Below are 57,671 nucleotides of genomic sequence, written 5' to 3' on the forward strand. Positions count from 1 at the left end.
TTGGGTAAGATCATGATAGATCATTTCCGGGTAGAGTTGTGACATGACGGGCATTTTTCTTTGCCAGCCGATACCTCCCGCGATCTGAATGTTTAATTGTCGGTCACGAATAAATAGTGCCGGAAATTTCCACAAGGTGTTAACCCGCGGATCGACGTATATTTTGCCTTGCATCCGGTAGGTATTGTCAAGGTTGAGTGGCGAAAAGGCCCGTATCCCTCCCGAAATCATCAGGTGATGTCGTTTGACGGGGACCGAAATACCGTCTTCAAGGAAGAACGAAATCATGTGATTTGCCGGAATGGCATCGTATGGACGAGCCCGGTACGCTGACGAGGGATAAAGGGGAAGCTCAGGATCGTACACTTGTCCTTTTCCCAAGTTTTTACTCATCTGCCATTCGACTCCCGCTTTCAATTTGTTGGTCGTGTTGAATAAGTTTATGTCATATTGCCCCATCGCTTTCACGTAAGCGTTGATCGGTTGCCCGTCTACTTCCAGGTACGCGGTGTATTTGTAGGGAAGAAATATCCCGTCGTGTTCGCCTTCTTCGGTGTTATTCGGGATGGACGTGTCCTTGTCCAGCGAGATGAATTTGGTTTGTTTTATTTTATTGCTGGAATAATCCACGGAGGCTGTCAGGTTGATAAATTGCCATTTACTGTATTGGGCGAATGTCCATGTCAGCGTGTTCGCCAAGGATACGCGGTGATAACTGGATTTATACTTGTCTATTTTTTTATAACTGATATCGGGATCACTTTTTTCATCGTCGATGGATTGCCCGTAATCCAGGTCTATGCTCCATGATAGTTTGCGGATTCCGGTTTGCCATTCCCGTACGGCGTGTGTCATAGCGGATAATCTTTTATAACTTTCCAGGTTATTGCGCGGATCAATCTTGGCGTCGAGGTAATCGAAACCGAAGTTTAATGCCCAACCGTTTTCGCATTGGAAACCTTTTCCCACGTACACGAGTTTACTCTCCGGGTCTGCTTTTACACGAACGTCCCAGGGTTGCAGACCCGATTTACGTTGAATCTTGATCACCCCGCTAGTGAGTTCCCCGTACTCGACGGAGGGAATCCCTCGTATGATTTCCACGCTCTCGATAAAGTCGGTGGATAACGTCCGCATGTCAACCCCTTTGCCGATGCTGTTCCGGTAATAATCGTGATCGCTTTGATAAGACCCTAGAACGTGTTGCATGTTCGCGTCCGTGTTGATAGGAACCCCGTTGATAAGGAATGAAGTTCCAAGAGATGAAACGTCGTAGTCTTCACTGGTAACACCCACCTCTCTAAGTCGTATCTGGTTGACACCCCCCAGGGCGGGATCTTTTGTCCTTCCTCCAGGTAACAGGGCGAGAATATCCGTGAAACTTGACGGTTGTAACAGGTCTATGGCTTTCCGGTTTATCTTGGAAGAGGTGGTTAATCCTCTCGATTCGGAAGCGGTGACGATTATATCTTGTAGGGTGATGTTATCCGGTTGCAGTAGAAATGACAGGGTCGTGTCCCGTGTCACGGACAGGGGATGTTGCAAGGTGGTATAACCGATGAAAGAGACATTCAGGATATAAGTCCCGGCAGGCACGTTTTTTATACTGAAAAAGCCTTTCGTGTCACTGATGGCGTGGAGTTGTACGGAATCATTTTTTAATAATACGGTGGCGAATTCCAATAATTCTTTTGTCTTGGCATCTTTTATGTTGCCTTGCAAGTGAATTCGTGCCTGGTTCTGAGCGTTAACCGAGAACGTGACAGATAAATAAGCCAGTAAGCAAAGTACTTTGATAAACCTAAATGTGTATTTCATCACCTATTTCTTTTTGTGCAGGCAAAGTTATAGGGTTGAATAATATGAATCTATCACTAAAAATGAGGATATTTAACTAACGCTCTCGCCATTCGTGATAGGGGTGGTGGCGTGCTAATTGTGCGTGTCTGGCTGCAAGTTGCTTGTGTTTGCGGGAGGGGGAACGGGTAATGGGAACCTCCCTAAGAATAGGGAGGAGAGGGAATGTGTTTTAGATTTAGAGATGTATCTTATAACTAGTATTAGGGGGTGGGATATAAAAAAAGTGACTTGTTCAGTTCAAGTCACCTTTTTATTAAAGTAGTGATTACTTTTGTAATTTATCCGCTCTTTCTTTTAATCTGGCAGCACGGGCTTCGCTGTCCGGGTGAGAGGAGAACATTTGCTGGATACGGGAAGCTTTTTCGCCTCCTCCTTTAGAGAGTTCTACCAGTTTGTTCAAGGCTTTTGACATGGCGTAGGGATCAACTTTTTGCTGAAGACAGAAATCAAAAGCGTAATCGTCGGCCGCGTATTCTTGTTTCTGGGAGAATTGTGCGCCCATGAAGGCTTCGGCCAGGTCCCCCAGTTGGGAATCCGTTAGTTTGGACACTTTGTCGCTCATGGCTCCGACTGCATTCTTGGCGGCTGAACGGAGGTAAGCGTTTTTCATGGCATGTTTGGTGTCTTGGTGTACCACGTGCCCAATTTCGTGTCCGATGACGGCTAACACCTCGTCGTCTGTCATGAGTTCCATTAATCCGGCGAAAATACGGATACTTCCGTCCCCGCAAGCAAAGGCGTTCACGTCAACAACCTCGTAAACGGCGAAGTTTAAATTCAAGCCTTCGATAGCGGGAAAGTTTGCCGTGATCTTGGCCAAACGTTTTCCCAGTTCGCTATCCGGAGCAGCGATTTTATTATGGGTATCAACCCATTGGATGTATTCTTTGCTCATGTTGGCGATGTCCTCGTCCGAGAGCGTGATGGCCCCGGCTGCATCTTTCCCGGCTTGAATGGCTTTTTTGGTATCAATTTTCATCTTGCCGATTTTGATTTGTGCTTGTAAAGATATTACCCCGGCAAGTAGTAGGGTTAACATGAATAGTTTTTTCATCTTCATTATGAATTTATGTCTGATTATTAAGTATTTCCTGATTTACGCCTTGTTTTCTCGTTTCGGGAGGCAAAATTAAGTATTTCCAGCAAACGAGCAAAGGGTATGAATTATTTAAAAATATTCGTCCGGGAAGTGACCAAGTGAAAGAAATTATATTACCTTTGCATCGCTCAAATGAAAAGGACTCGTAGCTTAATGGATAGAGCACTTGGTTACGGCCCAAGAGGTTGTGGGTTCGACTCCCGCCGAGTTCACTGAAATGACAAAAATGATAAGCCTTGTAAATTTACCGATTTACGAGGCTTTTTCTTTTCAATGTATGGGGATTTAATTGTTCTTATTAATCAAGTTTACTGTCACTTTTACCGTTGTATCCATTTCTTCGGAGCGGCTTTCGGCTATCATCAGCGTTAGGGCTACAAGAGTGTTGTTACCGATGCGTTTGCTGCCGTCAGCATGGTATAAAATACCGTATAAATTGAGTTGGAATTCGAGCCGAGAAGAGGGCGTAACGGGAGCATATCTTGGTAATGGAGGGGTAATAAAGACGACTTAACTTGTCTTTGTCTCGTCTTTATCTTGTCTATGTCTTGGCTGTGTTTGCTGATTTTTTGCTTAATTTTGGAGAATTTTACCTCGTTATGGGAAAAAGTTCGTGACATATTTAATACAAATGTCATATTTTTACGTGTGATAAATGTTATTTTTGTGGAGCGATATAAAAACACGAAAATGGAGAAGACGGTTTATTTTTTAGGATCGGGATTTTCTAAGGAGGCGGGAGGTTTGGTTCAGAATGAGATTATCAGGACGATTCTGGACGAGGATTTCACGCGGGGGAACGAGCGGTTAATCAAGGCGAAGGATAATTTCCTCGGCTTTTTGAAAGAGGAATTGCATATTTACGAGGATCATTATTGCAACGTGCAGTTGGAGGATATATTCACGCCGATAGACCGGTGTATCTGGGACGGGCTTTCGATCGGGCGGTACAGTGCGAGGGGATTGGTGGAGTTGCGGGAGGAGTTTAACGCCTTGATGGGGGCAGCGGTGAATTATAGTTTCATGAAAAATAAGGCTTGTTGTGATTATATCGACGAGTTTGCGGAATATATAAACGGTATCGCCCGGCAGCGTATGGTGGACGGGGAGGATCGGGTGTCGGTGATTACCACGAATTGGGACGTGATGTTTGATCATGCCTTGAAACGGGCGATCGAGAACGGGCAGCCGGAAAAGTTGAGCGTGGTGGATTATTGTTGTTACGTGAGTTCGTGGGAGGCGAATGACGATACGATCAAGCCGGGATTGCTTGCCGTGGGATATGGGGGATACAATATTAAATTATTGAAGTTGCATGGGTCGATGAACTGGTTTCAATGTCCCATGTGTCAGCGTATGTACGTGCGGTTTGGCGAGGAGATCGCTATAATGAAAGCCGCTTATTGCCGTCATTGCCGGAAAAATTATGGTATTCCTGAGATCAATTCTATCAAGTTGCAGAGTAATTTGTTGTTACCGACGTACTTGAAGAATCTGAGTAATATCCAGATCAAACTGGTATGGCAGAACGCGGCGATCGAGTTGTCTGAGGCGAGCCGCATCGTGTTTATCGGGTATTCGTTGCCTGCTGCCGATTTCGAGATCCGGCAGTTGTTGGCCCGGATGATTCGCCCGAACGCGGAGATTCAGGTCGTGCTTTATCCTAAAAGTTCTCACGTGGAGGCGGAAGCCGAACGCTACCGGAATTTCTTCGGGAGCCGGATTTCCGAACAGGATATCATGCGGTTGACGGTGCCGGAATACGTGAGAAAACTAAAAGATAAAAACTAAAAAATAAAAGTCATAATACTCCCTTAATTTCTATCTTTCAGTTTTTATCTTTTAGTTTTTAGCTTTTATCTTAAAAAGTGGTATTTATACTCTATTATGGGATGTGGGAAAGCTTTACTTTTGTACGTATAAAGAAATGTACAATTCAAGGAGAGAAGATATGACAAGTTATCATTTAGAGTCAACATGTTGTGGGACAACTTTTGAAGATAAGGAGTGGGAGTTGGAGTGTCCCCACAAGGATGGTGCGGCTTTGATTTATGCAAGTTATGCAAAGCGTCAATTCGAAGTAAGAAATGATTTACCCGGTATTTATAAATACGCTAACTGGTTACCCATTTGCCGGACGCTGGACGGTTCCGGAGCTCCGGTGACTTACAAGAGCGAGGGATTGGCCGAATATCTGGGTTTATCAAACTTGTATATCACGTTTAACGGTTACTGGCCGGAACGGGGAGCGATGATGAAGACCGGCTCGTTTAAGGAGTGCGAGGCGTACGCCGTGTGTGCCCGAACGAATGGTAACAGCGGTAAAATCATGGTGGTGGCTTCGGCCGGGAATACGGCTCGGGCATTCGGGCGCGTGTGTTCGGAGAATAATATACCTTTGTTATTGTGTGTACCGGAAGATAATTTAAGCTCGATTTGGGCGGATCAACCGTGGAATGACTGCGTGAAGCTGGTTTGTTCGGCGTCCGGTTGTGATTATTTTGACGCGATACATTTATCTAATATAATTTGCGAGCTGGAGTATTTTTATCCCGAGGGAGGGGCCAAGAACGTGGCTCGTCGCGACGGGATGGGAACGACGGTTTTGTCGGCCGTGCAGGAAATCGGCCGGATTCCGGATTATTATTTCCAGGCCGTGGGTAGCGGTACCGGGGCTATTGCCGCGTGGGAAGCTAACAGGCGGTTTATCAAGGACGGGCGTTACGGTTCGAACTTGATGAAGTTGATCGTTTCGCAGAATGCTCCGTTCTCGTTGATGTATGACGCGTGGAAAGCCGGTTCGCGAGCTTTGTTACCTCTGGATGAGAACGTGGCCCGGGAACAGGTGAAGGAGATGTGCGCTAAGGTGTTGTCTAACCGGAAGCCGCCTTATTCTTTGAAAGGCGGACTTTACGATGCGCTGGTTGCCACGGGTGGCGATATGATGTTGGCCACGAATGACGAGGCTATGGTTGCCAAGGAGTTGTTCGAGAAGTTGGAGGGTATTGACATCGAGCCGGCTGCTGCTGTTGCTACTGCCACGTTGATGCAGGCGGTGAAAGAGCAACGGGTGGAAGAAGATGCGATTATCATGTTGAATATCACGGGTGGCGGCATCGCCCGCTACAAGAAGGAATTCAAGCCGGTTGAGCAGAAACCTGATCTGGTGTTTCCGGTGAATCCCGATCCCGAGTTGGTGAAGGCGAAAGTCCGGGAGTTGATAGGAAAATAAAAGATATTAGAAAGAGGGTTTACGCCCTCTTTTGGTATTAAAGTGAGGTGGAGGCGATTCCCGGTGGCAATGAAATGGAATGAATTTGAAAGAGGAGGTTTGAATGTTTAGAGAAATGCGTCGTAAAAAACAACTTTTGTCTTTGGATGAGGTTATTGCGGTCTTGAATAACGGGACCTCCGGGGTTCTGGCCGTGGCAGGGGATGACGGGTTTCCATATGCTGTTCCGCTTAGCTACGTGTATCATGATTCTAAAATCTTTTTTCATAGTGCTTTGACGGGGCATAAATTAGATGCAATTGCAAAAAACGATAAAGTTTCTTTTTGTGTTATTGATCAGGATAACGTGAAACCGCAGGAATACACGACTTATTTTCGTAGTGTCATTGTTTTCGGGCGAGCTCGTGTTTTGAAAGAGGACGGGGAGAAGAGAAAAGCACTTGAGGTTTTAGCCGGGAAATATTCTCCTGACGATGAGCCGGGACGGTTACGGGAAATTGATAAGTTGTTTAAGCAGGTCTGTATCATTGAACTGACGATTGAACATATGACCGGAAAGGAGGCGATCGAGCTGGTTCGGGAACAATATGTTTCCGATGGAAAAATAGGTGGCGAGTGAGGGTATTATGAAATATATTAAAAGCCCCGTAACGAAAGTTGCGGGGTTTTTCGTACCTTTGGAACTCGAATGTTTTGAAAGAAAAGTTTTATGAATATACAGAAAGGTCACCAGGGAATGGAGCTGTTTCGTCGATATAAAAATGAGGTATTTCGTCGGATGGATTGTATGTTGGATCTGGATTATCACTACATGGTTTTGCGCCGGGATTACGGGAGTCGTTTCCTGATCACGGAGTTCCTGCAAAAGTCCTTGTCGATTCTTGTGGTTTCTTTCAATCGTTTTATCAAAGACGCTTGTAGTATTTCGGCCTCGGCCCTCACGTTCTATTCTATTTTGTCGTTTATCCCGCTGATGGCTCTTGCTTTCGCTATCGCGGCCGGGTTTGGAGCCCGTGAAGCCCTGGAGAGAGAGTTTATGATGCAGTTGGGGGATAACCAGGAATTTGCGGGACAGATGCTGGGATATGTCACGAAAGCGATAGATCACGCGAAAGGGGGGATTATCACGGGAGTGGGTATCGTGATTTTGCTTTGGTCGGTGATCAAGGTGCTGAACAGTACCGAGATGACGATGAATCGTATCTGGGGAGTGAGAAAGGGAAGAAGTTTGCGACGGATGTTCACGGATTACTTTTCGATTATTTTTATAGCCCCAATCCTGATGATTCTCGTGAGCAGTCTGAACGTGTTCATGACAGCCTCCGGTTGGCAGGAGAATTTCCCGTTGATCAGTTCTTTCCTGACGGTGTTGATCAAGTTGTTGCCTTACCTGCTGGTGTGGATGTTGTTTATTTTCCTGTATATGTTCATGCCGGCCACCCCGGTGAAGTTCAAACACGCTTTCGTGGCGGCGATGATTGCCGGGACGGTTTACCAGATTATTCAATGGTTTTACTTGCGTTTCCAAATCGGGATGAGTTCTTACAGTGCCATATACGGTACGTTGGCAGCGTTGCCCTTGTTGCTGGTGTGGTTGCAGTTGAGCTGGAGCGTGGTGCTGTGGGGGACGGAGTTGTGCTATATTTTTCGGAACAGGCATTTTATGTATAAAAGCGAGTTGTTTGGGGATACGGCCTGGATGGAGACGTTGGAATGCGCGTTGAAGGTGATGAGGTTCACGGCTCGGGTGTACGTGAACGGGGGCGGGGGGCCTAGTTTGGGGATGATTAACAAAGAGTTGAAGATTAATACCGGGAAGTTACGTATCGTGTTGCAGGAATTGGTAGACTTACATCTGTTGGTGGAAGCGAAGGAAGAGGAAGATTATTTCTATTACCCGGCTTTTGATTTGCATTCGATGTCTGTTGCGGATATTATTATTCGTTTTTCCCGGGTGGATGAAAGTCGGGATGAAGCTTGGAAAAAGCAGTTCAAGGAGGCTGTCGTGGCCGGATTTTCCAGTGATCGGTTGATTGAAGAAGCAAATCATTAAAAAAGTTCATAAGGTTTATAAGGTTCATAAAGTTTATAAGGTTCGTGGACCCCATGGGGGTACGGCAGCTTGGGCTGCCGGTAGATAACAGTCCGAAGGATACCTGCTATTTTATGACTCAATTAAAGGGAGAATATGGTTAGTTTTTTTCTAGTGTTTCGCTACACATTCTTTGGTGTCTCTCCGGTGTTTCTCCTGTAAGTTAATTATGCTTCGATTATGCATCAATTAGGGATCGATTATCCGGACTGGGGATTTTCGGTTGATTTCTTGTTGAAGATGAGGTAATATATAAGTGAAGTACTAGTGCGATACTGGTGCGTGTACCTGTCGGTATACCGGGAGGTGTGATAAATCAGGAGTGCGGTGCCGAACTTCTGTGTAAATAGGGAGTTGGGGTTGCGGAAAACTTAAAACTCTCGTTTTTCTTGTATATCCGGTAAATCTTTTATATATTGTCGAGCAAATTGAAATGAAGTATGAGGAAAAGAATCGATTTAGAGTACATTTTCTCATCGTCGGTAACAATATTGTTCTCTCGTCTAAGTACTGCTCCCGGTTTGGCAGAGTGGTTTTCCGATGATGTGAAACATGCTGGAAATATCTTCACATTCGTGTGGGATGGTGTTGGTGAACAAGCGGAGTTGGTGGATATGAAGAAAAATTCGTACGTGCGCTTCAAGTGGTTGGACGCGGACGATGAAAACGAGTTTTTCGAATTCTCTCTTCACGTGGAGCCTTTGACGGAAGAGGTCGCTTTAATCATCACGGATTTTGTGGATACTGATGAAGAGGGAGATGCTGTTGAATTGTGGAATAAACAGGTCGAAATGTTACATCGTACGGTTGGTGGATGATAAAGATGGCTTCACCATGTTACAGGTTGCAAGTTACAGGTTACAAGTTGTGGCGTGATTTAAACATCTTACCGGCAGCTCAAGCTGTCGTGAATAAAAGTGCCCGCAGTGTTCATCGACCTTATAGCCCTTATGGACTTTATAGACTTTATAGACTTTATGGACTTTATTGGCTATTGGGCTGGAAAATTTTTTTATCTTTGTGAATTCGTTTATAGCGAATGGAATAGAAAAATATGAAAACCAATATAAGGTGCTAAAGATGAAGAAGCTACACCTGTTTATGCTGAAAAGCTTTGTCGGTCCTTTCGTGGCCACCTTTTTTATCAGTATGTTCGTGTTGATCATGCAATTTTTGTGGCGATATATTGATGATTTGGTGGGAAAAGGGCTGGAGGGACACGTTATCTCACATTTACTTTTTTACGTATCCATGACATTGGTGCCTATGGGGTTACCTTTGGCCGTGTTGTTGGCTTCTATCATGACGTTCGGTGCCATGGGGGAGAATTACGAGTTGACGGCCATGAAGGCCGCGGGTATTTCTTTATACCGGATCATGAAGCCGTTGATCGTGCTGATTGTTATCTTAACGATCGGGGCGTTCTTTTTCTCCAATAACGTGCTTCCTTACGCGAACTTGAAGGCGAGTAGTCTGTTATATGATATCAAACGGCAAAAGCCGGAATTGTCGCTGAAAGAGGGGGTGTTTATCAATGATATTGACGGGTATAGTATCAAGGTTGACAAGATCGACAAGAAGACGGGTATGATGTATGGTATGTTGATATACAATCATACGGATAGAGCAGGGAATTATGAGGTCACGATAGCCGATTCCGGAATCATGGAAGCCGACCCGACGGGGCTTTTCATGGAGGTGGAGTTGTATCATGGTTATACTTACACGGATGAGGGCATGAAAACGAATAACAAGAAGACGTATCCTTTCCGCAGGGTGCGTTTTGACAAGCAGTTTTTCGTGATCCCGTTGTCCGGTAACGAGTTGAAACGTTCGGATGAGGATTTGTTTAAAAATAGCTATGGTATGTTGAATATCAGACAACTGGATAGTATGGTAAATACTTTAAACCTGCGTTTGGGGAGTCGAAAACAGGGTGTTGCCGTGGGGTTAATTCGGGATAGCTACGTGAAAAGAGTGGATAGAAATCCGAAACGGGATAGTGTGATACAACAAGAGACACAAGGACAGGTGAAAGATTTGGATAGTTTGCGAATGTCTTTGGATTCGGAAGAGTGGAAAAATGCCATGGAACAGGCCGTGCAATTTGCGCGGAATGCGCAGACTCATCACAGGAATGACCTGATGATAAATGATCGTGACGAGGAGGCTATCCGTAAGTATAATATCGAGTGGCACCGTAAGTTCACGTTGTCATTTGCTTGTTTTATATTTTTCTTTATCGGGGCCCCGTTGGGAGGAATTATTCGTAAAGGAGGTTTGGGCGCGCCGGTCGTGGTTTCGATTTTCTTGTTTATCGTGTATTATATTATTTGGATGATGGGAGAACGAGCGGCTCGCGAGGGTGTTTTGGAACCTTGGCAGGGGATGTGGATTTCTTCTGTGATCCTGTTGCCTCTCGGTGCGATATTGACTTACACGGCGATGACGGATTCGGCCGTGATGAGTAGTGAATCGTATGCTAATTTTATCAAGAAGATAGTCGGTTTCTTTAAAAAGAAAGAGAAGAATGCGTGAATTAAGAATCGTGTACATGGGGACGCCTGATTTCGCGGTGTACCCGTTACAAAAGTTGTTGGAGGCCGGGCATCATGTCGTGGCTGTCGTGACTAATCCGGATAAACCGGCCGGGAGAGGACAGAAGATTCAAGAGTCTCCCGTGAAGAAATTTGCCGTGGAGAAGGGAATTCCCGTGTTACAACCGGAACGTTTTCGTGACGAGCGGTTTTTGGCTGATTTGAGAGCTTTCCGGGCTGATTTGCAATTGGTGGTGGCTTTCAAGATGTTGCCGGAGGTGGTTTGGAATATGCCCCCGCTGGGAACGGTGAACCTGCATGCTTCTTTGTTGCCGGATTACCGGGGTGCAGCCCCGATTAACTGGGCGGTGATAAACGGGGAGACTTGTAGCGGGGTGACGACTTTTCTTTTGAAACATGAGATCGACACCGGGAATTTGATTTTCCAGGAACGGGTGGAGATCGGTGAAACGATGACCGCCGGGGAGTTGCATGATCAATTGATGTACACGGGGGCCGATTTGTTGGTGAAGACGGTGGAGGCGATGGCTTCCGGCGAGTATCCTTTGCAGGATCAGACGGGATTGCTGGCAGGACGTGAACCGAAGCATGCCCCCAAAATTTTCAAGGAGGATATGAAGGTGGATTGGACGCTGGGATTGGATATGATTTATAACCGTATCCGGGGACTTTCTCCTTTCCCGACGGCATGGACGGAGTTAAAGAACAAAAAGACCGGGGAAACGGTATCACTAAAGATTTTCGTAACGGAGCGGATTCCCAAGGAATACACGGGTGACGTGACTTTGGCCACGGATAACAAGACGTTTTTGGATGTACTTGTGAAAGGCGGTGCGATTCGGATTAAAGAGTTGCAGTTGTCCGGAAAGAAGAGAATGAAAACGGACGAGTTTTTGCGGGGCTTTCACGTGGAGGATTACACGTTGTAATCATTGCAATATGAATATTTGGCGGGAAATGACACGAAGACCGGTGCTGAAGAGGTGCATCGGGGGGAGCGTGTTGCTCGCGTTCGTGATCGGTTGGTGGTATTTTCTGCCTGTCCCTTTGTTTACAGTGCCCTATTCTACCGTGATTCTTGATAAAGAGGGGGAGATTATGGGAATGACCGTGGCGGAAGACGGGCAATACCGGGTTTCCGGGCGAGGGAGGCTTTCCTTGAAATACGTGACCGCTTTGATGTGTTTCGAGGATAAACGTTTCCTGCAACATCCGGGAGTTGACCCGTTGGCTATCGGGCGGGCGTTGTGGTTGAATCTGCGAAGCGGTTCGGTGGTGAGCGGGGGAAGCACGTTGACGATGCAGGTGATTCGTTTGTCTCGTGATAATCCGCCCCGGACGATCCCGGAGAAGATGTTAGAAATGTTGCTGGCGATTCGCCTGGAACAGAGTTACACCAAGTGGGAAATCCTGAATATGTATGTCGATCACGCTCCTTTCGGGGGAAATATCGTGGGTATACAGGCTGCCGCGCTAAAATATTTCAACCGCCAGCCGGACGAGTTGAGCTGGGCAGAGGCGGCGTTACTGGCCGTGTTACCGAACGCACCCGCGTTGATGTATCCGGGAAGGAATATGTCCGGTTTGAAGGGGAAGAGGGATGCTTTATTGCGGGAACTTCACGAACTGGGGTGTTTTGATCGGGGGGATTTGGAAATGGCCATGGCGGAACCTTTGCCCGAAAAGGTGTATAGCCCGGAGTGTATCACTCCTCATTTACTGGCGAAGGCTTACGGGCAACGTAAAGGCCAGATTAGCCGGACGTTTATTGATACCCGTCTGCAAGAGCAGGTGAATGGTATCGTGAAGCGGCATATTGATGTGTTGAAACATAATCATATATATAATGCCGCCGTGCTGGTGGCGCATATCCCGACCGGACAGGTCCGGGCTTACGTGGGGAACGGGCCCAGAGTACGTGATGACGGGGGAAATCAGGTAGATATTATTACATCGAATCGCAGTTCGGGGAGTATTTTGAAACCCGCTTTATATGCTTTGATGCAGCAATCCGGTTTTATTTTGCCGGGGACAATCGTGTCGGATGTCCCTTCCCGTTTCGGGGGGTATGTACCTTCGAATTTTAACAAGGATTTTCAAGGAGTGGTGCCTGCTGACAAGGCGTTGTCGATGTCGTTGAATATTCCTTTCGTGCGCTTGTTGAGAGAGTACGGGGTGGAACATTTTTACGATAACTTGAAAAAGATGGGGATCACGACCCTGAATCGTCGGGCCGAGGCTTACGGTTTAAGTTTGATTTTAGGGGGGGCCGAGTGTAAGTTATGGGATTTGTGTAATTTATACGGGGGAATGGCTTCTGTTTTGAGGCATTATAACGAGTGTGACGGGGCTAGTTTCGATCATGAATTCCGGCGTTTGCGGGTTTGGGAGGATGAGAGGACGGATAGTGTTGATATCGGGCAGAACGTGGTGAGTGCCGCGGCGGTATGGCTCACGCTAAAGGCGTTGCAGGACGTGGAACGCCCGGATTTGGAATCGGGGTGGAAGAATTTCGCCTCTTCGATGAACCTGTCTTGGAAGACGGGAACCAGTTTCGGTTTCCGGGATGCCTGGGCGGTAGGAGTGAACCCGGAATATGTTGTCGGTGTCTGGGTGGGGAACGCGGACGGTGAAGGACGGCCGGGATTGGTCGGTGTGCGTGCGGCAGCTCCGATCTTGTTTGAAGTGGCCTCTTTGTTGCGTACTGATTTACATTTTTACATGCCGAGGGAAGAGTTGGTGGCTATTCCTGTTTGCCGCAAGAGCGGTTACCGGGCTTCCGATATCTGTCCGGAAGTGGATACCGTGTATGTAGCCCGGGCCGGGGAGAAAACGGAGGTTTGTCCTTATCATCGTTTGGTGAATCTGGATTTATCGGGTAAATTTCGAGTGGATTCGGAATGTGAATCGGTGACCCGGATGAAGATTGAACCTTGGTTCGTGTTGTCGCCCGTGCAGGAATGGTATTATGCCCGTGCGCATTCGGATTACAAGAAATTACCTCCTTACCGTGCGGATTGCCAACGGGGACAGGATGATGTCATGGAAATGATTTACCCGCAACGGGGTTTACGTGTGTTTATTCCCAAGGATTTGGGTGGGGTTGTACGGGGTGTCGTGTTCGAAATGGCTCATCGGGAGCCTTCAACTTTGGTGTATTGGCATATTGATGATCAGTTTTTGGGAACGACCCGTTATCATCACCAGTTGGAGGTGAATGTGTCCCCCGGACGTCACACGCTTTATCTTGTCGATGCCAAGGGAAACACGCTACGGCAGGGATTTGTCGTGGTGGACGGGGAGAGTGGTCGATTGAAAGTGGAGAATTGAATCTTGTGCTAAATTGTAAGTAAGATTCGTGTTGTTCAGTTATATAAAAAAAATGCACCATGAGAGTGCATTTTTTATCTGATTTTTGCACTATGAGAGTGCATTTTATTTTAATATGTCTCTATTATTTCCGGTTGACGTCTCTTGAGCTGGCTTGGGCCGTGGGCATGATCTGGATGTCGTTCAGGCAGATGTGTGCCGGACGGGTGACGGCGAACACGATCGTGTCGGCAATGTCTTCTCCCGAAAGCGGGGTGATGCCTTTGTACACGTTGTCGGCAGCCTGTTGATCACCCTTGTAGCGAACTACCGAGAACTCGGTTTCTACCATACCCGGGGCGATGTTGGTTACTTTGATATTGTGTTTCACCATGTCGATTCGCATGGCTTTGGAGAGGGCGTCTACAGCGTGTTTGGTTGCGCAATAAACGTTACCGCCGGGATAAACTTCTTTGCCTGCCACGGAGGCTATATTGACGATATGTCCTTTCTCGTTCTTGATCATCAGGGGAGCGATTTCACGAGTGATGTAAAGAAGACCTTTCACGTTCGTGTCGATCATGCGTTCCCAGTCATCCAGAATTCCGTCCTGAATCGGAGAAGTGCCGACGGCAAGTCCGGCGTTATTTACGAGTATATCAATGTTTTTCCAAGCTTCTGGCAGGTTGTTGATGGCGTTATGAACTTCTTGTTGATTACGAACATCAAATTGAAGAGCCAAAACTTTTACTCCTTTCGCTTTTAATTCCGTTTCAAAAGCCGAGAGACGATCTCCCCGGCGTCCGGTGATAATGATGTCATACCCGATTTCGGCCAATCTGGTCGCTGTTGCCTTTCCGATACCGGAAGTGGCTCCTGTGATTAACGCTATCTTGCTCATAATAATTATTGTTTAAATCTGTCGTGCGAAGGTATGATTTTTTTCTTATTTTCGCACCATAGAAAGGTTACAAGTTACAGGTTGCACTTTCAGTGCTGCAAGTTGCAGGTTGAGGGTTTGACCGGGGAGAATAACGGACTTGTAACCTGATAACCTGTAACTTGTAACGTGGCGAAGCCACCTGTATTATGTATAAAGAATTAGAATTGAGAATTACGCCGGAAGAGGCGCATGATAAAGAGATCGTCAATGATTTGTTGGCAAGGATGTTGCACGTGGGGAGAGAGAGAATTAGGCACGTGGAGATTCTTCGAAAGTCGATAGATGCCCGTCAGCGCAGGGTGGTTATCCAGTTGAAGGTGGGAGTACACGTGGATCGGGTCGAGGAGAAAGAACGGGTGTTCAGTCCGCAATACCGGGATGTGTCGTCTGCCGAGACGGTTGTCGTGGTGGGAGCGGGACCGGCCGGGTTGTTCGCGGCGTTGCGGTTGATCGAGCTAGGTATGAGACCGATTGTTCTGGAGAGGGGAAAATGCGTGGAAGAGCGGAAGCAGGATTTGAATAGTCTTTATAAAACGGGCCTCGTGAACGAGGATTCCAATTACGGATTCGGGGAAGGAGGTGCGGGTACTTTCTCGGACGGGAAGTTGTTCACCCGTTCCAAGAAGCGCGGAAACGTGGATCGTATACTGGAGATATTGGTTTATCACGGGGCTAGTCAGAATATATTAATAGATGCACACCCGCATATTGGTACGGATAAGTTGCCGCGGGTGATCGTGAATATTCGTAAAACGATAGAGAGATACGGGGGGGAGGTGCGTTTTAACAGCCGGGTGAGGGATATTATTATCGAGCAAAACCGGGTACGGGGTGTCGTTGTGGGGGACGAGGAGATCCGGGCGGATCACGTGATTCTTGCCACGGGACATTCTGCCCGTGACGTGTACCGAATGTTGCAATCCCGCTCGGTGTTGATGTTCCCGAAAGATTTTGCGGTGGGGCTTCGGTTGGAGCACCCGCAGGAGTTGATTGATCAAATACAATATCATAACCCGCGGGGGCGGGGAGATTTTTTACCGGCCGCGGAGTACAGTTTCGTGACTAACGTGGACAGCCGGGGAGTCTACTCGTTTTGTATGTGTCCGGGAGGGGTGGTTGTCCCGGCTTGCACGGGACCTGGCCAGCAAGTGGTGAACGGGATGTCGGCTTCCGGGAGAAACACGGCTTGGGCGAATTCGGCCATGGTTACCTCGATCGGTGAGGGGGAATTGCTTGGGATGAAGTACCGGGGATTATTTGCCGGGTTGGAGTTTCAGGAAGACTTGGAACGTGCGGCATGGGAACAGGGTGGAAAGAATTTGTATGCTCCGGCTCAGCGGTTGACTCATTTCCTGTGTGGTCATTTGAGCGAACAGTTGCCCCGGACTTCTTATAAGCCGGGAGTGCGGGCTACATCTTTTAAAGAATGGTTACCGGAAATGGTTTACCGGCGTCTTCGCGAAGGCTTGAATCAATTCGGGAAAAAGGCCCGCGGGTTTGTCACGGAAGAAGCTGTTTTGCTTGGAGTGGAGAGTCGTACGTCTTCCCCGTTACGGATTCCCCGGGAGGCAGAGAGAATGGTACATCCGGAGATTTCGGGGTTATATCCTTGTGGAGAGGGGGCCGGGTATGCGGGTGGAATTGTCTCGGCTGCCATGGATGGAGAAGGCTGTGCCGAGGCGATTTGTTAAGAAAAGCCGGGCATTAGAGTACTTTATAACCGGATGATGTTAAAGTTGCTTTGTTTTTTTGGTAAAAAATTTGCATTAATCAGGAAAATACCTACATTTGCGAATATAATAAAATTTTATTAGTTCTAATCCTAAAACTGTCTATTATGAATAAAGCTCAATTAATTGACGCAATTGCTGATAAAGCAGGTTTGACAAAAGCAGATTCTAAAAAAGCATTAGAGGCTTTTATCGCTACTATCGGGGAGTCTTTGAAGAAAGATGAAAAAGTAGCTTTGGTTGGTTTTGGTTCTTTCTCCGTGTCTGAGCGAAGCGCTAGAACAGGTAGAAACCCGCAAACTGGTAAAGAGATCCAAATCGCAGCCAAGAAAGTGGTGAAATTTAGAGCTGGTGCTGAATTAGAAGGCCAACTATAATTGCCATTAAAAGATTAAGAAGGGGGTGTTGTAAGAACACCCTTTTTTTGTTGCAACCAAAGGTTGCAAGTTACAGGTTGCAGGTTGCGCTTCGCGCTGCAGGTTACAGGTTCGGCTTTTGCAGTGGAGAGAAGTATTTTTAACCTGTAACTTGTAACTTTTAAACTTGTAACTTTTAAACTTGGCGGAGCCCACTTTAATAATAAATTATGCATTCGGTAAAAGAGCAGGTTGAATATTTGAGCGAGTTCGTGACGGATTATAAAAATGATTTGTTTCGTCGGTTGATCGCGGAGCGGACAAGTTATGTCACGATGGTGCTTGAGGATTTTTATCAGCAACATAATTGTAGTGCCGTGTTGCGTTCATGTGATTGTTTTGGGATTCAGAATGTACATATTATAGAGAACATGAACACTTTCACGGATAATTCCGAGATTTCGATGGGTGCTTCCGATTGGTTGACCATACATCGGCATCGAAAGCGTGAGAATAACACGATCGAGACGATTGATATATTGAAATCACAGGGGTATCGTATTATTGCCACGACCCCGCATGAACAGGATACGTTTATCGATCAGATTGATCTTCATAAGGGGAAAATGGCTTTTTGCATGGGAACCGAGTTAACGGGATTGTCAGATGACGTGTTGACGAGGGCCGATGAGTTCGTGAAAGTGCCTATGTACGGTTTCACGGAAAGTTATAACGTGAGTGTGTGTGCCGCCTTGCTTATGTACAGTGTGGTGCAGCGCTTGCGACAGACAGAGATCGACTGGCATTTGTCGGACGAGGAACGTGATCAGGTTTTATTTGCCTGGTACAAGCGCTCGATCAAAGCTTCGGCGCAGATATTGAAACGGTTTAATCATAACGTGTAAGAGAGATGTATTATTTGAAATGTAAACATTGTAATCACCTGAACGAGGTAAAATCCGAGTACATGGTGGTATGTGGTTTATGTAACCGGAAACTAGAGGATAATTATAAAGATTGGAAGGTGAAACACCCGGAGAAGTCATTCGAGGATTTTCAACGGGAGGTGTGTCTGACCGAGGAACAGGTGAAAAGAGGGGATTTGGCGAGAACGGGCAAGAAAAAAGGCAATAAAAAAGGTGTGATCGCGGGGCTGATAGGGGGGATTCTCGGGGTTTTGATGATCGTGGTGGTGATGAACGGGATGAAGGAAAGTTACGATAAGATATACGGGCAGGATGAGACTCCCGTGTCGGAGCAACAATGGTACACGGGAACTTACGCGGGAGATATGTCCTTGTCTACTCCGAAGGCCATGAAATCGGTCGGTTCCATGATCAAACGTTTGCCCGAGGAGGTACGGTCGGTCGTGAAGGAAATGGTGGGTTTTACGTACTCGGGTAACGGTATCGAGTTGATGTATTTGTTTACCGAATATACCCCGGAAGTCGGGCAGGTGGATTTGGAAGGGGCCGCAACCGGAGGATTGAATCAGTTGAAGAGTCAGCGAGGAGTGTTTGATTTGAAAAATGATATGGCTTACGTGCAGGAAGGAGATATGAGCGGGGTTGTCATGCAGGGAACGTTCGTAAAGGGCGGGGCGGAGTACGAGTTTAACATCACTTTGTACGTGGCCGGGTTGAAACTTTATCAGGTGATTTCAAGTAATAAGAAAGGAGACGATGTGGCCCGGGCTGTTGTGCGTAGGGTGTATGATTCGTTGAAAGTTCTTGGACACGAAACAACAAAAACAGAAGAAGAATGAAAGAGCAAGTTTATTTGTTAGAGCAATTTGACGATATAAAGATACTACGTTACGACGTCCCGGCTTTCGAGGGATTGACCTTGCGGGAGAAGTTGTTTGTTTATTATCTGGGTCGGGCGGCATTGGCCGGAAGAGATATTCTCTGGGATCAGAATAATAAATATAATTTACGGGTACGGGCAGCATTGGAGAAGATTCTGCGGGATTACCGGGGAGACCGGGATGCGGAAGGGTTTCAGCATTTCGTGGTCTACGCGAAGAAGGTGTTTTTTGCTAACGGGATACATCATCATTATTCCATGGAGAAGTTCGTGCCCGGTTTCACTTCCGGGTATTTCAAATCGTTGCTTCGGGAAGTGGGGGCGGAACAGATGTACGCGGAGTTGGAACGGGTGATTTTTGACCCGGAATACATGGCGAAACGGGTCGTGCTGGACGAGGGAAAGGACTTGGTTGAAGAGTCTGCCAATCATTATTACGAGAATGTAACCCAAGAGGAGGTCGAGAGTTATTACCGGGAGAAAAAGAAAGAGAATGAATTTGTTTCCTGGGGGTTAAATTCCACGTTAGTGCGTGATGGCCAGGGGCAGTTGCAGGAGCAGGTGTGGCATGTCGGTGGTAAATACGGGGAGACGATTCGTCATGTCGTTGAGAATTTACGAAAGGCTTCCGGATACGCTTGTAACGAGCATCAGAAAGAGGTGATGGACTTGTTGATCGAGTATTACGAGACGGGTGATCTGTCTTTGTTTGATCGTTATTCGATAGAGTGGGTGAAAGAAGTTGCCGCCCCGATTGATTTTATTAACGGTTTTATCGAGGTGTACGGTGATCCTTTGGCCTATAAAGCCAGTTGGGAGTCCGTGGTGCAGATCATGGACGAGGAGGCTTGCGAGCGAACCCGGAAACTGGCGGATAACGCCTTGTGGTTTGAGAAAAATGCTCCTATCGACGAACGCTTTAAGAAAAGTGAGGTCGTGGGGATCACGGCTCGGGTGGTGCAAGCTGCCATGTTGGGAGGTGATTGTCATCCGGCAACGCCGATAGGCATCAATTTACCGAATGCCGAGTGGATTAGGGAGCGTTACGGAAGTAAGTCGGTTACCCTGGATAATATCACGTATGCTTATGACCGGGTTTCTTTGAATTCGGGCGTGTTGGATGAATTTGCCTATTCGGACGAGGAGAAGGAATTGGTACGGAAGTACGGGTATATCGGGGGAAACGTGCATACTGATTTGCACGAATGCTTGGGGCATGGTTCCGGCAAGATGTTGCCGGGCGTGGGGCAGGAGGCTTTGAAAAATTACTATTCCACGATAGAGGAGGCACGGGCCGATTTGTTCGCTCTTTATTACGTGATGGACCCGAAACTGGTAGAATTGGGGGTAATACCCTCGTTGGAGGTGGCCAAAAGCGAGTATTGTAATTATATCCGTAACGGTTTGATGGTCCAATTGACACGGGTGAAGTTGGGTAATAACTTGGAGGAGTCGCATATGCGCAATCGTCAGTTGATAGCCTCTTGGGTGTACGAGCAAGGAAAAGAGGCAAATGTTATCGAGCGTGTCACCCGGGATGGGAAAACATATTTCACGATCCGGGATTACGAGGTCTTGCGTCAATTGTTCGGTAAATTATTGGCTGAAGTACAGCGGGTGAAATCGGAAGGTGATTTTGAAGGTGCCCGACGTTTGATCGAGAATTATGGTGTACGGGTTGATCCCGTGTTGCATCAGGAGGTTCTGGAACGTTACAAGAAGTTGAACGTGGCCCCTTACGCGGGTTTCGTTAACCCGAAGTACCGGCTTGTAGAGGAAGCGGGGAAGGTGGTAGATGTAAAAATAGAATACCCGACGGATTTTCTGGCACAAATGTTGGAATACGGGGAAAATCGTTCATAAGATTTCGAAATGATGTATATGTTACAATTCATGCTTGCTGCTATCGAGTTACCTATGACAGATCCGGTGTTGAAGTTTTTGTTGATACTGGTTATTATTCTGGCTGCACCGTTGTTGCTGAACAAGTTGAGGATTCCCCATTTGTTGGGATTGATTATTGCCGGGGCGATTATCGGACCGCATGGTTTTAACTTGATATCACGGGATAGTAGTATTATTCTTTCGGGAACAGCCGGGCTGTTGTATATCATGTTTCTGGCCGGGTTGGAAATTGATATGGGGGATTTCAAGAAGAATAAATGGAAGAGTCTGGCATTTGGAATATATACATTTTTGATATCCATGGCGTTGGGTATGTTGCTGGGGGTCTACGTGTTGAACTTTTCGGTGTTAACCTCGGCTTTATTGGCCAGTATGTTTGCATCCCACACGTTGATTGCCTATCCGATTATCAGTAAATTGGGGATAACGAAGAATAAAGCCGTGACGATTACGGTCGGAGGGACGATGGTTACCGACACGTTGGCTTTGTTGGTGCTGACGGTGGTGGTCGGGTTGGCTATGGGAAAGGTGGACGATATGTTTTATTATCGCTTGAGCGGGGCGATTATCGTGTATTTCCTGTTCGTGCTGATTGCTTTCCCGTTGATCGGGAGGTGGTTTTTCAAGCGGGTGGATGATAATATATCACAATATATTTTCGTGCTGGTGATGCTTTTTCTGGGGGCTTATTTGGCAGAGCTGGCAGGGTTGGAAGCTATTATCGGGGCTTTTATCGCCGGTATCGCGCTGAATCGGTTGATCCCGGGTACCTCTCCTTTAATGAACCGGGTGGAGTTCGTGGGGAATGCCATTTTTATCCCGTTCTTCCTGATCAGTGTCGGGATGTTGATTGATTACCGGGCTTTTTTCACGAGTTGGGATACGTTAAAAGTCGGTGGTTTGATGATCGTTGTCGCCACGATAGCGAAATACGTGTGCGCTTGGTTGACACAGAAGATATTCGGCATGTCGGATGATCAACGGTGGGTTATTTTCGGGTTGAACAGCGCGCACGCGGCGGCGACGCTGGCTGTGGTGACGGTCGGGTATAACGTGATCCTAGGGCAGACGCCGGACGGGGAGCCTATCCGCTTGTTGAACGAGAGCGTGTTGAACGGTTCGATCCTGATGGTGCTCGTGACGTGTACGATGGCCTCGTTTGCCGCCCAGAAGGGAGCGCATAATATCGCCATGGCAGATGGTCCGGAGGATAAGGAGGATGAAGAGGATCATAAAGAACGGATATTGATTCCCGTGTCGTACGAGGGAAACGTGTCGGAATTAGTTAATTTGAGTACGGCCATAAAGTCTAAAAAGAACAAATCGGGATTGTATGCCCTGAACGTGATTAATAACAAGGCATCGGATGAAAAGACGATCAAACAGGCGAAAAAGGTGTTGAACATGACAGTAACAACCGCGGCGGCAACGGATAACCTGGTGCATGACTTGTTGCGCTATGACTTGAACGTGGCAAACGCCATTATTAGCGTGATCCAGGAACAGGCAATTACGGATATGGTGTTGGGTTTACATCAGGGAAAAGGAATTTCGCCTTCTTTTCTGGGAAACATGACGGAAGGGATTCTGAACCAGAGTAACGTGACCACTTTTATTTATCGCCCGATGCAGCCGATGGCAACGATCAAGCGTCATTGGATCGTGGTGCCTGAAAACGCGGAGAAGGAGGTCGGGTTCCCCATGTGGGTGAATAAAATGTGGAATATCGCCTTGAACACGGGGGCGCAGTTGTTGTTCCACGCTTCGGAGGGAACGTTGGCTTACTTGAAGGAGTTGTACAAGAAACGTCCTATTGAGGCCGAGTTCACGTTGTTTGATGATTGGAATGATTTCCTGATTATCTTCCGGGAGATCAAGAGTGACGATATGTTGTGGATCGTGATGAGTCGTCGGGAACGCTTTTCTTATCACGCCAGCATGAGCCGTATCCCGGGTTACCTGAATAGTTATTTTCAGATGAATAATTTCGCGTTGATCTATCCGGTACAAGCGGGAGGGAAGAGTACGAAGTTTATGATATAGTATCAGGTTGCACAAAATTCACCCTCCCCATAAATAGGGAGGGTGAATTTTGTTTTTACCCGATTTTGAGGATGTGGTATTTCCCGGCGGATTCGTAACTTTGAGGTCGTGAAATATCATAAATAATTCTATAAACTAATGAATAAACTTGGTGGTGAATCGATTATTTCCAATATTTGTGGTAAAAATAAAGATATGAATTCACATCTTTTTTCTGCCGATATGAAACTGGCGGATGTTATTCATGCCGATTACTCTTTGTTACTGTTGTTGCATCGATTTGGTATGAACCTGGGTTTTGGAGATAAGACCGTGCGGGAGTGTTGCGAGGCGAGTCACGTCTCGTGCCCGTTGTTCCTAATGATTTGTAACGTGTACAGTAACGAGCAATATTTGCCGACAGGTAAGGAGATCGAGGCTATCGGGGCGGATGTCGATCAGTTGATATCTTATTTGAAAAATTCCCATACTTACTACTTGGAAAACCGGATGTACTCTATAGAGGAACAATTAAAGGAGATATCCGAGAGTTGCGAGCAACAGCATCAGCAGATACTGCACCTCTTCTTTACCGAGTACAAGAACGAGGTGATCCGGCATTTCGCTTACGAGGAGGAGACGGTTTTCCCGTATATTTCGAATATAGTGAAAGGTGTTCGCCCGGATAATTACGAGATCGGGGTCTTTCAGGAGAATCACAGTAATATAGATGATAAGCTGAACGATTTAAAGAATATCATCATGAAATATTTGCCGGGAGATGCCTTGTCAGATATGCGTATCCGGGTATTGTTCGGAATTTTTGCCCTGGAAGAGGATTTAAGTAAACATTCTTTGATCGAGGATAGAATACTCGTTCCTTTAGTAATGAAATTAGAGCAACGGTATGTCAAACAATAATAAATGCTATAAAATTGTTATTATTGAGCCGTCGATGATCATATCAACCGGGTTACGGAAATTGATTGAAACCAGGAAAGAGTTTGAAGTGGTGGCGGTGATCGCTGATTGTTATCATTGCCTGGATCGGATCAGTCATTTGAATCCGGATATTATAATCATAAACCCCTCGATAATAGAATTGAAGAAACGGCAACATCTGGAAGAGTTGTTCGATGGCGTGAAGGACACGGCTTTCGTGGCGCTTGTTTACCAGTATATTGATCCCGAAGTGTTGAAACAGTATCACACGACAATTGATATATCGGATGATGGCGACAAGATCGCGCAGAAGTTGTTCCATTCGATTGATGCGTTGACTACTTCCGGTGATTTGCTGGATAAGAATGAACTTTCGGAACGGGAGAAGGAGATTTTGATCTCCCTGGCGAAAGGAAAGATTAATAAAGAGATCGCTGACCAGCATCATATATCGGTGCATACCGTGATCACGCACCGGAAGAATATTATCCGGAAAACCGGGATAAAATCTGTTTCCGGGCTTACGGTGTACGCGATATTGAACAATCTCATTGATATTAATGAGGTGGAATGACAATTTTACTTGAAATATCCCTATTATTGGGGATTGCCGGTAAACTTGAATTTCTTGATCTTTGTAATGTTAATAATAATATGATTTTTTTCTTTTCAACGTAAGCCATTGAAAGAATTTTGCCAAAATAAGCTGCTGGAAACCCGGCAGCTTATTTAGTTTAATGGTTTTGGGTTGGCTCGATGTAAAACATGGATTCAGATTTGGTGAATCATTGATTAGCAAGGATGCTGAAAATGGGGTTTTATCGGTTCATCAGTTGGGCTCCTTTGTAAGCTATCGCGTATAGGATAAATGTCAGTAAAATTAACCCGGCGATGAACCATTGCCAACCGAAATGATCGAGAACGATCCCCGTTGCTGATCCCCAGATGCTGGAGCCCATGTAATAAAAGAGGAGGTATATGGAGATCGTGACCGAACGTTTCTGGAGGTTGTAATCGCTCACGATCCGGTTACAGATGACATGCACGACGAAGAAATTGAACGTGAAGATGGCTAACCCGAACGTGACGATCCAGAAATTGTTGACGTACAACAGGAGTAGGCCCGCTACCGAGAGGGCGATGATCGTTTTTAGTATCTTGAAATGATTGTATAAAGCGGTTAATTTTGCCGTGGCAATAGAACCGAACACGCCGAAAATGTACATCAGGTAAATGTAGTGTATCAGGTGTGGCGAGAAATTGAAGGGTTCTTTCACGAGGTAGAATCCCAGGTAGTTGTACAAGCTCACGAATATCCCTAACATGAGGGAGCCGATCAGGTAGAAAGGAATCAACTTCACGGACACGATAAGGTGTAAATTAGATATAATCAACGATTTGAAATTCTCTTTCTTGGGCTTGAAGTTCAGTGAACGGGGACTGAATATCAGGAATAATATGGCGAAAATGGCACATAACACGCCTATGGATACGGAGGCTATCTGCCAGGAGAAGGCCGTGCTGAGGTACGAGGATATCACTCGTCCTCCCATACCCCCGAGGGCGTTTCCGGCGATATATAGTCCCGTGATTTTTCCTTTATTCAGGGGGTGGACTTCCTCGGAAATATACGCTAGGGAGACGGAGGTAGCCCCGGAGAGCAAAAATCCCTTGAGGGCGCTCAGCGCTACCAGCAGGAAGAACGAGGGGGAGTAGGAGCAGATCACCGAGAACACGGATGAGGATAGGAGCGCGGCACTGATCAGTTTTTTCCTGGGGATAGAATCAGCCACGAACATGGCCGTGAATAAGCCGATGACCATTCCCAGTGTGGAAAATGATATGGCCAGGCTGCTGTAACTTGCCGATAGATCAAACTCTTGAGCCAAATCGGGTAGAAGAGGTTGAAAATAGTATAGTTGGGCAAAACAGGAGAATCCGGATAGAAAGACACAGATGGATATCTTGCGGTCTTTGGCGTTATTCTCCGGTTTTATTATTCCTTGATCTGTATTCATGATTTCTCGTTATCCTGTGCAAAAGTATACATTCTGAAAATAGGTTATCCTTCACGAGAGGATTTTTTCACTGGAAACTTTTTTCCACTCTTTCTCGTTAGAGTGAATATATTAGCAAACAATATTGTTGAACAGATAAATTCGAGAAAGATGATGAGAGGAAGGATTTTAATGGTGACGTTATGGATGGCGTCATTATTTGTTTTCGCGGCCTGCCACGATGATGATGACGACGATGACAAGGGGTACACGCCCGGGAAGAGTATCGTGGAGGCTTTTGAGGCTAAATACCCGAATGCCGTGTCGGTGAGTTGGGAGAAAAAAGGAGAGTACGAGAAAGCGGAGTTTCACCTGAACGGACAAGAGGTGGATGCTTGGTTTGCCCCCTCCGGGCAATGGATGATGAGCGAAACGGATATCTTGTTTAGCAACTTGCCTACCGAGGTGAAAACCGGGTTTAGCGGGAGTATCTATAGTTCGTGGAAAGTGGATGATGCTGATGTCTTGGAACGGTTAAATATGCCTACCGTGTATCGGTTGGATATCGAGAAAGGGACCGAAGAGATGGTGATCTATTTCAACGAGAAGGGAGAATTAGTAAGAGAAGTGAACGAGGAGGCTTCCACGTTACCTGCCGCGGTGAGTAGTTTTATCACGGGACAGTACCCGAAAGCCTTGGTGGTTAGCGTTGACCGGTGGCAGGATGGTTTGTTGGAAGTGGGTATTCTGGATGCCAGCCTGGTGAAAGAGGTGTTGTTCGATCGGGAGAATAATTGGATGAAGACTTCCTGGCCGGTGTTGGAGGCGAACGTTCCCCAGGTCGTGCTGGATGTTTTGAAGGGCGAGGCTTACAACAGTTTCTCGATCGCGAGCGTACAATATATAGAATACGCTTCCGGTAGCAACGTTTATCATTTCGTGTTACAGAAAGCGAATGCTATGGATATATCCGTGGAAATAGACCCGCAAGGGAACCTGGTTTTAGATTGATGTATATATGGTAAGACAGGTGACGGGAGCTCTTGAAAGCTCCCGTTTTTCGTGGGGTGTACGGTTGAAAAATTTATTTGAATGTGGTGGAACAAGATATCATTAATCTGCGTATGTTTGCGTAGTTTTATAACCGAAAAACAAAAAATGATAAAGGAGAGATTCTACGGAATCAGACAATTATGAAAACAAGTGTAAGCGATTTACCCCGATCGATGAATCAGGGAAATGAGTTCTTAATGTTACGGGAGAAGACGCACTGTGTGAGGATAGAGGGAGAGGGATTTGTCGTGCGCGAATGGCGATTCTCGGATTGCGATTCTTTAGCCGAGAATGCCAACAATGAGAAGATCTGGAATAATGTCATGGATCACTTTCCACATCCATACACGAAACAAGATGCTTTCGATTATATCAGCATGGTTCATGTTATGCCGGCTCCACCGATGCGGTTTGCCATTGAGGTAGACGGGAAAGCGGTTGGGAGTATCGGGTTCGGTTCCGAGGGCGATATTGAGCGGGTTACGGCCGAGATTGGGTACTGGCTAGGTGAACCCTACTGGGGACGGGGTATTATGCCTAAAGTCGTGGCTGCCGTTACCCGATACGCTTTTGAAACATTCGGGTACCAGAAATTGTACGCTTTGGTATTCGATTATAACCCGGGGTCTATGCGTGTGTTGGAAAAAGCGGGGTATCAATTGGAAGCCGTGCTACACAAGGCGGCCGTGAAAAACGGGAAGGTCATTGACTTTTATTATTACAGTATCATGAAAGAGGATTGATAAAAAAAGCGTGGCAGATGTTTTGAACTGCCACGCTTTTTTTATTATGATAGATATGTTATTTAATAATTTCGACAAGCACGCAACGATTCCATTCATCCTTATCGTAACGTGAGCTGACGCCTTTATGATCTGTAACAATGCGATTCTTGTTAATACCGTATTTGTTGATGAACATATCGGCAACTGCGTTTACCCGTCTTTCTGATATGGTCATGTTTGCTTTTTGAGTACCGCGTTTATCTGCGTATCCCGTTATACGGATGCGAACATCGGGATTCGCTTTCATGAATTGAGCCAGATTGTACACGCCGATTTCTTGGGTCGGGTCAATCTTGGAACTGTTGAACGCGAAGTTAATGGTGGTCGGTAATGCTTTAAATTCCACGTTGGTGGTGGGAACTTCTTGTTTCACGACTTTCACGATAGTATCCGGTGTCCGGCTTAACAATTCCTTGATTTGTGCCTGTTGTGCTTTCGTCAGATCCTGAAGCTCCGCGTATTGTTTTTGGCTGACAGCTTTTTGGAAAGAGCGATTTTTGAATCTGAAAGTAACACCCACGCTTAACCCGGTGATACCGTCATTCGGGAATCCTCCCCGGGTAACAAGGTCGTCATCCAGGATGATACCGGAATATTCCAAATTCAAATCAAAACGTTGTGACAAACGGAAACGAGCTTGAATTCCCGCGTTAATCGTGAACGATTGGTCGCTTCCGATGAATGCACCCCCGATTCCGGCAAATGGAACCAAGTCAAAACAACGATTTTCTTTGTATTGTCCGAAGAAATTCAACAGGCCGAACATGAAATCTCCGTGAACAGCCCCATAGTGTTTATGCAACATGGTTTTGCCGTTATTTTGGAATCCATGTAGAGCTCCGCCTAAACCTTGAACTCTCACTCCCCACCAAGGGGTAAACCATTTACCTACAGATAATGCCGGCATGAAGGTCAGTCTGTCCCCGAATTTAGCATCGGTTGAACCTTCAGCGTAAAGTGTTTGTGCTCCTAAATTCAGAGAAACAAACCAGTTATCCCAAAAGTTGTTCGTTTCAAATGAAGTTTTGTAACCAGGTAAATTTTTTTCTTGATTATATTGCGCAAATGTAGAAATGTGCAACATGATCATCAATGCGAATAAAATGTTTTTTTTCATTTTAAAATAGTTAAAGTGTTTATTTTGATAACATATCTCATTTTTAAAATTGAGAAAAACGGTGCAAAAATAAAATAAATTTACGATTTAATGTGTTTTTCGAAGCGTGTTGTGTGATTTTATTTGTGGCTTCATGGCTTTTGATTATTGTTTTTGTCTCTACGTAGTGATGTTATTGATGTTTGTTAAATTTTGTTCTTTATGGGTGTAAATGTGATTTTATTTATTGTTGGTGAAGTAAGATTTATGGTACCGGGGATTAAAAAATAGATTATAATGGTGTATTCTTGTCATATATTTATTGACTCGATGGCTTTAATCGTTATATTGGTAGAATATTTTGAGCGCGTGTATGTTAAATCTTCTATACGGGCTTGTATATTCAAATGTATGTTTATATATTTGTGTATTCTAAAAAGAGAAATTATGGATACAGAGTGTTTTACAAGGGAAGAGTTAGAGAAGCTGGCTTACGTGCTGAAAGCGGTGGCGCACCCGAACCGGTTGAAGATTATTTGCCTGTTGTCGAAGAACGGGGAGATGAGCGTGTCGGATATATGTGACCGGATGGGATGCAGCCAGGCGTTGATCTCGCATCACCTGACCGATATGCAGGCGAAGGGGATTTTGTTGATCCGCCGGGAAGGGCGTAACGCTTTTTATAGCATGGCGAGTGACCACGTGACGGAAGCCATGCGGTGCATGATGAAATGCACGAAGTGAGTTCGTCCGGTCGGTACGGAGCCCACGTTAATGCTGTTTAAACAGGGAAAATTGCCGTGGGATAATAGCGGGGTCGTGCGGGCTGCGCGATCACTGGAAATCATTGAAATATATATATAAACCCCTAAAATTTAAGCGTGTATGAAATATTTGATAGTCGGAGGTGTGGCGGGAGGAGCTTCTACGGCCGCCCGTTTGCGTAGGCTCGATGAGAACGCGGAAATAATTATGTTCGAGAGAGGTGAATACATCTCTTATGCCAATTGTGGTTTACCTTATTATATCGGGGAGTTGATCTACGAGCGGGAGAAGCTGTTCGTGCAAACCCCGGAGAGTTTCGCGGCCCGTTTTAACATAGAGGCCCGCGTGTGTTCGGAAGTGGAGCGGGTTGATACGGGAAAGAAAGTGATCACGGTGCGTGATCTGGCGTCGGGGCGAGTTTACGAGGAAGCGTATGATAAATTAGTCTTGTCACCGGGGGCCGCGCCCGTGCGTCCGCCTTTGGAGGGTATTGACACGGAAGGGATTTTCACGTTGCGTAACGTGAACGATACCGATCGGGTGAAGGAGTATATCGAGGATCACGACGTGAAACGGGCGTTGATCGTGGGGGCCGGGTTTATCGGTTTGGAAATGGCCGAGAACCTGCACGAGTACGGGATCAAGGTGTCGGTAGTGGAAATGGCCGACCAGGTCATGACCCCGGTGGATTATGAAATCGCTTCGGTGGTGCACCAGCACTTCAAGTCGAAGGGTGTCGGCCTTCATTTGCAAGAAGCCGTGACGGCGTTTCGCCCGGTGGAAGGGGGAATTGACGTGGTGTTACGAAGTGGGCTGGTGACGCGGGTTGATATGGTGTTGCTCTCTATCGGGGTACGTCCGGACGTGAAATTGGCCCGGGAGGCGGGTTTGGAGATCGGGGAGACGGGGGGAATCAAGGTGAACGAGTACATGCAGACTTCCCACCCGGATGTTTACGCCGTGGGGGATGCCGTCGAGTTCCCGAATCCCGTGAGCGGCCGTCCGGCGTTGGCTTTCCTGGCGGGTCCGGCGAACAAGCAGGGACGTATCTGTGCCGACAACGTGGCTTGCGGTAATCATCAAAAGTATAAAGGTTCGATCAACACGGCCATCGCCAAGGTGTTCGATTTGACGGTAGGGGCTGCCGGGTTGTCGGCGAAGATGCTGGATCGGTTGCAGATTCCTTACCGGGAGGCGATCGTGCACGGGGCTTCTCACGCCGGGTATTACCCGGGAGCTGTCATGATGGATATAAAGATTAATTTCTCGCCCGAAGACGGTCGGTTGCTCGGGGCCCAGGCCGTGGGGGTCGACGGGGTGGATAAACGCCTGGAAATGATGTCGGCCGTGATCCGGGGAGGCGGGACGATTTACGATCTGATGGAGTTGGAGCAGGCTTACGCCCCTCCTTATTCCTCGGCTAAAGACCCGGTGAACATGGCGGGATTCGTGGCGGACAACATGTTGAGCGGGAAGGTGAAGGTGATGAGTTGGCGGGAGTTGCGGGCCACGGATCGTTCCGGCGTGATGTTGGTCGACGTGCGGAGTGCCGAGGAGTTCGCGATGGGAAGTATAGAAGGAGCCGTGAATATACCCTTGGACGGTTCCCGGGCGGAGTTCCGGAATCTCCCGAAGGACCGGACGATTGTCGTGTTCTGTGCTATCGGGTTGCGCGGTTATATCGCGGCCCGGGTGTTGATGCAACTCGGTTACGAGGTGGTGAACCTGAACGGGGGATATCGTACCTACGCGACGGCTATGGCCGAGCAGGGCAATCCCTTGAAGTACGCGGAGCCGGAGAAACCCGTGGAGGTGAAGGCCCCCGGGAAGGTGGAGGAAAAGAAATCCATCGCGATAGATGCCTGCGGTTTGCAATGTCCGGGACCCGTGTTGAAATTGAAAAGCGGGATGGAACAGTTACAGGCGGGAGAACGTCTGGAAATCAAGGTGACGGATCAGGGATTTTCCCGGGACGTGGCTTCGTGGGCGAAGATGACGGGTAATCAGTTGGTTGACGTGAAGGAGGAGAAGGGTATTATTACCGCGATATTGGAAAAAGGGGGTGGAGCTTGTCCGGTTGCCGGGGGGAAGCCGTCTAATAACAAGACGTTGATCGTGTTCAGTGACGATCTGGACAAGGCGTTAGCTTCTTTCGTGATTGCCAACGGGGCTGCCTCAACGGGGCGGAAGGTGACGATGTTCTTTACCTTCTGGGGGTTGAACGTGATCAAGAAAGAACGTCCCGGTGCCGTGAAGAAGGACGCCATGGGTAAGATGTTCGGGATGATGTTGCCGTCGGGAAGTCGCGAGTTATCCCTGTCGAAGATGAATATGATGGGGATAGGCTCCCGGATGATGCGGAAGATCATGCGGGATAAACGGATTGATTCGCTGGAAAGCCTGATCGAGCAGGCGAAAGCCAACGGGGTCGAGTTTATCGCTTGCCAGATGTCGATGGACGTGATGGGGATCACGAGGGAAGAGTTGATTGACGGGGTGAATGTCGGGGGCGTGGCGACCTATCTCGAACGAGCCGAGGAGGCGAACGTGAATTTGTTCGTGTAGATAAAAGGGCGTGTTTTAACGAGTTCGCTTCTCGTTCAATCCGGCCTTCGGCCAAGTGAACTTGAAGCGGTCTCGAACCGCCTCTCATCCGGCATCCAGGGAACGAGTTTCGTCCCGAATAACGCCGTGTACGTGACCGGGCGCTGGGAGGCTGACCTTACCACACCCGCCCGGATTTTCTCCACCCTTTTTTGTAGTAGTTTTCGCTCAGGTGATTGACCATGACTCCTTTCGAGGTGCTGGCGTGGGCGAAGTAACCGTTTTTAAGGTAGATGCCCACGTGGTTAAGCGTTCTTTTCTTTCTCTTTGAAAAGTTGAAGAACACGAGATCGCCCGGTTTTAACCGGCCTTTCCCGACGCGTTGGCAGTCTTTGTTATAGATGTTCACGACCGTGCGCTGTAAGGATTTGTGGTACACGTTCTTGTACACGGCCCCCACGAATCCCGAACAATCGGCCCCGGTGCGGGTCGTTCCCCCGTAACGGTAGGGTGTGCCCAGCCAACGACTGACTTCTTCCAGCAGGGGAAGGTCGTCTTTCCGGTGAACGGTGAATCCCAGTTTGCGGGACAGTTGTTCCGTCTTGCTCTTTTGAAGGGCGAGTTGTTTTGACGAGCCGCAGGACGAAAGCGCCAACGCTAGCAGGAGCAGTCCGGGATATAGTATTTTAGATTTAAACATGTTGAAATTGTTACAGGTTACAAGTTACAGGTTACAAGTACGATAATGACACGCTGGTTCACCCGGGACACGACTTGTAACTCGCGAATAAACAGCGTTTATCGCCGTTTACCTTGCAAAGGTAGGAATAAAAAGTGATATTCGGAAAGTAACGTGACCTGTTTCTCGTTTATCGCCCCGCTTGGTGTAAAGTTGGACTATTCTTGAGGGGTTTAGCTATTTATACTCCTTTAACATTTCTCGACCTCTTCTCAACCTGTTATAGACAGGTGGAGAACAGGTGGGGAACAGGTGGAGAACAGGTGGGGAAGGAAGAGGTCAAGAGTTGTTGACGGGTGGTTGAAAACTCATTCTCCCGTGTCGGGATGGCGGTTTGCCGTGGAAATGGCTCCCCGCGACGTTACCGGGAATGTATCGTTTGATCGAGTTCTTCGAGTTTTAATAGATGTAATTTTGTCTGTTTAACAGTTAAATATTTGCACCCCTTTTCTCGTTCCAATATCGCGATGTTGTGGTGATCTCGTGCCGGTCACGATCGTGCCGTTTCTCGCGCGGGACACGAGTTACAAAGACGCGTGATTTCACGGGGGATTTTTCTTTTTTTTATATTTTCGCGTGTTGTTCGGTGTTAAGAAAAGTCCGGAATGCTTGCAACATGTTACACGATTAAAACGTTAAGTAACTGATGAATTATTTAGCACATATATTTCTTTCGGGGAAAAACCGGGAGATTCAAATCGGGAACTTTGTCGGGGATGCCGTTAAAGGCCGTGCCTATGATGATTATCCCCCGGCTTTTCGCGAGGGAATCCTGTTGCACCGGGCGATAGACGATTACACGGATCATCATCCCCTGGTGAAGGAGGCGGTGAGCCTGTCGCGGGAGGAGTTCGGGCGTTACGCGGGTGTGTTGACGGATATCTATTTTGACCATTTCCTGGCGGTGGGGTTCCGGGAGTATTCCGGCCGGTCGTTGCGATCGTTCGCTCTCGGTTTTTACGGGGGACTGGTGCTGAATTATCGTCATCTGCCGGAACGTTTCAAGGGATTCTTGTGGCATTTTATTTTAACCAACCGGCTGGTGCGTTACGCCTCGGTTCCCGGGATTCGGCGTTCCCTGGAGATTATGGTGGAGTACAAGCATCTGGGCGTTGACCCGGAACGGGCGATTCGTTTCCTGGAGGAGAACCGGGGGAGGTTGAAGGATTTGTTCGAGCGTTTCCTGCCTGACGTGCGGGAAATGTGCCGGGAGAAGTTGGCGGAGGATTTAAATTGTTGATTATTAATATAAATTTAGGTGTATGGAAGAATTAATTACAACCCCTTCTAGTGTATCACTAGACACGTTTTTAAGTAAGATGATTGATCTCGGTATATCGGCCGGTTCAAAGATTTTATTGGCAATTGTCGTGTTTATCGTGGGACGTTGGATCGTTCGGCGATTAAATAAATTACTGGCAAGGATCCTGGAGAGGCGACACGTGGAGGCTTCGCTGTCTACTTTCGTGAAGAGCCTGGTGAGTATCACGTTAACCCTGTTGTTGATTATCATCGTGATCGGGGTGCTGGGAATCGAGACTAGCTCGTTTATCGCGCTCTTCGCGTCGGCCGGTGTCGCTATCGGTATGGCGTTGAGCGGCACGTTGCAGAATTTTGCCGGGGGCGTGATGATCCTGTTGTTTAAACCTTTCAAGGTGGGCGACACGATCGAGGCGCAGGGACAGAGCGGTACGGTAAGAGAGATACAGATATTCAACACGATTCTGGCTACCCCGGATAACAAGATTATCATTATCCCGAATGGCGGTTTGTCTACCGGGATGATGAAGAACTTTTCAAAGGAGGCTACCCGTCGCGTGGACTGGGAGTTCGGGATCGCTTACGGGGATGACTACACGAAAGCGAAGAAGGTGATCGCTCGTTTGTTGGACGCTGATTCGCGGGTGTTGAAGGACCCGGCTTATTTTATCGCGTTGACTTCTCTCGGCGCGAGTTCCGTGAATATCGTGGTTCGCGCGTGGGTTAATTCCGGGGATTACTGGGGCGTGTATTTCGACATGAACGAGAAAGTTTACAAGACTTTTGCCGAAGAGGATCTTAACATTCCGTTCCCGCAGATGGATGTGCACGTGATATCGAAACAATAGTTTCGCTGTTACAGGTTACAAGTTGAGATAAATTTTATGGATAAGAGGGGGAGAGCATTCTGTTGAGGTTGTTTGAAAAGTTAATTTACATAGAACTACCACCCCTGGCCCCTCCTTACACGGGAGGGGAAACTGCTTGGTAATTCCCCTTTCCCCTAATACGGGAGGGAAACCGTATGGTAATCAACTCTCCCCCTGTGTAAGGGGGAGTCGGAGGGGGTGGTGATTTTGTCGGGAAGAGACTTTTTCAGGCAACCTCTTGGAATGATAAAAACTTAAAGTTTAAAGTCTAGAATTTAGAGTTTAAAGTGAAAAAGCGTTAGCTTCGCGTGCTAGGAATCATAAATTTTAAATTATCATGCGGCTTCTTTGGTTGGACTTGAATTCTTCGTACGCTCATTCTTCGTTGGCTCTTCCGGCTATCCACGCCCAGGTGGAAGGGAGGGAAGGAGGTGTGGAATGGGCGAAAGTGGCGGCCACGATTAATTCGAACGTGGGGAGTGTCGTGGCGGAGATCGTGGCGGCAAAACCTGACGTGCTGGCGGCGACGGCTTGGTTGTTCACGCATGAAGTGTTGTTGAAAATCACGTGGCGGGTGAAGGCTTTGTTACCGGGATGCACGATTATATTCGGGGGACCCGAAATGCTGGGGGATAACGAGGAGTATTTGCGCCGTAATCGTCACGTGGCATGCGTGTTCAGGGGAGAGGGAGAAGTGGGGTTTCACGAGTGGTTGCGACGCTATGATTGCCCGTCGAGGTGGGAGGAGGTGACCGGATTGTGCTGGCTGGACGCGGGGGGCGTGTACCATGACGGGGGATTGGCCCGGGTCATGGAGTTCGACCGGTTGGAAATCCCGGAGAGAAGTCGTTTTTTTGACTGGACGAAGCCATTCGTGCAACTGGAGACGACGAGGGGATGTTTTAACACCTGTGCTTTTTGCGTGAGCGGCGCGGAGAAACCCGTGCGGGCGTTGTCCGTGGAGCGTATCCGGGAACGTTTGAGGGTTATCCGGGAGCATGGAATACGGGATATCCGTTTGCTGGATCGTACTTTTAACGGGTCGTCCGGTCGTGCTATCCGCCTGTTGGAGTTGTTCCGGGAGTTCGCGCCGGGGATGCGCTTTCACCTGGAGATACACCCGGCGTTGCTTTCCGATGAGGTGAAGGCCCTGTTGCGGGAGTTGCCCGCGGGGTTGTTACACCTGGAGGCCGGTATACAAAGCCTGAACGAAGAGGTTTTGCAGGCTTGTCGGCGGGTGGGCGATTTGCAGGCGGCTTTGGAGGGATTGCGTTACCTGGCGGCTTTGCCTAATCTTGTCGTTCATGCCGACCTGATCGCGGGGTTGCCGCTCTACTCGTTACGACAGATGATCGAGGATGTACGGGTGTTGTCGTCTTTCGGGACGGGCGAGATCCAGTTGGAATTGTTGAAGTTGCTACCGGGTACGGCAATGCGCGCGGAGGCGGGGAAGTCGGGGATTGTCTATTCCCCGGACGTGCCTTACGAGGTGTTACGGACCCCGGCGATGTCTGTCGAGGATTTGCGACAGGCTCGTTTGTTGTCTCGCTTGATAGATGGTTTTTATAACGCCTTGGCATGGCAGGAGGTCACGCGGAACCTGATCGGGTATGACGAGCGTTTTTTGCCGGACTTTTTGAGCTGGTTGGAGGAGCGTGATTTATTGGAGCAACCGCTTAGTTTGGAGCGACGCGGGGCGTTATTGTACGAGTTTTGCGAGCGTCGTTACCCGATGTTCCTGACCGCGATATCCGTGGCGTGGATTGTTGCCGGTATTCCTTTCGCTAAAGAGCCTGGCAAGCGGTTGAAACCTTGGAACGGGGAGATCCCGTCGGGCGTGAGCGTCGTGACCGGGAAGTACGAGAGCATCATGCGGGTATATTACCTGGCCGGGGATGGCGAGGAATACTGGTTCGGGTTTGACCGGGGCAGGTCGGCTTCCCGTCCGCTGTACGTTTCGAGGCGACGGGGTTAATCGAGTTGTAATCCGTTATTTGTGAGTGCTTAACCCGTTGTTTTTATTTTCATTTGCATCCAACCAGTTGTTGATCATCCCGCGTCCTTGGCGGGTGATGATGGATTCGGGGTGAAATTGCACGCCGTGGATGGGCAGGGTTTCGTGATAGAATGACATGATATGTCCCTCCTCGTCGAGCGCGCTTACTTTGAGGCTTGCCGGGAGCGTGTTCGGGTTGATGATCCAAGAGTGATAACGCCCCACTTGCACGGGGTACGTCATGCCCCGGTAGAGGATATCACCCCGGTCAACGATGGTGAGGGGGCTTTCGTGGCCGTGTTTCGGGTGTGAAAGTTGTTGCAGTCGTGCCCCGAAACATTCGGCAATGGCCTGGTGTCCGAGACACACGCCGAGGATGGAATGGGTCTCTTTGCAACGGTCGATTAGCGGCAGGAGGTCTCCGGCTTCCGAGGGGATACCCGGTCCCGGGGATAGTAATAGTTTGTCGTAACGGTCGAGCGTGGAGAAGTCTATCCGGTCATTGTAAACGATGTCGAACTGGCAGTCTTTATTTTCCCTGAGAATCTGCACGAGATTGTAGACAAACGAGTCGTGATTGTCGATGACGAGTACGCGTTTTGATTTTGAATTCTCCATTTCCTGATATTCTTAGTAAACTTTATGGATCGCGAAAGTAGGAAATCGGGAGGAAAAAACTACCTTTGGGTGTTGTGTTTTCACGGGAGCGTGCGTTTCCCGGAAGTTTCATGTCGCGGGAAGAGGGGGTTCCGGGGGAGGAATTCGAGCGTTCGGGAGGTGTAACATGATAAGATACAGCGTGTAATTAACTTGTAATTATGGTAAAGAGTAAAAATTGGTTTTCCCTGTTTTTCACGAATTATCTGGGTGTTTTGAATGATAATTTCCTGAAAACATTGGCGTGCTTCATTTGTATCGCGTGGGTGGGAAAGGATAACGAGTCCATGGTTGTAACCCTGGCGTCGGCCGCGTTAGTGATTCCCTATTTGTTGTTTTCCCCGTTGGCCGGTCGGCTGGCGAAGATTTACAAGAAGCGTAAGATCGTGGTTTGGGCGAAGTTTGCCGAGATGTTGATCATGCTGGTGGCCACGGCGGGATTCCTGCTGCATTCGACGGGGTTGGTGTTGGGATCAATATTGTTGATGGGGTTACAAAGTGCCTTGTTTTCGCCTTCGAAGTACGGGTTGATCCGGGATATCGGGGGGGAGGAAGGGATTTCTTTCGGTTCGGGGGCGATGGAGATGTTCGCTTTCGTGGGGATCCTGACGGGTACGTTGATGGCGGCTTTCTTGTCGGAGAGCGTAACGATTCCCGTGTTGTGCGTGATCCTTTTCGGGGTGGCCCTGTTGGGATGGCTATCGAGCCTGACGATCCGGGCGAACGAGAGCGAGCCGCTGAAAGAGAGTCACGAGACGTTGAATCCCGTGAAGTTCGTGAAGGATATGTTCGCACGGGCGTTGGCGTTTAAGGGGTTGAACTTGGTGGTGGTAGGGCTTGCCACGTTCTGGTTTATCGGTTCGATGATCCAGATGGTGCTTATCGTTTACTGTCGCTCGGATCTGGGGATGAGCGATTCGGAAACGGGTATCGTGATGTCCCTGGCCGCGATAGGTATCGGGGCGGGGTGTTACCTGGCGGGCGTGTTGTCCCATCATGACGTGGAGTTGGGGCTGGTTCCGTGCGGGGGAATCACGACGGGATTGACGTTGCTGGCTATTTTCGTTTTTGATGCTCACGGAATCACGTTTGGCGTGCTGGTGTTCTTGGCGGCCTTTTTCAGTGGCATGTTCAAGGTTCCGCTGGACGCGTGGATTCAGGCGCACGTGAAGGGGCGGGAACTGGGCGATATGCTGGCCTACTCGAACCTGATCACGTTTTTGTTCATGCTGTTGGCCTCGGGATGTTTCGGGGGTATCGAGATGTTTTTTGACACGAAATACGTGTTTATTTTCCTTGCCGTGTTGACTTTTGCCATCACGATCGTGCTGTTCACGTGCGTGGAGGAGGTGAGGGAAAGGTTTAGGAAGTTAAAAACTAAAAGATGAAATTATTGAATTTCTAAATTCATATCGTTGTGTATAAGAAGGTATTGGCAGCTATTTATAGAGTGATGTTAAGTGCCCGTTACCGGGTGCGGCTGGAAGGGGTGGAATTGTTACGGGAGCAACGGGCGACGTTGTTTTTGCCGAATCATCAGGCTTCCGTTGACCCGCAGATTGTTTGCGCGGAGTTATTGCGTTACGTGGATGTATCACCATTGGTGACGGAGGGGTATTTCAGGATTCCCGTGGTTGCCCAAGTGTTGCACTTGATGCATGCCGTGCGGGTTCCCGACCTGGAGAAGAGCCGCCGTGACGTGGCGGTGGTGGCCGGTTTGAGCCAGGTGGTGGTGGAGGCTCTGGCGGCGGGGCATAACGTGTTGCTTTATCCCGCGGGACAGTTGACGAATAGCGGGTTGGAACGCGTGGGGAACAAGCAGGGGGCTTGGCAGGTGTGTCACCAGTTGCCGGAAGGGGTGCGCGTGGTAGGTATGCGTGTCCGGGGATTGTGGGGAAGCATGTGGTCGAGGGCGAAGACGGGGCGTTCTCCCAATTTCGCGTGGACTTATTTGAAGGGTATTTTCTACGTGCTGGCGAATTTGATATTTTTCGTGCCCCGGCGTGACGTGACGATTACTTTCGAGGATATTACGGCCGACGCGGTACGTTACGCGGGGGAGGGACGTCAACCGTTCAATCGTTTTTTGGAGAGTTTTTATAATGCCGCGGGGGAGGAAAAACTTTTGTTTTTAAAACATTTTTTTTACGTGCCGGGGCGACGGGATTGATCGCCGGGTTGTTTTTTATATGTGGTTATGATAGTAGCAAGGGAAGTCAGGGAGTGCATGAATGAGGCGGGTGCCCGGCGAGAGCCTTTCTTGTTCGGGGTAGATTTCGAGTTGTCGGAAGGTTTTTTTATTGCCGATCCGTTGAATCAACAGGAGATATTGTTCGAGGCCGGGGGTGTGACGAATGTTCCCCGTCAGGAGTGTACCGGGGAGGGATTGCCCGGGAAGGTATTTTGTCCTCTTCCGGTGGATTACGAGGTTTACCGGGGGAAATTCGACACGGTACGGCAGGGGTTGGCTCGCGGCGATTCGTTTTTACTGAACTTGACGGTCGCGACGGAACTGGAGATGAGCTGGACGTTGGAGGAGATTTTTCATCGTGCCCGTTCGCCTTATCGTTTACTGGTGCCGGGGCGTTTTGTTTGTTTCTCGCCGGAGATATTCGTGCGGGTCGGGAACGGGGAGATTTCGTCTTTCCCGATGAAGGGGACGATCGACGCCAGCGTGCCGGATGCCGAACGGGTGATCTTGGAGGATTACAAGGAACGTTCGGAACACAACACGATTGTTGATTTGATTCGTAATGATCTGAACCGGGTCTCGGAAAGGGTTGACGTGCGGCGTTTCCGTTATATTGACCGGTTGCGGGTGAGCCGGGGCGAGATCTTGCAAGTGAGTTCGGAGGTGGTCGGGCGATTGGCTGGTGATTATAAATCCCGTCTGGGGGATATCGTGTTCGGGATGTTGCCCGCGGGGTCTATCTCTGGGGCCCCGAAGCCTTCCACGCTGGATATTATTTCCCGGGCAGAGAGGGAACCGAGGGGATTTTACACGGGCGTGTTCGGGTATTTTGACGGTGAACGCTTGGATTCGGCGGTTATGATTCGTTATATCGAGAGACGTGATGGACGGTACTATTTTCGTAGTGGCGGCGGGATCACGATTAATAGTGATTGTCGCTCGGAATACGAGGAGGTGCTGGCAAAAGTGTATTTACCATTCAAGAGTTAGACGCGGGATGTTTGTAGAGACGATTAAAGTGTTGAACGGGTGTTTTTATAATCTGGAATACCATGAAAAGAGGGCCCGTGAAACGGCGATGGCCTGTTTCGGTCGGCGGTTGTCATGGGATACGGCGAGTATGGTCGTGCCGGAAGAGGCGCGTGTCGGGTTGGTGAAGTGTCGGGTTGTTTACGACACGGGAATCCGGGAGGTTACTTTTCAGCCTTACGTGATGAGAAAGATCGGGAGTTTGCGTCTCGTGGACGGCGGGAATATTGATTATCGCTACAAGGCAACGGATCGTTCCGCGCTCACCGCTTTGCTGGATCAACGGGCGGGATGTGATGATATCCTGATAGTGCGTGACGGGAGGATTACCGATACTTCTTTTTCTAACGTGGTTTTCGAGGACGCGGGGGGCGGTTTGTACACGCCGGATACTTGTTTGCTGAAAGGCACGCGCCGGGAGAGTCTGTTGGATGCCGGGATCATTCGAGAATGCCCGATTACCGTGGATGATATTCGTCGTTTCCGGAAGGTGTTGTTGGTGAACGCCATGATCGGTTTGGAGGATGGAGTCGGGGTTTTGACGGGGAAAATTATATAGATTAATCGTGACGGAAAGCGTTTGAAAGGATAGTTTGTTGTTGAAAATGCAACTATTTCACGTTTTAATTTGCATTTAGAGTAACTATTTTGTATGTTTGCCAACATTATAAATATTAATAATAGAGGTGATCGTTGCGAGTTGCGTAGCCTTAAAGTGTGGCTGATGTTGTCGTGAATTTGACGATGATATTTAATGATGTTTACAAATACCCGGTGGTTTATCCACCGGGTGTATTTTTTATGTCTCGCGTACACGAAAAGATACACGTCTATGGACATGTATCAGGAGTAAAAATGCCGGGGAATCACGAGAGGTTCGTTCCCCGGTAAGTCATGTCGGGTATGGTTAGGAGCATGACGTGTTAAAGGATCGTTCTTTGTCATCTTTTAGAGAAAGAAGGGGATCAAATAAAAGGTGTTTTTGAGTGTAATTACGATGAAAATAAGGTTATTCCTGTTTGTAATAGATTCTCTTGCTGGCTTTGAACGTGAGTTCCGTGTTGTCGCTGTTGACAAACGCCTCGCTCGTGAAGTTGGTAAGCGGGTTGTTGGTGAACTGGATATAGTCGTCGCGTAGAAGATGCCATGTTCCGGTCGCGGAGCGAGTGTTGTTTGCGCTCAGGTTGTAAATACTGAACGTGTAGGTGTAATCGGGATGCAGGGTGAAGGTGAAACGCTCGGAAGGCTTGATGTTGTTGGGTACGTAGGTAATATAATCTCCCGTGAGTGAGCGGGCGATGGTCGTGTTCGTGCGGGGTTGCAGGCTAACGATCCGGGTGATGGTGAGGATTAAGCCGGGATTTTGTTCAACTTCATCGGTTGGTGTCAGGCGACCATATAACCGGGCGATAGCTGTTTCATTGGCGGGTAATTTCAAGGTGGAGTATTCCTTGGCCAGTTGCGAGGCGAGTGTCCCGTTGCTGATCGTGAGGATGGTACCCGTGGCGTTGTCTTTTAGCGTGGCGTTGCCCTGGTGATCCCGGTATTCCCCGGCGAAGTAGTAATCTGTCGCGGAGATAGGGGGTGCCGCGAAGGTGCTGTCCGCGGTAGTGGTCTGGTTGTTTTTCGTTTTATTGTTACACCCGCCGATAACGAGGGCGAGTAGTGATAATGCTAGTAGTACGTGCGTGTTCATATTCTTTCGTTTAGTTACACGTTTAACGAGAAGAATACCAATAAAGTTTATAAACTTTTGACTCAACGGGCGAAGGCGTGTTTACGCGTTTGCCCTAATCTTACACGAGTTTCATTTTTTCAAGTAGTATGGAGGCATTCATGTTCTGGCTGACACCGGGTTTTAGCTTGTAATCGTAAATGATGTCATCATCCGTGTGGGTGATTTCAAAACAACGGTTGAAATAGTTGTCGGGTAGCGTGTCGGCAAGGCCGCCTAGTTCGAGGTCGTGCGTGGCGACAAGCCCGGCGATGGGTAACGTGAGTAGTTTCTGGAGGAAACGACGGGAACCGTTCAGTTTATCCCGCGAGTTGGTTCCTTTTAATATCTCGTCGAGGATGATGAAGAGGCGTTCCTCGCGTCGGGCCATGTCGACGAGTTGTTGCAGGCGAAGCAGTTCGGCGTGGAAATAAGAGGTTCCCTTGGCCAGGTTGTCGACGGTGCGCATGCTGGTGAATATACCCGTGGGCTGAAATTCGAAGGTTTTGGCACAAACGACGGCACCGCAGGAGGCCAGCACGAGGTTCACCCCGATAGCACGTAAGAAGGTTGATTTTCCCGCCATGTTGGCACCCGTGATAATATAAAATTCGTGAAGCCGGGCGATCTCGAAGTCATTGGTGATACATTCATTCACGGGTAGGAGGGGATGACCGATAGCCGTACCTTTCAGAATCAGGTTATTGCCTGGGGTGGGAGTCACGAAAGTCGGGTGGTTGTACTTGTAGTTGGCAAGGCTGACGAAAGCATCTAGCTCGCTCGTGATTTCAATCCATGCGGGGATGGCGTCGGCATAACGACGTTTCCACGCGACAAGGCGTTGGATAAGATGTAATTCCCGCATGAAAAGACCGTTCATGAACAAGGCGACAACGACATTCGTGCGTTGGTCGAAACTTTCTTGTATTTGATGTAACGAGCGTAAGGCCACGTGAGCATCACGGGTTCCGTTGAAAAGTTGAGCGTGGAATGCCTGTAATCGAGTGGACGTGCTGGCGAAAGTGGAAAAGTGCCCGATGAGTTCGTAGAGATTACTGAACGAGCGGGTGAATTCGTCAAGCCGGGCATGAGTCTGCAAGGTCTTTTTAGCGGGTAGATAGCAACAAAAAAGCGACAGGATGGAGAGGAATAACGGGATATTCGAACCGATCACGGAGAATATGAACAACATCCATGCCGAGACCGTGATCGCCGGTAGAATGTACAGGAAAGGGCCAGTCCAGCGGGGAAGAGATATTTGTTCCTGTTGCCAGCATTCGACCTGTTGCATGGCGAAACGGGTGATGCGCTGGCTGTTTCCCTTGGCCCGGAAGATATGGCACCACTCCGGGTTGTCGGCAAGTTCACGGATCGCTTGCTGGCGTTCGATGATCGCTTGTTCGGATTTTAACGGGTTTAGTAGCCATTGACACAATTCCTCTTTCCCGTGGGGCGTGACCGTGCGGTTGACGGATTGGAAAAGGGAGTCTTCCCCGAAGATATCAAGGTCATGAGCGTAGGGGTGAGACGGGTCCTTGTATTCTTCTCCTGTCGGGAGGTTCTTGAAGTTACCCGCGAGGTATTCTAGTTCCACGCGTGAGCATTCTTCCTGTTTTTTCAGAAAGGAGATGGTTTTTAATAGTTTGGTCTCGAATATATTCGTGATGATAAACAGGGCGATAGAAACGAAGAAAGCAACCAGGTAAAGTTCCAAGGAGGATGTCGTGAAGGTATATATAAAGTATATGGCCAACAGGAACAAGGTGATCTTGACAAGGGTGATGACGTTGCGCCGTTGCTTGTGTTTTTTCAAGAGAATCGTGAGACGTGATATTTGTGCTTGATAGTATTCTTCTGGTCGTTGCATGGGGTGAATGTTATTTGTTGCAAATATAGTTTTTAACGTTAATTTTAGAAAATAAAAGGAGTAGTATTTTTATGTTACCGGTAGGTAACTTATATTTGTGACCAGTTGGTAACAAATAAACAGGGATGATGGAAAAAGAGATATCCAGAAATAGACAGACGACGGAACAGGTTTTACTGGATGCCGTGCGGGAACTCGTGGAGGAAAGCGGGTTCGAGAATGTTGGGGTTAATGCCGTGGCAACGAGGGCCGGGGTATCGAAGATGTTGATATATCGTTATTTCGGGTCGCTGGACGGGTTGATCGCGGCCTATATCCGGCAGCATGACTTCTGGATCAATTTTGACGAGGAGTTACCGGACAGGCAGTATGTCGGGGAGTTCGTGAAGAGGATGTTCCGGGGACAAGTGGCGCTTTTGCGGGAGAATTACACGTTGAATCGCTTGTACCGATGGGAGTTGACAACGGATAATGCCGTGATCCGGGAGTTGCGGGAGAAACGGGAGGCGAAGGGGTGTTGGCTGGTGGATGCGGTGAGTCGCCTGACGGGGCACCCCCGGAAGGAGATCGCGGTGGTGGCGACGTTGATAAACACGTCTATTTGTTATCTGACGTTGCTGGCGGAGAATTGCGAGGAATATAACGGTATACGGATTCAGGAGGATGCGGGGTGGCGACAGTTGGAGGAAGGGATCGACACGTTGATAGATTTATGGTTGTCTAAGAAAATAAAGAGTGAATAAGATGTTAATCGTATGTTTTTGTGCGATTGCCGCTGTTTGTGGCTCGTGTGACAAGAATTTGTTGGAGTATAACCAAGGGGATATCCGGGTGAAGGTGGAAAAGGGAACGGCTTATCTGCATGACTTCCCGTTGTTTTTGGGGATAGAGAGAAAGAACGCGCCGCAAATGGCGATTTGGGTAGAGGACACGGCGGGGAATTATGTCGCGACGATTTATGTGACCGGGAAGATTGCCAACCAGTCGTGGAGTTTTGCCGGGGGGAACCGTCGTAAGGAGGCTTTACCTTGCTGGTGTCATGCCCGTGGGGTGCGATACGGGGACGGGTTGTACCTGCCCACGAAGTCGGAACCCTTGACGGATGGCGTTTCCGGTGCGACTCCGAGGGAGAGCTTCGAGGTGAAAATGACCCCTTTGTCCGGGTTAAAGCATTTCGTGGTAAAGGTGGAAGTGAATCATTCGACGGATTTTAACGAGTATTACCCGAAGTCGGCAAAGGAAAGGGATAAAGGTTATTCCGGCGGGAAGATGGGGAGCGGACAGCCGGCCGTGGTGTATGCCGCCGAGGTGAATCTGGAATCAGGTGAGAAAGAGTTTAAAGCAGTCCTGATCGGGCATAGTAGCCCGGACGGAAGTAATGGTGACGTGTTCCCGGACGTGACGAAATTGACGACGGCATTACGTATCGTTAAAGAAATAATCGTTAGCGTGAAATGATGAAAGGAGTCGTGTTGAGTATCCACGAGAAACGCGATTGACGTTCGCGGGCGGGTACGAGTTGCAGAAGTTGGACCGGGTAACAAGTCACCGGGACTATTACTTCCTCACGGAATTCAAGGAACGTTAGAGTCATCAGTCGGTAGCGTTCCGGCTGGGGGTAGTATTTTGATTTATTTTTTTTATAAAATCCCTTGCAGAATCAAAAATAAGCACTATATTTGCACCCGCAATCAGGAACAACGGAGGTTGTTTTTAAAAGCACAAGTCTGGTTCGGTAGTTCAGCTGGTTAGAATACATGCCTGTCACGCATGGGGTCGCGGGTTCGAGTCCCGTCCGAACCGCCATCTTGTAACCGTTTGGAAATTGTTTTCCGAGCGGTTTTTTCTTTTACATGAAATTCAAAGCGGGTATACATTCGTTGATATTCTTCCCTTGTATATTCATTTTTTGAGTATTCTTTCCAAGTAGGAGGCATCTAACAAATTCACGGTTTCGAAATTTCCTTTATAGAACACGGCCCAGTTATTGAAAACGCAAGGCAATTCTTTTGCTTTTTGTAGCGTGTCCACTTGAAATAAAGATACAGGAACGTTATTCATTTCACAATACTGTTTTATCCTCTCAATGTTGTGATAGATATAGGGGCATTGCATATCATAATAAATGGTTAGTTCTTTGTTTTCAATTTCTTGTTTTTTAGCATTTAGAGCGAACCGCGGTGTTGTCCCGTCAAAAGAAAGTGCGAGCAACTCGTACCCGTTATCGGTAGTGTCAACAACCTCGAAGCCGAACTTCTTCACGAATGATTGGTCGGAAAGCCAAGATTTTTGTTTTTTTGCACCGAGCATGCAAATGCCGGATTTACCTTTCGCTTTTGCATCGGCAATACAATATTTCATCAGAGATTTTCCGTATCCTTTTCCCCTGTAATTTCCCAAAATCCACAAGCAATACAGGTAATAATAGTTGTCACCGGTCACGGGAACCCAAGCTGTTTCAAGAGGAGCGTATTCGATGAAAACCGTGCCTTTTGCGTTTAATTTTCTAAAGACATGCCCTTCACGTAACCGATCTGAAAGCCATTGTCGCTTCGCTTCAACACCTTGATGGGGCTTTTTACTGCGGATAATGCAGCATAAGTGTTCGTTGACAAGGTTTTCTGTTGTTAAGTTTATAAAATCGGTATCCATGTACATCCTTTTTTAAATTAAATATTATCAATTAGCGTGTCGCTTTATTATCGTTATTGATAGATCGAGACATGCAAATGTAGTGAATTTATGTGGATTATACCCTGTACGTGGGTTCTCTACAAAGTTAATTAATTTTTTTAATGTCGCATTTTCCTATAAAAGTGTAACGTTTTTAAACGGGTTCTCGTATTTCGAGTGTTATTTGAATGAGCTAAGCATAGCTAGCAAACAAAAGTTAACAAACACATGATGAATATGAAAAAGACGTTTATTTTATTATTTGTTGCGATATTGCCTTTATTAGCAAACGCACAAAGGGAAGAGGTAAAAGTGAAAGTGGTCGAGGAAGTGAAGACCACACCCTGGAGTGGTTTCGTTACCAATCGGTTCTGGGATAACTGGTTTATTTCAATAAATGCCGGGGGACAAGTTTATTTCGGGGAGTATGACAGTAAAGATGATTTCGGACGGCGGATTACCCCGGCATTCGATTTTGCCGTGGGGAAATGGTTTATGCCGACATTAGGAGCCCGGATTCAAGCAGGTGGTTTCACGTTGAAAGGTTTGACGGGTGATCCGGATAATATTTACGCTAAAGGACCGTCTCGCGTGGATGGGTACTACAAGCAAAAATGGCAACAGTTTAACGTGCATGTAGACGGGTTATTGAATCTTTCAAACTGGATCGGCGGTTACCGTACGGATCGTTTCTACGAAGCTGTCCCGTTCGCCGGTTTTGGTATGATCCATGGGTGTTCTTCCGTTGATAACACGAAGTTCATGTTTGACGCCGGTTTGATTAATAAAATGCGTTTGTCCGACGCTTTCGATTTTAACGTGGAAATTAAAGGAACTTTGGTCCCCCAGGAGTTTGACGGCGATAGCGGTGGTAGCAAGTTCGAAGGAATGGTTGGTGTAACCGTGGGTTTCACGTACAAGTTCAATCAACGTAATTTCAGAAGAGAGAAGCCGACAGAAGTTGTGTTCACGGGTGTTTCCCCGGAAATGTTGAGTGCAGCCGAGGCTAAACTGGCAGACCAGATTCGTCGTGCCGACCGTTTGCAAAACGAGTTGGATCAAGCTCGTAGGGCCGCACAACAAAAACAAGTCGTGAAGGAATCAAAGGCTGCCCCGTTGGCAATCTTCTTCCAGATAAACAAGGCTAATATCACGAACAAGGAAATGATTAACCTGAAAGGTTACGCCGATATTATAAAGAATAACCCGGGTAAGGTGTACCAAGTTACCGGATATGCTGACAAAGCAACAGGTACGGCTGCTTACAACCAGAAGTTGAGTGAAAAACGTGCCCAGAACGTGGCCGACGCTTTAGTGAAGAAGTTTGGTGTGAACGCCAGTCAGTTGCAGGTTGTCGGTAAAGGTGGCGTTTCCGATCTTTATAGCCTTTACAAGGGAGAGATTCAACTGAATCGTGTCGTTATTGTTGAATAATGATAAAAATGTATTACTACTAACCATTTGTACTTTTTAAGAACCGGGGCAAGAGTTTGAGATTCTTTTGTCCCGGTTTTGTTTTTGCCCGAATTACGGTTTTATATAACTTTTAGCTTTTAGCTTTTAGCTTTTAGTTTAATAAGTTGTATCTTTGTCCGAGAATAATAAAAAAACAGAGAAATGATAACAAAGAATAAGTTTGTAACCGTGAGTTACGAGTTAAGAACGGCAGCGGATGCCGAGCCCATGGAAGTCGCAGACGAGAAAAACCCGCTTGAGTTTATTTGCGGACAGGGGCAAACGCTGGAATATTTCGAGATGAACCTGTTGAATCTGAACACGGGGAATTCTTTCGATTTCCATATCCCGGCTGCAAACGCTTACGGTGAGGTAAACGAGGATATGATTGTTGAGTTGCCTAAAGATATATTCGCCGAGGTTGAGGCGGAAGAGTTGGTTCCGGGAAACGTGTTGCCTATGCAGGATAGCTTGGGCCGTCATCTGAACGGTAAGATCGTTGAAGTGGGTGAGAGCACGGTAACCATGGATTTCAATCACCCGATGGCCGGAAAAGATTTATATTTCAAAGGTAAGGTGTTGGCGGTAAGAGACGCTACCGACGAAGAACTGGAAAGTTTACATTCTCACAAGTGTGGCGGTTGTCACGGTTGTGGGTCTGACGGCGGATGCGGTTCGGATTGTGGTGACGGTTGCTGCCACTAATTCGGTCGTAAAGTCCATAAGGTCTATAAAGTTATAAGGTCAGTGGACCCCTGCGGGGCGCTTTATTAACGGCAGCTAGTCTGCCGTTTTTGCATAGTTCAAGAGACATTATCACTTTAATCGCTTTATGGACTTTATGGACTTTACGGACTTTATGGACTTTATAGACTCATTTGTATGAACACGATAGGTAAATTGTACACGTTGACCTCGTTCGGGGAATCGCACGGGGAGGCCCTTGGGGGAGTGATTGACGGGTGTCCCGCGGGGATTGCCTTGTCGTTGGATGAGATTCAGCGGGAACTGGATCGGCGGAGACCGGGACAGTCGGAGGTTACAACAGCAAGGGCGGAAGAGGATCGCGTGGAAATTCTTTCCGGGGTATTCGAGGGAATTACCACGGGAATGCCCATAGGATTTATCATACGTAACAAGGATCAACGTAGTCGGGATTACCACGAGATGAAAGATTTGTTTCGTCCGTCCCATGCTGACTACACGATGCAGGCAAAGTACGGGATCAGGGATTACCGGGGAGGCGGTCGCACGTCTGCTAGGGAACACGTGGCTCGTGTCGTGGGCGGGGCTGTTGCCCGTCAGGTGTTGAAGTTACGAGGAGTTTCCATTCACGGGTATACTTCCCAAGTGGGAAGCGTGGTGTTGGATAAGCGGTATGACGAACTGGATATGGAGGAGACGGAACGGAATATCGTGCGTTGTCCGGATCAGGAGACTGCACGAGAGATGGAACGGCTTATCCGAGAGGTGCAAGTGGGGCGGGATAGTGTGGGTGGTGTCGTGAGTTGCGTGATCCGGGGAGTGCCGGTCGGGATCGGGGAACCCGTGTTTGATCGTTTTCAAGCCCGTTTGGGGTATTACATGATGGGAATCAACGCGGCGAAAGGCTTCGAATATGGCGAAGGTTTTCGGGCTGCCGGCATGAGAGGGAGCGAGCATAATGATGCGTTCGTGATGAAAAACGGACAGGTAAGCACGTTGACCAATCACGCCGGGGGAATACTGGGAGGTATCACGAGCGGCGAGGATATTTATTTCCGGGTGGCTTTTAAACCCGTGGCCACGATCGGGCGGGAACAGGAAACGGTGAACCTTTCGGGTGAAGAAGTTACTTTCACGGCAGGCGGCAGGCACGATCCATGCGTGGTTCCCCGTGCAGTACCGGTGGTGGAAGCAATGGCAGCTATGTTGGTACTGGATATGATGTTGGAGGCGGGAAAAGCAACTTGTAACCTATAACTTGTAACTAGCGAAGATAATTCTTGCAATAATTTTTGAAAATAAGCTTGTTTAGGACAATATTCTTTATTAATTTTGTTCGAAATTAAATATCAAAGTTATGGCAAGTATTAGAAGATTGAAGAAAGATGTTGACTACTTAACTTTCGCGGTGATTGCTGATTGCATGAATTATAATGCAAGCAGGGAGAAGAATGATCCGGAAGTTGTCAATATCGTGAAAACGATGGTTGAATATAGAAACTTGACTAGAAGTAAAGTTGCTTCTCGCAAGTCATTTAACGATAAAAAAGAAGTTAAAGCATACTATAAAGGAATTTCTATCGATTTATTGAAAACGGTAGACGGAGAATTTACCCGTTTAAGTGATCTTGTAAAGAAGAATGCTTAAATGATGATTGCCCCCAAGTGTTTGAGCTACCACGTCCTGTGGTAGCTCTTTTTAATATATGAACGACGAGATTTTATTATCGGGAATCGGTAAAATTAAGGTGAGACGGGGAAAGAATATCCGTTTCCTCTCGGTGCGAATGGCACCGGGTAGAGGGGTGTGGGTAAATGTTCCTTACGGGGTGAGTGGCCGACAGGTGGAAGAGTTCGTGCATACTCAACGGGAGTGGATCGAGAAGAACTTGGAGAAAATCAAGGTTTACGAGAAAGACACGGGAGTGGGCTTGGGGATGGATTCGGAGGTAAAAACGAAATTCCACGTGTTGAAAGTGCTTGCTTGTGACGAGATGCGCCCGTTTTACAAGATCGAGGGGAAGGAGATTCGCTTGTATATACCGAGAAAGACTGATTACACGAAAATCGCCCCTTACGTGGAGAGTTTTCTGGTAGAGATTTACCGGATGGAGAGTAAACGTTACCTACCGGGACGGGTTCGGGAGCTGGCCGAACGTTTCGGATTCCGTTATGGGGAATTATCTTTCCGCAACAATATCTCGAACTGGGGGAGTTGCTCGGCGGAGGATAATATCAGTTTGAACGTGAAGTTGATGAAATTGCCGGACGAGATCATCGATTATGTTATTTTGCACGAATTGTGCCATACGATTGAGAAGAACCATTCCAGTAGCTTCTGGGCGTTGATGAAGAAAGTGTGTCCGGAGTGTATGCAATTGCGTCGTAGGTTGCATCAATATAATACAAGGATTTGATAGTAACCTTTTCTTCCCGGGTGGCCAACCAGAACGAGAGGATGAACACGAGTCCCAGCATAAGTAACAGTGTTTCGACTTTTTTCATGGTGCAAGTATTTAGTTTGTTCCAGTGTTTCTTTTATGCGGGAATGGGATTAAATGTTACATTTTCGGATGGTTTTAACCATTGAAACAGGGAATGTGGGCAGGACAAAAGCGTTTTTGACGCTTTCGACCTAGTCCGTAAAGTCCATAAAGTCATGCCTTCGGCATCTAAAGTTTATAAAGTCTATGGAATTACTTGTTTTACGGGACTTTGTCCCGATCGGCAGCTAGACTGCCGCAATATGCGTCTGCAAGGTCCATTGACTTTACAAACTTTATAGACTTTATAAACTTTTGACTCAAAGGGTCGAAAGCGTTTTTGACGCTTTTGCCTCGGGAATGTGGTGGAAATTGAAACGGGATTCGGCTTTATTCGTTATATTTGATCGTTATTTCTAAAAAGAATGAAGATAATGGAAGGACAGTATTGTTATCAATATCCCCGTCCGGCGGTGACCACGGATTGCGTGATTTTCGGGTTTGACGGGAAGGCTTTACAAGTGTTACTTATCAAGCGGGGCGGGGAGCCCTACAAGGGAAGTTGGGCTTTTCCGGGTGGGTTCTTGAACATGGATGAAACCACGGACGAGGGGGTCGTGCGGGAACTGGAAGAAGAAACGGGGGTGAAGAACGTGTTCGTGGAGCAATTGCAGGCTTTCTCGGACGTGGATCGCGATCCGAGGGGGCGGACGATCACGGTTGCTTATTACGCTTTGGTGAACCCGGAGGGAATGAACGTGGCTGGATACGATGATGCGGCAGATGCCCGTTGGTTTTCTTTGCAGGAATTACCCCCGTTGGCTTTTGATCACGGGCATATCTTACGAGTTGCTTTGCATCGGTTGGCTTTGAAGGCCTACTTGCAATTGAACGGGATTGAACGGGTGGATGAGCGTTTTGCCGAGTTTGATTTGAAGCGGTTACAACAATTAATTCCGGATAAGATATGATGAATACGGATCGATTGGAAATTATTGAGGCGGATATAACCACGTTAGACGTGGATGCTATTGTGAACGCGGCTAATAGTTCCCTCTTGGGTGGGGGTGGTGTTGATGGGGCGATTCACCGGGCCGCGGGGAAAGAGTTACTGGCGGAGTGTCGTACGTTGCATGGGTGCAAGACTGGGGATGCGAAGATCACGAAGGGATATAACCTGAAAGCCCGGCACGTGATTCACACGGTGGGACCGATTTATTCTGACGGACGACACGGAGAACCCGAATTATTGGCAGCTTGTTATCGGAACAGTCTTTTACTGGCGGAACGAAATGGTTTGAAAACGATAGCTTTCCCGTTAATCAGCACGGGAGTATACGGTTACCCGCTGGAAGAGGCAACACCGATTGCGTTGCGGGAGATCAGAACGTTTCTGGAGACACATCCGGATTTCGAACGAGTGATAGTCACCTGTTTTAGTCGCCGGGCTTATGATTTGTATATGAAATTGGTGCAGGAATAGCGTGTTGAAAGGTCTTGACCCGGCTAGTCAGAAGTTTATAAAGTTGGGAAATTGATTTATTAACCGTAATTTTGCCGAAAGGATTTATTAAAAACAGATATTATGCAAGAGATAGTAAAAGAGGTACGTGACGTTTTGTCGGAAGTTAAGTATCCCGGCACTTCGAAAAGTATCGTTGCGCTGGATATGGTGCAGAATATAAAGGCAGGGGATGGTAAGGTGGAATTTCGCTTGGTGTTCCAGAAAGCCAATGACCCGTTCGTGGGAGCGGTGAAAAAGAAATGTGAAGCACTGTTGAAAGAGAAATTAGGATATACGACCGTGGAGATCGAGACTGTCTTCGTGCACGATTTGGAAAAACCGCTGGCCTTGGAGAAAGTAAAGCATATTGTAGCCATTTCTTCCGGTAAAGGTGGTGTCGGTAAATCAACAGTAGCCTCAAACCTGGCAGTTGCTTTGGCTAAAGCGGGGTATAAAGTCGGGTTAGTGGATGCTGATATTTACGGGCCGTCAATCCCGAAGATGTTCGGGTGCGAGGATGCCAGTCCTTATATGGTGGAAGTGGGAGGCAAGGAATTGATCGAACCCGTCGTGAAATACGGGGTGAAACTGCTTTCTATCGGCTTTTTCGTTGATCCTGATTCTGCCACCGTGTGGAGAGGACCGATGGCTTCCAACGCTTTGAAACAGATGGTGGAAGGCGGTTTTTGGGATGAGCTCGATTTTATGTTGATTGATTTACCCCCGGGGACGAGTGATATTCACCTGACGTTGGTTCAGACTGTGGCCTTGAGCGGGGCGATCGTGGTCAGCACGCCGCAACAAGTTGCCTTGGCCGATGCGGTGAAAGGAATTAATATGTTTGAATCTCCCGGAATTCAGGTTCCCGTGTTGGGGTTAGTGGAAAATATGGCTTGGTTTACCCCGGCTGAATTACCGGATAACAAGTATTATATTTTCGGTAAAGAGGGGGCCAAGAAGCTCGCCGACGAGAAAGGATTACGCTTGTTGGGAGAGATTCCAATCGTGCAGAGTATCATGGAGGGAGGAGAAAGTGGTAGTCCGGTGGCCTTGGATGAAGATAGTGTCATTGGTCAGGCATTCATGGAATTGGCCCGTAGTGTTGCGAAGGCCGTTGATGAGACGGGAGAGACCGCGAAACGGGTACGGGTAACGAGATAAAAGAGAGGGGGCTTTGATTAAGCCCTCTTCGTTTTTAAGGCATGAATGGCAATTGCGCATAACGTGATAAATTCTGCCGCGGCAACGGCTACCCATATTCCCTTGACTCCTAGCCATACAGGTAGAAGGAGAAAGCATAATACGGGTAATATCACCCCTCGTAATATCGTAAACATGGTTGCTAATTCCGATTTTTCAATGCTCATGTAGTAACCGATCGCGATGATATTGATCCCGAAGAATAGGTAACATATCGCGAAAAAGGATATACCGGACGTGGCGATACGCCAAGCTTCGTTCGCCCGATCGGCAATAAATAATGACACGATTTGTTCCCGGAAAAGGACGGTTATAAATAGAAAAAATAGTCCGGTTCCGATCGTTGACAGAAGAGCTAGCCGGAGGGCGTGTCTGGAACGATCGGGAGCGTTACATCCGTGATTGAAACTGATAATGGGTTGTGCTGATTGGATAATGGCATTGAATACCATAAAAATGATCGGGAAGAAATAGCATACGATGCTGAATGCCGCTATTCCGTCCGAACCTAGGTAACGGACAAAAACGTAGTTCCCTGTCAGCATCATCACCCCGATGGCGGCTTCACCTAGAAAGGCAGAGAATCCCAGACGGATGATATGTCTTGTGTTACGGGCCGTGAGTAACAGGCTTTTCCAGCTAAGTTTTAATTTTATGATTCGTACGCGGGGAGAATAACGTAACAGATAGATGACCAGTAGTGTACATCCCACGATTTCGCCAATACCGGTTGCCACGGCAGCACCAGTCAATCCCCATTTGAACACGAATATGAAGAGGTAATCGAGCACGATGTTGATGATCGTGGAGATGGTCATGCTCCACATGGCTATTTTAGGGCCGTCGATACGGGTGAAAAAAGTAAGCACGCAAAGTAAGGTTTGGAACGTGGCAAAAGCTGCGTATGCGAAAAGATATTCCCGGGCAAAGCTGATAATATCGGCAGGAGCCCCGAGCATTCGAGCTATTGATGTCGGGAAGATCATCACGATGCCGGATACAATGGCCATGATTAAAAAGGAAATTAACGCGGCCTGGGTCACGTTAATGTTGGCCACTCGTTCTTTACCCCTGGCGAGGTTAATGGAGGCGACAATGGCTCCTCCCATGCCGAACATTAATCCTATTCCGGCGGCGAACACGAACAACGGACCGGCAATATTAACCGCAGCCAGAGCATCACTGCCAATCCCACGACCGACGAAAACCCCGTCGGTGATCACGAATAAGGCCGAGAAAACCATTCCCAGCAAGGTCGGGAACAGTTGTTTACAAAATAATTGCCCGACTTTCATTGAACCAAAATCTATTTTATCCCGTTGCATATATATGATTTTTTTACCACGCGAAGGTAGGTCGAATAAGATGGAGAAAAATTACCATAGGATAATTATGGATTATTTTGCTTATTTTTGTCGGGAAATAATGAATAAAGGGAGATCTTCGAATGTTTAGAAGTGCTAATGGAAGACAGATGTTCGGTGACATGATACAACGTAAACGGTATTGTTACGCTTTATTGATGATATTACTCATGGTCGGTGTTGCCGGATATTTTGGGGAAAGGGAGATTATTTTCCCGGAAATGGCAGCCTTGACAGTTGGGATGTGGATCGTGGATAAAAGAGTGTGGCAGGTTAGTAGAATGCGTATGGTTATCCTGATGACCGTGGGGGCGTTTGTCGGTGTATGTATCGTGCGTTATTCGCCTTTTCCCTTGCTTGTTAACTTGTCGATGGCTTTCGCTTTTGCTGCAGTTTGCCTCACGTTGTTTCGGGCCACGTTGATCCCACAGATTTCTGCTTGCATGTTACCCGTGTTACTTGGTACGGAAAGTTGGGTTTACCCGATAGCCGTGGTGGTGATGTCCCTGATCATTGTCGGGGGACAATGGGGTATGGAAAGGCAGGGACTCCGGGAGAAGATCACGTACACGCCCGTGACGGGAAATCGGATAGATATGTTTTATCGGTGGTTGTTTTTGTGGGTAACCATGCTGGCGATAGCTTCGTTAGCGATATACACGAGGAATATTTATTTTATTCTCCCGCCATTGATCGTGACTTACGTGGAGTTTGCCAATTCGAAGGCCGGATTCCGTAATCGTCCCGTGCAGGTGTTGTTGGTATTGTTCACGGCAGCTGTGTTGGGTGTGTTTTTCGAGGTCATGGGACATTATTATTTGCATTTGCCGGAATGGGTGATCGTTTTTCCGATCTTTATCTGCCTGTTCTCGTTATTTGAATTTCTAGGAAAGTTTTTCGCCCCGGCCGGGGCTGTTGCCTTGATCCCGATGATTGTTCCCGAAGAAGGAGTGTTATGGTTACCTTTACAGGTTCTCGTGGGAGCTACTTTGTTTATCTGCCTGGCGATGATTTGTTTTCAAAGATGTTTGAGTTGGCCTAGGGCGCAGTTGATCGTCTGTCTTGTACCTCCGTTTATCCGGGATTTGAGAAAAAGAAGACAGTAAGTTTATAAAGTTTATAAAGTCTATAAAGTTTATAAAGTTCATAAAGTCATAGACCCTGCGGGCGCTTTATTTACGGCAGCTTGAGTTGCCGATAAACACAGTCCGAAGGACTCCCGTAACTTTATGAACTTTAAGAACCGGAGGTTCAACTTTATAGACTTTATGGACTAAAAAAAGGGCTTTTTAAAGCCCTTTTTTTAATGTCTTGCTCTTGCCTTGATGATCTCGAAGAAATCGGCGGCTTTCAGTGAAGCTCCTCCGATTAATCCCCCGTCAACGTCAGGATTGGAGAAGATCGCATCGGCATTTCCCGGGTTACAGCTCCCCCCGTAAAGAATAGAGGTTTCGTCTGCAACAGCCTGACCGTATTTCTCGGCAACGACTGAACGGATGAACGCATGCATTTCTTGTGCCTGCTCGGGAGTGGCCGTTTTACCAGTACCAATAGCCCAAACGGGTTCGTAGGCAATCACGATGTGAGAGAATTGTTCCGGGGTAAGATTGAAAAGCCCCTCGGTCAATTGTTGTTTCACGACCTCGAAGTGTTTTCCGGCTTCTCTTTCTTCCAGTACTTCACCCACGCAGAAGATAATTTCCAGTTTGCTGTCTAAAGCTTGTGCCACTTTCTTCACGAGAATAGGGCTTGTCTCGCCGTAGTAACTTCTCCTCTCGGAATGTCCCAGGATAACGCATTTCGCACCCGTGGAAGCGATCATGTCGGCTGATACTTCCCCCGTGTATGCCCCGGATTTTTCGGTTGCGCAG

Annotated in this window: 51 protein-coding genes, 2 tRNA genes and 1 pseudogene (2 of these 54 running past the window's edge); 41 read left to right on the forward strand and 13 right to left on the reverse strand. The window is 47.7% G+C overall.

The genetic code is table 11. The features are described 5' to 3' along the window. A protein-coding gene (locus DWW52_RS11215) for a TonB-dependent receptor (protein WP_118715587.1) crosses the window boundary here: on the reverse strand, positions 1–1,818 show its 5' portion. Its footprint begins 954 nt before the window's first position; only the first 1,818 of its 2,772 coding nucleotides appear in the window; its start codon is at positions 1,816–1,818; its stop codon lies off the left edge, out of view. Positions 1,819–2,125: 307 nt separating this feature from the next. Beyond that, positions 2,126–2,914 carry a M48 family metallopeptidase gene (locus tag DWW52_RS11220; RefSeq protein ID WP_370449508.1) on the reverse strand — a complete coding sequence of 263 codons (789 nt, stop codon included), beginning with the start codon at positions 2,912–2,914 and terminating at the stop codon, positions 2,126–2,128. Positions 2,915–3,098: 184 nt separating this feature from the next. Between DWW52_RS11220 and DWW52_RS11225 the strand changes: the two genes are divergently transcribed. Beyond that, positions 3,099–3,171 (forward strand) — tRNA-Arg (locus DWW52_RS11225). Between the two features lie 73 nt (positions 3,172–3,244). Here DWW52_RS11225 and DWW52_RS21270 read toward each other — a convergent pair. Continuing rightward, positions 3,245–3,388 (reverse strand): annotated as a pseudogene (locus tag DWW52_RS21270) (cytochrome C biogenesis protein CycH); the annotation flags it as partial. 237 nt (positions 3,389–3,625) lie between these two features. Here DWW52_RS21270 and DWW52_RS11235 point away from each other — a divergent pair. From DWW52_RS11235 to pbpC, 8 genes are all read left to right on the forward strand, one after another. After that, positions 3,626–4,750 carry a hypothetical protein gene (locus tag DWW52_RS11235; RefSeq protein WP_148315360.1) on the forward strand — a complete coding sequence of 375 codons (1,125 nt, stop codon included), beginning with the start codon at positions 3,626–3,628 and terminating at the stop codon, positions 4,748–4,750. Positions 4,751–4,910: 160 nt separating this feature from the next. Continuing rightward, the gene (locus DWW52_RS11240) at positions 4,911–6,191 is read left to right on the forward strand and encodes a cysteate synthase (RefSeq protein WP_118715590.1); all 1,281 of its coding nucleotides are present in this window, start codon (positions 4,911–4,913) and stop codon (positions 6,189–6,191) included. Positions 6,192–6,294: 103 nt separating this feature from the next. Then, on the forward strand, positions 6,295–6,810 hold the full coding sequence (locus DWW52_RS11245; protein ID WP_118715591.1) for a pyridoxamine 5'-phosphate oxidase family protein: 516 nt from the start codon (positions 6,295–6,297) through the stop codon (positions 6,808–6,810). Between the two features lie 90 nt (positions 6,811–6,900). After that, entirely contained in the window at positions 6,901–8,244 is a 1,344-nt protein-coding gene (locus DWW52_RS11250; protein ID WP_118715592.1) for a YihY/virulence factor BrkB family protein, read from the forward strand. 479 nt (positions 8,245–8,723) lie between these two features. After that, positions 8,724–9,101 (forward strand): START-like domain-containing protein, encoded by a 378-nt coding sequence (locus DWW52_RS11255; RefSeq protein WP_118715593.1) that lies wholly within the window; start codon positions 8,724–8,726, stop codon positions 9,099–9,101. Positions 9,102–9,363: 262 nt separating this feature from the next. After that, entirely contained in the window at positions 9,364–10,821 is a 1,458-nt protein-coding gene (locus DWW52_RS11260; RefSeq protein WP_118715594.1) for an LptF/LptG family permease, read from the forward strand. Further along, entirely contained in the window at positions 10,814–11,770 is a 957-nt protein-coding gene (fmt, locus tag DWW52_RS11265) for a methionyl-tRNA formyltransferase (RefSeq protein ID WP_118715595.1), read from the forward strand. Before DWW52_RS11260 ends, fmt begins: the two co-directional genes overlap by 8 nt. A 10-nt stretch (positions 11,771–11,780) precedes the next feature. Continuing rightward, a complete protein-coding gene (gene pbpC, locus DWW52_RS11270; RefSeq protein ID WP_233556843.1) occupies positions 11,781–14,171 on the forward strand; it encodes a penicillin-binding protein 1C in 2,391 nt (796 codons plus the stop codon). Between the two features lie 124 nt (positions 14,172–14,295). On the opposite strand, the gene DWW52_RS11275 is transcribed toward pbpC, so the two are convergent. Next, a complete protein-coding gene (locus DWW52_RS11275) occupies positions 14,296–15,051 on the reverse strand; it encodes an SDR family NAD(P)-dependent oxidoreductase (RefSeq protein ID WP_118715596.1) in 756 nt (251 codons plus the stop codon). Positions 15,052–15,239: 188 nt separating this feature from the next. Here DWW52_RS11275 and DWW52_RS11280 point away from each other — a divergent pair, with 188 nt between their 5' ends. From DWW52_RS11280 to DWW52_RS11315, 8 genes are all read left to right on the forward strand, one after another. Further along, a complete protein-coding gene (locus tag DWW52_RS11280; RefSeq protein WP_118715597.1) occupies positions 15,240–16,784 on the forward strand; it encodes an NAD(P)/FAD-dependent oxidoreductase in 1,545 nt (514 codons plus the stop codon). Between the two features lie 146 nt (positions 16,785–16,930). Further along, positions 16,931–17,200 (forward strand): HU family DNA-binding protein, encoded by a 270-nt coding sequence (locus DWW52_RS11285; protein WP_118715598.1) that lies wholly within the window; start codon positions 16,931–16,933, stop codon positions 17,198–17,200. 209 nt (positions 17,201–17,409) lie between these two features. Continuing rightward, entirely contained in the window at positions 17,410–18,084 is a 675-nt protein-coding gene (locus DWW52_RS11290) for an RNA methyltransferase (RefSeq protein WP_118715599.1), read from the forward strand. A gap of 5 nt (positions 18,085–18,089) precedes the next feature. Then, a complete protein-coding gene (locus DWW52_RS11295) occupies positions 18,090–18,944 on the forward strand; it encodes a hypothetical protein (protein WP_118715600.1) in 855 nt (284 codons plus the stop codon). Beyond that, positions 18,941–20,848: a dihydrofolate reductase gene (locus DWW52_RS11300; protein ID WP_118715601.1), complete on the forward strand. Its 1,908-nt coding sequence runs from the start codon at positions 18,941–18,943 to the stop codon at positions 20,846–20,848. The genes DWW52_RS11295 and DWW52_RS11300 overlap by 4 nt, the downstream gene beginning before the upstream one ends. A gap of 18 nt (positions 20,849–20,866) precedes the next feature. Further along, positions 20,867–22,933 (forward strand): cation:proton antiporter, encoded by a 2,067-nt coding sequence (locus tag DWW52_RS11305; protein ID WP_370449513.1) that lies wholly within the window; start codon positions 20,867–20,869, stop codon positions 22,931–22,933. A 195-nt stretch (positions 22,934–23,128) separates the two neighbouring features. Continuing rightward, a complete protein-coding gene (locus DWW52_RS11310; protein ID WP_233556845.1) occupies positions 23,129–23,833 on the forward strand; it encodes a hemerythrin domain-containing protein in 705 nt (234 codons plus the stop codon). Then, a complete protein-coding gene (locus DWW52_RS11315) occupies positions 23,820–24,428 on the forward strand; it encodes a response regulator transcription factor (RefSeq protein ID WP_118715604.1) in 609 nt (202 codons plus the stop codon). Before DWW52_RS11310 ends, DWW52_RS11315 begins: the two co-directional genes overlap by 14 nt. A 244-nt stretch (positions 24,429–24,672) precedes the next feature. Here the strand turns inward: DWW52_RS11315 and DWW52_RS11320 are convergent, their stop codons facing one another. Beyond that, positions 24,673–25,872 (reverse strand): MFS transporter, encoded by a 1,200-nt coding sequence (locus DWW52_RS11320; protein ID WP_118715605.1) that lies wholly within the window; start codon positions 25,870–25,872, stop codon positions 24,673–24,675. Between the two features lie 150 nt (positions 25,873–26,022). Here DWW52_RS11320 and DWW52_RS11325 point away from each other — a divergent pair, with 150 nt between their 5' ends. Beyond that, positions 26,023–26,862 (forward strand): PepSY-like domain-containing protein, encoded by an 840-nt coding sequence (locus tag DWW52_RS11325; RefSeq protein WP_118715606.1) that lies wholly within the window; start codon positions 26,023–26,025, stop codon positions 26,860–26,862. Between the two features lie 182 nt (positions 26,863–27,044). Beyond that, positions 27,045–27,647: a GNAT family N-acetyltransferase gene (locus tag DWW52_RS11330; RefSeq protein WP_233556847.1), complete on the forward strand. Its 603-nt coding sequence runs from the start codon at positions 27,045–27,047 to the stop codon at positions 27,645–27,647. A 58-nt stretch (positions 27,648–27,705) separates the two neighbouring features. On the opposite strand, the gene DWW52_RS11335 is transcribed toward DWW52_RS11330, so the two are convergent. Continuing rightward, positions 27,706–28,806 (reverse strand): OmpA family protein, encoded by a 1,101-nt coding sequence (locus tag DWW52_RS11335; RefSeq protein ID WP_199691986.1) that lies wholly within the window; start codon positions 28,804–28,806, stop codon positions 27,706–27,708. 426 nt (positions 28,807–29,232) lie between these two features. Between DWW52_RS11335 and DWW52_RS11340 the strand changes: the two genes are divergently transcribed. Both DWW52_RS11340 and DWW52_RS11345 read left to right on the forward strand, forming a co-directional pair. Beyond that, positions 29,233–29,529 (forward strand): helix-turn-helix transcriptional regulator, encoded by a 297-nt coding sequence (locus DWW52_RS11340; protein ID WP_118715687.1) that lies wholly within the window; start codon positions 29,233–29,235, stop codon positions 29,527–29,529. Positions 29,530–29,670: 141 nt separating this feature from the next. Further along, positions 29,671–32,115, forward strand: a complete 2,445-nt coding sequence (locus DWW52_RS11345) for a DsrE/DsrF/DrsH-like family protein (protein WP_118715607.1) — start codon at positions 29,671–29,673, stop codon at positions 32,113–32,115. A 157-nt stretch (positions 32,116–32,272) separates the two neighbouring features. Here DWW52_RS11345 and DWW52_RS11350 read toward each other — a convergent pair whose 3' ends face one another. Then, positions 32,273–32,794, reverse strand: coding sequence for a C40 family peptidase (locus DWW52_RS11350; protein ID WP_233556849.1), 522 nt, complete (start codon positions 32,792–32,794; stop codon positions 32,273–32,275). A gap of 291 nt (positions 32,795–33,085) precedes the next feature. Here DWW52_RS11350 and DWW52_RS21000 point away from each other — a divergent pair, with 291 nt between their 5' ends. The 4 genes from DWW52_RS21000 (at position 33,086) to DWW52_RS11365 (ending at position 36,937) form a co-directional block, all read left to right on the forward strand. Next, entirely contained in the window at positions 33,086–33,259 is a 174-nt protein-coding gene (locus DWW52_RS21000; protein WP_158582572.1) for a hypothetical protein, read from the forward strand. A 220-nt stretch (positions 33,260–33,479) separates the two neighbouring features. Beyond that, complete coding sequence (locus DWW52_RS11355) at positions 33,480–34,073, forward strand: ACP phosphodiesterase (RefSeq protein WP_118715608.1); 594 nt, start codon at positions 33,480–33,482, stop codon at positions 34,071–34,073. 22 nt (positions 34,074–34,095) lie between these two features. Further along, entirely contained in the window at positions 34,096–34,941 is an 846-nt protein-coding gene (locus DWW52_RS11360; RefSeq protein ID WP_118715609.1) for a mechanosensitive ion channel family protein, read from the forward strand. A 358-nt stretch (positions 34,942–35,299) separates the two neighbouring features. Then, positions 35,300–36,937 (forward strand): B12-binding domain-containing radical SAM protein, encoded by a 1,638-nt coding sequence (locus tag DWW52_RS11365; protein WP_118715610.1) that lies wholly within the window; start codon positions 35,300–35,302, stop codon positions 36,935–36,937. Positions 36,938–36,952: 15 nt separating this feature from the next. On the opposite strand, the gene DWW52_RS11370 is transcribed toward DWW52_RS11365, so the two are convergent. Beyond that, positions 36,953–37,576: an aminodeoxychorismate/anthranilate synthase component II gene (locus DWW52_RS11370; RefSeq protein ID WP_118715611.1), complete on the reverse strand. Its 624-nt coding sequence runs from the start codon at positions 37,574–37,576 to the stop codon at positions 36,953–36,955. A gap of 200 nt (positions 37,577–37,776) precedes the next feature. Between DWW52_RS11370 and DWW52_RS11375 the strand changes: the two genes are divergently transcribed. From DWW52_RS11375 to DWW52_RS11390, 4 genes are read left to right on the forward strand one after another with little or no spacing between them, the layout of a single operon-like run. Continuing rightward, a complete protein-coding gene (locus tag DWW52_RS11375; RefSeq protein ID WP_118715612.1) occupies positions 37,777–39,003 on the forward strand; it encodes an MFS transporter in 1,227 nt (408 codons plus the stop codon). A 29-nt stretch (positions 39,004–39,032) separates the two neighbouring features. Further along, positions 39,033–39,785 carry a lysophospholipid acyltransferase family protein gene (locus tag DWW52_RS11380; RefSeq protein WP_118715613.1) on the forward strand — a complete coding sequence of 251 codons (753 nt, stop codon included), beginning with the start codon at positions 39,033–39,035 and terminating at the stop codon, positions 39,783–39,785. Positions 39,786–39,815: 30 nt separating this feature from the next. Further along, entirely contained in the window at positions 39,816–40,796 is a 981-nt protein-coding gene (locus DWW52_RS11385) for an aminodeoxychorismate synthase component I (RefSeq protein ID WP_370449514.1), read from the forward strand. 7 nt (positions 40,797–40,803) lie between these two features. Next, positions 40,804–41,394 (forward strand): aminotransferase class IV, encoded by a 591-nt coding sequence (locus DWW52_RS11390; protein ID WP_158582573.1) that lies wholly within the window; start codon positions 40,804–40,806, stop codon positions 41,392–41,394. 450 nt (positions 41,395–41,844) lie between these two features. On the opposite strand, the gene DWW52_RS11395 is transcribed toward DWW52_RS11390, so the two are convergent. Beyond that, positions 41,845–42,531: a hypothetical protein gene (locus DWW52_RS11395; RefSeq protein WP_118715616.1), complete on the reverse strand. Its 687-nt coding sequence runs from the start codon at positions 42,529–42,531 to the stop codon at positions 41,845–41,847. Positions 42,532–42,631: 100 nt separating this feature from the next. Further along, on the reverse strand, positions 42,632–44,416 hold the full coding sequence (locus tag DWW52_RS11400; protein ID WP_118715617.1) for a DNA mismatch repair protein MutS: 1,785 nt from the start codon (positions 44,414–44,416) through the stop codon (positions 42,632–42,634). Between the two features lie 128 nt (positions 44,417–44,544). Between DWW52_RS11400 and DWW52_RS11405 the strand changes: the two genes are divergently transcribed. The 3 genes from DWW52_RS11405 to DWW52_RS11415 all read left to right on the forward strand — a co-directional run bounded on the left by DWW52_RS11405 (position 44,545) and on the right by DWW52_RS11415 (position 46,222). Then, on the forward strand, positions 44,545–45,159 hold the full coding sequence (locus tag DWW52_RS11405; RefSeq protein WP_118715689.1) for a TetR/AcrR family transcriptional regulator: 615 nt from the start codon (positions 44,545–44,547) through the stop codon (positions 45,157–45,159). Further along, complete coding sequence (locus DWW52_RS11410) at positions 45,152–45,874, forward strand: hypothetical protein (RefSeq protein ID WP_118715618.1); 723 nt, start codon at positions 45,152–45,154, stop codon at positions 45,872–45,874. The genes DWW52_RS11405 and DWW52_RS11410 overlap by 8 nt, the downstream gene beginning before the upstream one ends. Positions 45,875–46,145: 271 nt before the next feature. Next, positions 46,146–46,222: transfer RNA gene (locus DWW52_RS11415), tRNA-Asp, on the forward strand. 96 nt (positions 46,223–46,318) lie between these two features. Here the strand turns inward: DWW52_RS11415 and DWW52_RS11420 are convergent. Continuing rightward, on the reverse strand, positions 46,319–47,068 hold the full coding sequence (locus tag DWW52_RS11420; protein WP_118715619.1) for an N-acetyltransferase: 750 nt from the start codon (positions 47,066–47,068) through the stop codon (positions 46,319–46,321). A gap of 249 nt (positions 47,069–47,317) precedes the next feature. Here DWW52_RS11420 and DWW52_RS11425 point away from each other — a divergent pair, with 249 nt between their 5' ends. The 8 genes from DWW52_RS11425 to DWW52_RS11460 all read left to right on the forward strand — a co-directional run bounded on the left by DWW52_RS11425 (position 47,318) and on the right by DWW52_RS11460 (position 54,397). Further along, entirely contained in the window at positions 47,318–48,523 is a 1,206-nt protein-coding gene (locus tag DWW52_RS11425; RefSeq protein ID WP_233556851.1) for an OmpA family protein, read from the forward strand. A gap of 183 nt (positions 48,524–48,706) precedes the next feature. Further along, a complete protein-coding gene (locus DWW52_RS11430; protein WP_118715620.1) occupies positions 48,707–49,249 on the forward strand; it encodes a peptidylprolyl isomerase in 543 nt (180 codons plus the stop codon). Between the two features lie 177 nt (positions 49,250–49,426). Beyond that, positions 49,427–50,506 carry a chorismate synthase gene (gene aroC / locus DWW52_RS11435; protein ID WP_118715621.1) on the forward strand — a complete coding sequence of 360 codons (1,080 nt, stop codon included), beginning with the start codon at positions 49,427–49,429 and terminating at the stop codon, positions 50,504–50,506. 100 nt (positions 50,507–50,606) lie between these two features. Next, a complete protein-coding gene (locus DWW52_RS11440; RefSeq protein ID WP_118715622.1) occupies positions 50,607–50,897 on the forward strand; it encodes a hypothetical protein in 291 nt (96 codons plus the stop codon). Between the two features lie 58 nt (positions 50,898–50,955). Beyond that, positions 50,956–51,666 carry a M48 family metallopeptidase gene (locus tag DWW52_RS11445; RefSeq protein WP_118715623.1) on the forward strand — a complete coding sequence of 237 codons (711 nt, stop codon included), beginning with the start codon at positions 50,956–50,958 and terminating at the stop codon, positions 51,664–51,666. Between the two features lie 491 nt (positions 51,667–52,157). Continuing rightward, entirely contained in the window at positions 52,158–52,703 is a 546-nt protein-coding gene (locus DWW52_RS11450) for an NUDIX hydrolase (protein WP_233556853.1), read from the forward strand. Continuing rightward, positions 52,700–53,215, forward strand: coding sequence for an O-acetyl-ADP-ribose deacetylase (locus DWW52_RS11455; RefSeq protein ID WP_370449509.1), 516 nt, complete (start codon positions 52,700–52,702; stop codon positions 53,213–53,215). Before DWW52_RS11450 ends, DWW52_RS11455 begins: the two co-directional genes overlap by 4 nt. 102 nt (positions 53,216–53,317) lie before the next feature. Beyond that, positions 53,318–54,397: an Mrp/NBP35 family ATP-binding protein gene (locus DWW52_RS11460; RefSeq protein ID WP_118715624.1), complete on the forward strand. Its 1,080-nt coding sequence runs from the start codon at positions 53,318–53,320 to the stop codon at positions 54,395–54,397. A gap of 17 nt (positions 54,398–54,414) precedes the next feature. Here DWW52_RS11460 and DWW52_RS11465 read toward each other — a convergent pair whose 3' ends face one another. Beyond that, a complete protein-coding gene (locus tag DWW52_RS11465) occupies positions 54,415–55,761 on the reverse strand; it encodes an MATE family efflux transporter (RefSeq protein WP_118715625.1) in 1,347 nt (448 codons plus the stop codon). 122 nt (positions 55,762–55,883) lie between these two features. On the opposite strand from DWW52_RS11465, the gene DWW52_RS11470 reads away from it, so the two are divergent. Then, positions 55,884–56,906, forward strand: a complete 1,023-nt coding sequence (locus DWW52_RS11470) for an HPP family protein (RefSeq protein WP_233556855.1) — start codon at positions 55,884–55,886, stop codon at positions 56,904–56,906. A 197-nt stretch (positions 56,907–57,103) separates the two neighbouring features. On the opposite strand, the gene tpiA is transcribed toward DWW52_RS11470, so the two are convergent. Continuing rightward, positions 57,104–57,671, reverse strand: partial view of a triose-phosphate isomerase gene (gene tpiA / locus DWW52_RS11475; protein ID WP_118715626.1) — the 3' portion only. The gene runs 203 nt beyond the window's last position; the window shows 568 of its 771 coding nt (coding positions 204–771); its start codon lies off the right edge, out of view — the gene reads right to left on this strand; it ends in the stop codon at positions 57,104–57,106.

It is taken from the genome of Odoribacter sp. AF15-53, from assembly GCF_003479425.1.
In the GTDB taxonomy this organism is placed as follows: Bacteria; Bacteroidota; Bacteroidia; order Bacteroidales; family Marinifilaceae; genus Butyricimonas.

Bases quoted from the DNA above. Each gene is read 5' to 3' on its own strand.
- DWW52_RS11220 (WP_370449508.1), bottom strand. From the start codon at position 2,914: ATGAAAAAACTATTCATGTTAACCCTACTACTTGCCGGGGTAATATCT.
- DWW52_RS11240 (WP_118715590.1), top strand. From the start codon at position 4,911: ATGACAAGTTATCATTTAGAGTCAACATGTTGTGGGACAACTTTTGAA.
- DWW52_RS11245 (WP_118715591.1), top strand. From the start codon at position 6,295: ATGTTTAGAGAAATGCGTCGTAAAAAACAACTTTTGTCTTTGGATGAG.
- DWW52_RS11250 (WP_118715592.1), top strand. From the start codon at position 6,901: ATGAATATACAGAAAGGTCACCAGGGAATGGAGCTGTTTCGTCGATAT.
- DWW52_RS11255 (WP_118715593.1), top strand. From the start codon at position 8,724: ATGAGGAAAAGAATCGATTTAGAGTACATTTTCTCATCGTCGGTAACA.
- DWW52_RS11260 (WP_118715594.1), top strand. From the start codon at position 9,364: ATGAAGAAGCTACACCTGTTTATGCTGAAAAGCTTTGTCGGTCCTTTC.
- fmt (WP_118715595.1), top strand. From the start codon at position 10,814: ATGCGTGAATTAAGAATCGTGTACATGGGGACGCCTGATTTCGCGGTG.
- pbpC (WP_233556843.1), top strand. From the start codon at position 11,781: ATGAATATTTGGCGGGAAATGACACGAAGACCGGTGCTGAAGAGGTGC.
- DWW52_RS11275 (WP_118715596.1), bottom strand. From the start codon at position 15,051: ATGAGCAAGATAGCGTTAATCACAGGAGCCACTTCCGGTATCGGAAAG.
- DWW52_RS11280 (WP_118715597.1), top strand. From the start codon at position 15,240: ATGTATAAAGAATTAGAATTGAGAATTACGCCGGAAGAGGCGCATGAT.
- DWW52_RS11285 (WP_118715598.1), top strand. From the start codon at position 16,931: ATGAATAAAGCTCAATTAATTGACGCAATTGCTGATAAAGCAGGTTTG.
- DWW52_RS11290 (WP_118715599.1), top strand. From the start codon at position 17,410: ATGCATTCGGTAAAAGAGCAGGTTGAATATTTGAGCGAGTTCGTGACG.
- DWW52_RS11295 (WP_118715600.1), top strand. From the start codon at position 18,090: ATGTATTATTTGAAATGTAAACATTGTAATCACCTGAACGAGGTAAAA.
- DWW52_RS11300 (WP_118715601.1), top strand. From the start codon at position 18,941: ATGAAAGAGCAAGTTTATTTGTTAGAGCAATTTGACGATATAAAGATA.
- DWW52_RS11305 (WP_370449513.1), top strand. From the start codon at position 20,867: ATGTTACAATTCATGCTTGCTGCTATCGAGTTACCTATGACAGATCCG.
- DWW52_RS11310 (WP_233556845.1), top strand. From the start codon at position 23,129: ATGAATTCACATCTTTTTTCTGCCGATATGAAACTGGCGGATGTTATT.
- DWW52_RS11315 (WP_118715604.1), top strand. From the start codon at position 23,820: ATGTCAAACAATAATAAATGCTATAAAATTGTTATTATTGAGCCGTCG.
- DWW52_RS11320 (WP_118715605.1), bottom strand. From the start codon at position 25,872: ATGAATACAGATCAAGGAATAATAAAACCGGAGAATAACGCCAAAGAC.
- DWW52_RS11325 (WP_118715606.1), top strand. From the start codon at position 26,023: ATGATGAGAGGAAGGATTTTAATGGTGACGTTATGGATGGCGTCATTA.
- DWW52_RS11330 (WP_233556847.1), top strand. From the start codon at position 27,045: ATGAAAACAAGTGTAAGCGATTTACCCCGATCGATGAATCAGGGAAAT.
- DWW52_RS11335 (WP_199691986.1), bottom strand. From the start codon at position 28,806: ATGAAAAAAAACATTTTATTCGCATTGATGATCATGTTGCACATTTCT.
- DWW52_RS11340 (WP_118715687.1), top strand. From the start codon at position 29,233: ATGGATACAGAGTGTTTTACAAGGGAAGAGTTAGAGAAGCTGGCTTAC.
- DWW52_RS11345 (WP_118715607.1), top strand. From the start codon at position 29,671: ATGAAATATTTGATAGTCGGAGGTGTGGCGGGAGGAGCTTCTACGGCC.
- DWW52_RS11350 (WP_233556849.1), bottom strand. From the start codon at position 32,794: ATGTTTAAATCTAAAATACTATATCCCGGACTGCTCCTGCTAGCGTTG.
- DWW52_RS11355 (WP_118715608.1), top strand. From the start codon at position 33,480: ATGAATTATTTAGCACATATATTTCTTTCGGGGAAAAACCGGGAGATT.
- DWW52_RS11360 (WP_118715609.1), top strand. From the start codon at position 34,096: ATGGAAGAATTAATTACAACCCCTTCTAGTGTATCACTAGACACGTTT.
- DWW52_RS11365 (WP_118715610.1), top strand. From the start codon at position 35,300: ATGCGGCTTCTTTGGTTGGACTTGAATTCTTCGTACGCTCATTCTTCG.
- DWW52_RS11370 (WP_118715611.1), bottom strand. From the start codon at position 37,576: ATGGAGAATTCAAAATCAAAACGCGTACTCGTCATCGACAATCACGAC.
- DWW52_RS11375 (WP_118715612.1), top strand. From the start codon at position 37,777: ATGGTAAAGAGTAAAAATTGGTTTTCCCTGTTTTTCACGAATTATCTG.
- DWW52_RS11390 (WP_158582573.1), top strand. From the start codon at position 40,804: ATGTTTGTAGAGACGATTAAAGTGTTGAACGGGTGTTTTTATAATCTG.
- DWW52_RS11395 (WP_118715616.1), bottom strand. From the start codon at position 42,531: ATGAACACGCACGTACTACTAGCATTATCACTACTCGCCCTCGTTATC.
- DWW52_RS11400 (WP_118715617.1), bottom strand. From the start codon at position 44,416: ATGCAACGACCAGAAGAATACTATCAAGCACAAATATCACGTCTCACG.
- DWW52_RS11405 (WP_118715689.1), top strand. From the start codon at position 44,545: ATGGAAAAAGAGATATCCAGAAATAGACAGACGACGGAACAGGTTTTA.
- DWW52_RS11420 (WP_118715619.1), bottom strand. From the start codon at position 47,068: ATGGATACCGATTTTATAAACTTAACAACAGAAAACCTTGTCAACGAA.
- DWW52_RS11425 (WP_233556851.1), top strand. From the start codon at position 47,318: ATGATGAATATGAAAAAGACGTTTATTTTATTATTTGTTGCGATATTG.
- DWW52_RS11430 (WP_118715620.1), top strand. From the start codon at position 48,707: ATGATAACAAAGAATAAGTTTGTAACCGTGAGTTACGAGTTAAGAACG.
- aroC (WP_118715621.1), top strand. From the start codon at position 49,427: ATGAACACGATAGGTAAATTGTACACGTTGACCTCGTTCGGGGAATCG.
- DWW52_RS11440 (WP_118715622.1), top strand. From the start codon at position 50,607: ATGGCAAGTATTAGAAGATTGAAGAAAGATGTTGACTACTTAACTTTC.
- DWW52_RS11445 (WP_118715623.1), top strand. From the start codon at position 50,956: ATGAACGACGAGATTTTATTATCGGGAATCGGTAAAATTAAGGTGAGA.
- DWW52_RS11450 (WP_233556853.1), top strand. From the start codon at position 52,158: ATGAAGATAATGGAAGGACAGTATTGTTATCAATATCCCCGTCCGGCG.
- DWW52_RS11455 (WP_370449509.1), top strand. From the start codon at position 52,700: ATGATGAATACGGATCGATTGGAAATTATTGAGGCGGATATAACCACG.
- DWW52_RS11460 (WP_118715624.1), top strand. From the start codon at position 53,318: ATGCAAGAGATAGTAAAAGAGGTACGTGACGTTTTGTCGGAAGTTAAG.
- DWW52_RS11465 (WP_118715625.1), bottom strand. From the start codon at position 55,761: ATGCAACGGGATAAAATAGATTTTGGTTCAATGAAAGTCGGGCAATTA.
- DWW52_RS11470 (WP_233556855.1), top strand. From the start codon at position 55,884: ATGTTTAGAAGTGCTAATGGAAGACAGATGTTCGGTGACATGATACAA.